We start from the raw sequence: 57,671 nt of genomic DNA on the forward strand, positions 1-57,671 counted from the left end.
ACTAGAAGGGTTGACACTTACAGGTCCGGAATTATTCACGTCCATGTCGACTCTCAATGACCAACAGCTTGGGGGGGTCCTGATGAAGATTATTCAGGAAATCGTATTTGGAGTCGTGCTATTTAATCTGTTCTTCCAATGGTATAGAAAGGATCAGGAGCAGCAAGAGAAGCTTTCCTATGATCCGGTTGCTGATTCAACTCTGCCAGAACAATAAATTGCGTATACAGGGATATCCGGGAGTGTGGTTATTCCTGTATGTACATAGGTGCCTTGAAAATACCGGTTAGAATTTTTTAGAAAAGAGAGGAAACGAGATGGATTTACCTATTTTACCTACCATTAGCACGAGTTTCATCGTGTTAAGTGCTGTCACTGTAGCAATAGGATGGTGGCAGATTAAACAAAGAAAAATTGAACAACATCAGAAAACGATGACGCTTGCGGGGATCTTCGCCCTTATTTTTTTCGTTATTTACTTGAGCAGGACGATTTTTGTCGGGAACACATCATTTGGCGGTCCTGATGATATCAAGGTCTATTATACGATCTTTCTGGTCTTTCATATTACTCTCGCGACCACAGGCGCCGTATTTGGCATCTTAAGCCTTTGGACAGGGTATAAGGATCGCCTGAAAACCCATCGCAAGCTTGGTCCGATTACAAGCTTCATCTGGTTTTTTACGGCCATCACAGGGGTTGCGGTTTATCTTCTGCTTTACGTTTTCTACAAAGGTGGAGAGACAACGTCCGTTATTAGGGCTATACTGGGATATTAATAAAAACCGCTATGCGAAATAAGCATAGCGGTTTTTTGTATATAAAAAAGCAAATCCCGAGCAGCGGGATTTGCCCTTTTATACTTTGAAGTTGGTTTTAATGATTCCTGCTTCTTTAGCGGAGTTAAACACAATGAGAAGCAATGGGCCGATAATGAATCCCAATACCCCAAATAGCTTAAGGCCAAGGTACATGGCAATGAGCGTAGCAAGGGGGGACAATCCGATATGGCTTCCCATTACCTTCGGCTCTACTGTTCGTCTGATGATCAACAATATGGCGGCCAGCACCGCTAATTGGGTTCCGAGAGCGATGTTTCCAGTCAAGAGATGGAAGATTGCCCATGGGCCCAATACAACGATGGAACCGATCAGTGGAATGAAGTCAATCACCCAGATGATGATGGACATGACAATCGCCACATCAGGAGCTATGAAAAGAAGCCCGATCAAGGAAACGATAAAGATGATGATACTGACGAGAAATTGCGCCTTAAAGAATCCAAATATCACGTAGGTAAGTCTGGACGTCATAAAGGTTACTTTCTCAGCTGTTCTTTCTGTCAGATGACCATAAATGGATTTCTTGATCCTGGGCAGATCCAGCATGAATAGAAAAAGTGCGATTAAGTAGACAAGAAAACTTACCAGGTAATTCGGTATATACGACAAAAACACGCTGATTCTTTCTATGTTGAATGAATTCAGAATCTTTGTTTTACCACTCTCCAGAAAGCTCTGGACATCATCACTGAAGCTCTTGACCAATTCATCGGGAAGATCCTCGGTTGCATTCAACAATCGATCTTCATAATCCAGCCAGATATCGCTCAATTGATTAACGTATTTGGGTGCATCTTCAATAAGCTTAATTCCTTCTCCGACCACTTTAGTGGTGACGAAAAACGAGGTAACACTGATGAGGAGCAGAAACAGAATGAAGACGGAAAGGACTGCGAACCTCCGTTTTGTTGAAAAGCGTTTTTGGATGAAACCTACAGCAGGCTCAAGAAAAAGAGCGGTGATGATCGCAGTGATCAATGTTACGGAAACCGGCAGAATAAAAAATGCAATTAATGCTATCAGTAAGATGACCAAAGAGATCATCCATACTTTTTTAGTGAAAAACTTGGACAATGGTGTACCCCTTTCTAACAGGAACCTCTTCCTTTTATTATATTAGAGTCAGAGAAGAATGAACAGTGGGAAGAAAGTGAAATTTTGAAGGTTTTGTTTCCGTTTAGAACAGGGTGTAATGAAGTGCCTTTCGTACAAAAAGCCCATATAGAAAAGACTGTCCACAAGGCGGACAGTCTTTTCTATATGGGCTATTACCATGCAAAGTTCGTTGCATCTTTTTTCACATCAGCTAAGAGCTTTTCGCAAGAAGTGACAAGATGTTTAGGGAACTCTTCACCTTCGCCATATTCAACTCCGTGCGGGTAGTAATGTTTCCCGAGTAGAGGAGTCATTAATTGGATAACAGCATCATGCTTTCCGACATCCCCCTCGACTGCAAGGCCCTGGATCCGTAAATAGAAAATGCCTTCTCTAATTTCAAATTTACGGTCATAGGTTACACGCTCGTAATCCCATTGACCAGCACGGACCAATCCATGGGATTCCATGATTTCGTCCAATCGGTTTAAATCGACTTTTAAGCTTTCAAATTCAGTTGCTTCAAAACGCATAATATTTTCCTCCTATATTGGCTTGCATGAGAGTGACGGATACATTGCTATCCCCATGCTGTCCGTATCGTAGAAGCATTTATGTACATTGATACTAAATGCGGTATGTCTCATACTTAATAATAGTGGAAAAAACTTTATCTTGCAATGTCTTGAATCATTTGAATTGGGTGATTTTTAAAAAGGTGAATATCTTTCATGTTAAAGCCGGAAAATAGGAAATGAAATATTTTGAATAACAGGAGGGATAAGATGACTCAAATCAAGGATATCATGACGAAGGATGTAGAGACCTGTTCATTACTCGACAATGTATATGAGGTGGCTCTTAAAATGAAAGAATATAATATTGGTTCCATTCCCATTCTGGATGGAGAAAAAATAGTGGGAGTGATGACGGACCGGGATATAGTCCTCCGATGTATTGCTGAAAAGCATCCTGCTTCTTCTAAGGTAGAGGATATTATGAGTAAACACCTAATCACCGCTGGGCCGGAAACCTCAGTTGAGGAAGCTGCCCATATGATGGCCGAAAATCAGATCAGGAGGCTTCCTGTAGTTGAAGGGGAGAGATTGATCGGAATGATATCCTTAGGCGACCTCGCCATAAGGGAAACGTTAGGTAAAGAGGCGTATGCAGCACTGGAAAATATATCGGAACCTCACTTTAGTAATAAGCCACTTTAGTCAAAAGAAGATCCGGACGATCATTCGACATTCATTTATTGAAAATCGAATTCGTTCGGATTTTTGTTTTTGTAAAATTTTTTTGTGAAAAGATTGAAAGAGTACGTCAGTTTTAGTACGGGTAAAAATATGCTATTCTTTATGGTAGACACAATTTAATAATCCGATTAGTGTATACTATTCATAGTAACGTTGACCTATTTTTTCATGGGGAAAGAGAGGAGGGGAGATCCTGAAAACCGTTTTACGTGTTTTGATCATATTTGTCATTATTTTAATTATTGGTATTTATCAAGGTCAAAAGCAGGAAAACAAACCATTAAAGGGACCAGAAACCCAGACTCTTAAGGAAGACAAAGAGAACCAGGTGAATCAATCCATCGAGACACCAGGGGAAAGACCCGCTTCAGGCTTATCCACCTGGATAGGCAAAGATACCAAAATGGTAAAGGAATCATTTGGGGACCCGGAAAGAGTCGAACCCAGTCCGTACGGATATGATTGGTGGGTTTATCCGATTTCAACTAAACAATACATACAAATGGGTGTTGTGAATGATAAGGTGGTTACCTTATATGCCATCGGGAATCAGGTGGATGTGGCACCTTATAAGCTTGGACAGCGCCTGGAAGATATTTATCGTTTTACCATTGTCGAATCTGAAATCGTTGTGAACGATGATTCAGGAGCTTACCAATTTGAATTGAATGAAGAAGATTTGAATACACGCCTTCTCGTACCCCTCGGAAATATCTATGCTCAGCTTTATTTGGACAAAATCACAGGCCGACTGACGAGTATCCGATTTCTGGATAGCCGCACATTGATCGAGATGCATCCGTATGAAATGATGTATCGTGGTGAGCTCGCTGAGGAAACGGAACCGAGTGAAGACGAATGGGATAAAGTGAATACAGCAAGTGAACAGCAGATATTTGATATTACGAATGTAATCAGACATCAGTTTGATGAAGAAACTCTCGAGTGGGATGAGGAAACGGCGGAGGTAGCAAGGGGACATAGTAAAGAAATGTATGAAGAGGATTACTTCTCCCATGATTCACCTACTCTCGGGGATCTTACTCAGCGATTGGAACAAGGGGATGTACGTTTTAAGACAGCTGGGGAAAACATCGCATCGCAATATATGGATGCCCCGGAAGCTGTGCACGGCTGGCTCAATTCAGAAGGTCACAGGAAGATCCTGCTGGAGAAGAATTTCACCCATCTTGGCGTAGGTGTTTACAAACGATTTTACACCCAGAATTTCATAGAGAAAATGAATGAAGAAGAATAAAAAGGTGGATTCTCCAGAACGGAGAATCCACTTTTTTATTGATTCTTTTTGAAAATAAAAAAAGAACCGGTTGAGTGAGCTACGATTTTACCGTTAGAACTTACGACTTTACCGTCCACTACAATCGTTTTGCTTCCTTGATGAACGACTGTCGCATGGGCAGTGAGGCGTTCACCTACACCGGGTGCCAGGTAGTGGACATTTAAGTTTGTCGTCACTGCGCCATATCCTTCGGGAAGCATCATGTTTGCCAGGGTACCCATAGCAGTATCAACGAGGGTAGCGGTGACACCACCATGTACAATTTCAAGCGAGTTATATGTAACGGGAGAGATCGGTATGCTCACCTCTAAGTTCCCGTCTGTCATTTTTCTGTCCATGGCGAAGATCCCGCCGATGATTGATCCATTTTCACTGTTTTTCTTCCGCTGTATACCTTCGAGCAGCTGGTTCATAATCAGGAGATCTTCATCGGTAGCTCCTGTCATACATTCATTAAATAATTTTTTTACCTGTTCTCTCATGTTTAAACATCCTTTTAAAGTATTCACAGTCAGCACTGAACTGTTGGGACAACGAGTGGGCAATTACATGTAAATATTACTACAAAAAGGAATGTATCACCATTCTTTTCAGCTTTTCATAAAGTATAGTAGGTAGAAGCCTGTAATGGAGGTGTTCATATTATGGGGAAATCATTACACCCTAAAGTCAAAGAATTTAAAGGTTTTGTGAAAAAGCATCCAAAAATCATTAAGGATGTACGAAACGGCGATGCTAACTGGCAGGATCTCTTTGAAGACTGGTATTTGCTTGGGGAAGATGACACAAGGTGGGATAAATATAGGACAGAGTCAGAGAAAGAGAATGAAAAGACTTCGACCGATTCCGAAAGTAAAGGAGGGTGGATGGACCAGGTGGGAGAAATGGTGAAGAAAATGGACGCTAATCAATTGCAGCAGCATATCAACAGCTTAAGTGAAGCTCTTGGGACCGTTCAGGGAGTTCTCAGTCAATTTCAATCAGGTAACAATAGGGGATCCGGTACAGCGACCAAAACGGAAGCTCCATCCAAACCTTCCCATCCATTTTCTTTCCGGAAAGATTAGGGGGTAAAATATGAGATCGGACATCATTGAATATATTTACGGTAAAGAAGACCTGAAATTATTTCTAAGGGATCAACCCCAGTGGTATCGCACACTTTCCCGAAATCCAAATGAACTCGAGAAATTTGAAATCGCGTCCATCAATCATTTTGAAAAAACGATTCCACACAGGGTTCAAAAATTTTCGAATGGAGTACAGATGGCTTCCATGATGATCAGTATGTTTCAATCAATGAATAGTGCCGACAATTAAGGTGCTATTTTTTTTGTCGTCATTTGGACAAGCAATATTTGAGTAAAAAAGGGATCGATAGGGCAAGGCTATAGGTAAGGAGTGGTGTAAACGATGAAGAAAATGATGATGTTAGCCTTCGCTTTACTAGTATTAAGCGGTTGTAAGGAAAAGATGCCGGAACCGGAAAGCTTCTCGTTCGCTAATAAGGTGGAGGCGGCCAATCGAGAGCAAAAGCCTGTTTCCATCAAACATATGGTTCAGGGAAATCAAGTGTATATAGAGTGCATTGTGCCGGGTGTTACATTCACATCAGAAAAAAAGGGCGCCAAAAAAGGAAAAATCATTGTCAGATCCAATACAGGGAATTTATATAAAGAATATCACACGGCTGCCTTTGTCATTAAAGGTTTACCCAAAGGTGTGCACCTATTAAATGTTGAAATTGTAGGGAAAAACAACCAGTCATTTGGGATGAAGGAACAATTTTATGTGACCATTCAATAAGACGCCCGAGAACTTCACCGCCACATTTCGGCGGTGTTTTATTTTAGTCTTATGCCTTCGATTTTAAAATATCGAATTTGCCTATTCGCTTCCTTCCGTAAAACATGTTAAAATATCGTTACGGAGGTGGGCGTTATGCTTGCTACTATTGAAAGAATGGAAATATTGGATTCAGCTGACGAATTATCTCAGTGGATAGTAGAATCTGATGTGGCAGAGAATTATCGTAAGTCTTTATATAAACTGCGTAACAATTCTGAAACCCAGCGAAAGGTCCAAACCTTTTCACGGATGAAAGAGAGTTACGAAGAAGTACAACGCTTTGGCAGATACCATCCTGACTACAAAACCATCATGAAAGAAATCCGGGAAGTTAAGCGGGAGATGGATCTTGATGAGAATGTGGCAGAATTCCGCAGAGCCGAAAACGAGTTGCAGGATCTCCTTGATCAGGTGAGCCTTGTGATCGGACATTCCGTCTCTAAAAATGTGAAGGTTCCATCAGGAAATCCTTTCTTCTCAAGTGGGGGATCCTGTGGAGGCGGCTGCGGTTCAGGTGGAAGCTGCGGTTGTTCGGCGTGACAAAACAAATAAAAGAAAGAGCGGACTGAATATGTCTGCTCTTTCTTTTATTTCAAGGGGATTTCACCTATTGTTTTAACCGTACACAATCCACACAGAGATTCCCACAGCAAAACATTTTTTCCTGGGGAACAAAGAACCGGTGGCGATACACATATAAAAATTCTTTCTCCCTGAAAAAAATAGTATCAGAATGCAGTCTCTTTCCACGCATGGCTTTAGCCGACCATTTCTTGATGCAGTATTCAATTTCATTTTTCGGTTTCTTTGATCGAATATAGATGAATGGAATGCCGGCACTCCATTTTACTTGTGCTTCTTCAATTCCGTCCTCTTCTTTCAGGTGTTCAATGAAATAGTCCCAAATCACGCTCAAGTCCATGTATGCCCTCCGTTCTCTCGATATGCACTATTTACTTTACACTCCATTTAAGGAAAGATCATCCCATTACTTATTGCTTACCCACACGCTATTATGCTAGACTTAAAAAAAAGTGATTCCTAGAGGGGAAACTATATGTTAACAGAAAGACAAGGTTTAGTTGTTTGGTTACATAGCTTGAAGCATGCCAAGTCCCTTAGACGATTTGGAAATGTTCACTATGTATCGAAAAAAATGAAATATGTGGTACTGTATTGCAATCAGGACGAACTGGACTCGGTGATGGAAAGAATCTCTGCTTATTCATACGTGAAGAAAGTCGATCCTTCCTTTAAGCCATTTATCAAGTCCGTCTTTGAAAATTCACGTCCTGATAAAGCGAAGGAATATGATTACAAAATGGGATTTTAAGAATGGCTGCCAAAGAATATTATTTTGGCAGCTTTTTTCATTGGACTGTCAGATCAAGCTGTTTAAGTCGCGAGGCGCCGGTCATTGCAGAGGCAGAATATAATGATTCAATCTCAAAATGGCAATCAAATGCTGATAGTACAGTGCATTTTCCGGAAATAGAGTCGAGGGCTTAACATCCATTTGAATGATGACCCTGCCAAGCTTCTCGGCTGTCTCCTCAAATAGTGAGTAGCGCTGGTTCGGTGTAATATTAGGATTGGGAATTCCTTCACGGCATACATAAATGGCCTGGAATTTTCCTTGTTCCGTCGGTTTCATTACAATGGCCAAAGAAGTGACAGCGCGGTCCTTCACAATGGTATGGAATGCGAGCATATGTTGCAAACGTTCTTCATTCGCTTTCGCAAGCTCCAAAAGCTCATAAATATCTGAATAACCTTCTCCTAATTCAATAAAACGTTGAATCATTGTATTATTCCCCTTTTCTTACCAAGTTCATCAATTCCTTATTATTTCAAAACTGAAGACATAAGTAAAGACGCTATTTTAGACGCTCATGTTTTGCTTTAGAAGAAGCGAGTAGTGGTTGATTTCCGCTCCAGGTGCTCGCTTTCCGCGGGGCTGGCGGTGAGCCTCCTCAGGCTTAGCCTTCCGGGGTCTCACCTGTCCAGCATTTCCCGCAGGAGTCGAGCACCTTCCGCTCCAATCAACTATTAAAAAATGTTTTAAACAACTTGAATAAATGTCTATATTACTTCGAATTTTTTAAGGCTGAAGTGATTGTTTATAGTTGTAGAATTGTTAAAGTTAAATGCTCTTAATTCTTTAAAGAATTTTTAGAAGCATTTAGCTCTGTCACCAATAGCTTGATAAGAGAGTGTGGGGAACTGCGTAGACTCCTACGGAAAAAACGGGCGTGTCGAGACCCCGGAAGCGAATTGTGCTGAGGAGGCTCGGCCGAACGTCCGTGGAAAGCGAAGCAGTTCCCCTCACCCTGTAGCTCACACTCGTTGACAGAGCTACAGATCATAGGAAGTGAAAAAACAACAATTTTTGAAGGATTTCACAAATATGTACCACTATTATTCTTATTCTTCTGCTATTCTTTAAGTAGTAAACGGAGGTAATGGTATAGTATGAGACGATTTGTGTTCACTTTCGGTTTTTTGATGATCCTGGTTAGTTCCGGTATTCTCGTCTTCCAATGGATGGGGTTTACGACAGAGAGTGCGGGTGAGTCGGGTATTGTTGAGGTAAGTCAAGCCTATTCCATCATTCATAAAGGAGATACGTTTGATGTGACTGAGACGATTCATTTCCCATCGGGCATTCCTTCTGATCCACTCCTGATCAAATGGCCGGTGGGGGCAGGGAACTTTGCCTGTAATGATAATGAAGAAAACAATTGTTTGACGAAAGAAAACGGTGAATTTTATGTTAAGACCTTGAATCAGGATCCTCAGGAAATCACCATCACCTATTCATTAAAGCACTCGATGAAAGCTGACAGTGTACCTTTAAGAAATTGGTATCCTGTACTTTCCGGGGTTTCAACCCTCAAAACGGACATTGAGTTAACGGAAAAGAGCTTAAGGAACGGAAAATGGATTGGGGGGTATCCTTCATCCAACCATAAAAAGCTGGATTATATCGATTACTATTTTTTCAGTGGCAGAGGGGAACCTTCAGATTTAGTGTGGACAAAAGAATCGCTGAAAGAAAGCGGGTCGCGAGCAGTAAAGGCATTGACTGGGGAAGGGGATCCAGTCGATCTTGATCAGTTGGATTCATTCGAATCCGCTGACGGCTTTGTGACTGTTCTCATTTCAAAAAAAATTAAACCTTTTAAGTCCCCCCATCTCATCGTGTTGAATGATGCTTATGGAGAAGAAGTGAAAAGGATAAGGCAAAGCTTATTGTACCAAACACTGTCCTCAAGGGATGAAGATGCCTGGTTGAAGGAATTGGTTGTCAGTATCCTCCTCAATGAGCCTCCAAACGCTGCCAAACCGGCATGGGCATACAAGCAGTTAAAAGAAGGTCTGAGCCCCTCCGAGTGGGATGATCTTAGACACAGGGTAAGGAACCAAACCGTAGACCGTAACATGTTGGATGATACAGTCAGTAAGGTGACAGGGTTAAATTGTTCATTTTTTGCTGGCAGTGTGAAAGGAAATGAGCATCCTTTTCTTATTTTGAAGGCGAGCAAGCCGATAATAGTCAATCAAAAATCAATTCAGCTATCATACGTTTCTTATCAGCAAAAGGAATATGTTCAATTCCCTGAGGCAGTCGAGGCAATGGGGATCGAAATGAAAGAACTGCAGCCTGGCGTGTACTTCACTACAGTAGAGGGAAATACTTTAAGGTTTTATCTAAATGAAGATTATTTTATTTACAATGAAGAAAATTATGGATTACTGGGAAAGCCGGTTCAAACGATAGGGGATACCACCTATATGGATGTCCATTGGTTTGAAAAATTGTTCAATGCTGAAGTGAAGAACAAGAAAAATGCAATCGAAATCTTAAAGGAAACGTAAAAAGCCCTGCAGAACTTTCTGCAGGGTCCTTCTATATCCATCTCTGGAAAGAAGGCAAAGGGAGAGGAGAAACCGGAGGAAGAACTTATGGGGAATCGTAAGTCTTCTCCGCGGTTGGCAACAACATCAGTTAGGATGCTGTTACTCTCATTATCACCTATCAAAATGATTTTATACATTTTTGATGCAAATTCTGAATGTGGCGATATGTGTCGAGATATGATAGGATAGGGAGGAAAAAATACATATATGGTGGATGATTATGAGAGTCATATCAGGTACGTTAAAGGGCAGGCCGTTAAAAGCTGTTCCTGGAAGTGGAACAAGGCCAACAACAGATAAGGTGAAAGAATCGATATTTAATATGTTGGGTCCCTATTTTGAAGGCGGGACAGGATTGGATTTGTTTGCAGGAAGCGGCGGTCTGGGCATTGAAGCATTAAGCCGTGGACTCGATTCCGTCATCTTTGTGGATAGGGATCAGAAGGCTTTCCAAACGGTAAAGGCCAATCTTAAAGACTGTAATCTGATGGACCAAAGTGAAGTATATCGAAATGAAGCTACAAGAGCGTTAAAGGCGATACTAAAAAGAGAAATAGTCTTTGACTATATATTCCTGGATCCCCCTTACAAACAGCAGAAACTTCAACAACTCCTGGAATTCATCGAAGAACACAACCTTCTGAATGAAAGCGGTTTCGTCATGTGTGAACATGGATCTGAAATAACATTGGAAGATAGAGTGGGGAGCTTGAAGAAGGTAAGGGAAGAGACCTATGGAATCATCAGGATATCGATATTTTCCAGGGGAGAATGATTGAGGATTACGATAAAGAGCTGGAGGTAAGTATATGCCAAGTATAGCAGTTTGTCCGGGAAGCTTTGATCCCATTACATATGGACATTTGGATATTATTACACGGGGTGCCAAGGTATTTGATGAAATGTATGTGGTAGTATTAAATAATTCTTCTAAAAAACCACTCTTTTCGGTTGAAGAACGAATCGAATTGATTCGGGAAGTGACAAGGGATATACCAAATGTGGTAGTCGATTCATTTCAAGGCTTGTTGGTCGATTATGCGAAGAGTGTGAATGCAAAAGCAATCATCAGGGGATTAAGGGCGGTATCGGACTTCGAATATGAAATGCAGATTACGTCCATGAACCGGGTACTGGATGATGAAATTGAAACGTTCTTCATCATGACGAATAATCAGTATTCTTTCTTAAGCTCGAGTATTGTCAAAGAAGTGGCTAAATACGGAGGCGATATCTCTGAACTTGTACCGAAGCGTGTAGAAGAATCATTAAAGGCGAAATATCAGCGTGACTAACCATACAGGGTTGATCCAACTATTGACCATATTTCTTCACTAACTGTGAAATCGGTCTAAGTGGATCAACCCTTTTTCAATGATTCACATGTTTTCGTGCATATAGAACCATGTATAGGATCAGACTTGAAATCGTGATGATGGGACCTGCCGTCTTGAACCAATAGAGCATGTCGGTCCAAAATGCGTCGTTGTGCCTGGCGAATACCGGGATGGCGTTGGAAAGCTGCTCATCGGAAAACCTCTCATAAATGGGCTTCCAAATGAGAATGGTCGTGACGGATGCGGCAAATCCGTGAACTATGCGAGCGTAAAAGAAAGGCTTAAATCGAATATCCGTATCTGCCAGGATACTTGCGACCTGTGCCTGGACGCTGAAACCGCTGAAACCTAATATAAAGCTTGTGATGATCGCTTGGTGGAGGAGGGTGGCTTCCGTTACACCGCTTGTGAGTTTTGAACCCAATGTGATTTCAAAGAGTCCTGAAATAAATGGGATACTTAATTGGTCGGGTAATTGCAGAAGGATAAATAAAGCCGATAGACCTTCGGCAAAAAAGGTTGTGATGTTTAAGTGGTACAGCATTTTATTAATGACAGAAAATAAGATGATGAATCCACCGATCATTAACAACGTTTGAATGGATGAAGTGACGGCATCCCCCAGTAGTTTGCCGATGGGACGTTTGTCCTGTAACCTTGTCCGGTGAAGTGCCGAGAATGCTTCCCGGAGGATGAAACCCTTCCTTTTTGTCTGGCGGCTTCTGATTTCCTCTTTCTCTTTAACCCCGTAGAATCTCATGACGATGCCTACGCATATATTCCCGATATAATGTGCAGCGGCTAACACAATCCCAAGGGTCGCGTTTTGGAAGAATCCGACAGAAACAGCCCCGAATATAAATAGCGGATTGGAAGAGTTCGTGAATGAAACGAGTCTTTCCCCTTCCAGTTTTGTAATCTGTTTTTCCTGGCGCAAACGGGCTGTCAATTTAGCTCCTGCGGGAAAGCCTGATGCCATACCCATCGCCCACACAAATCCACCAACTCCCGGAACCCGGAATAATGGTCTCATCAAGGGCTCAAGCATGACACCTATAAACCGGACAACCCCAAATCCGATCAGCATTTCAGATACAATGAAAAACGGCAATAGGGATGGAAAGACGATTTCCCACCACATGTCCAAACCTCTGATGGATGCCTCCAATGATTCCCCGGGCATCAAGATGAGAGAGGTGGCAAATACCGTCACACTTATGGATAAAGCCAAGGTTTTGATTTTAGATTTGAACAACAGGACTTCCTCCCCTAAAAAATAGTTCCTTCTATTTCAATTCCTTGTGAAATGGGAAAAGAATGATAAAATGAGATTAATTCAACTTGTCCTCATATTATCCAATATACTCATACATACTTGAAATAGACCATATGATGAATAGACCGATGACTCGGGAAAAGGGGGAAGGGCATGGGTAGACCAAAGATCGGATTAGCCCTCGGCTCGGGTGGCGCAAGGGGATTTGCTCATTTAGGCGTCTTGAAAGCCTTTGATGATGCCAACATACCGATTGATATGATTGCAGGCAGCAGCATGGGGGCGCTCGTCGGCTGCTTTTATGGGGTGGGTCACAAGATGGAAGACCTATACAAGCTTTCCACTACCTTCAGAAGGAAGTATTATCTGGACTTTACCGTTCCGAAAATGGGGTTCATATCTGGCAGGAGAATAAAAGAGTTCATTCAGCTCTTTACCCATAATAAAAATATTGAAGAATTAAATATCCCTGTAAGTGTTGTGGCAACTGACATTACAAACGGAGAAAAAGTCATCTTTACCACCGGTCCAATAGCAAGCGCAGTCCGGGCAAGTATCGCTATACCGGGTATTTTTGTGCCTGAAAGGATAAATGGCCGTCTATTGGTGGACGGAGGGGTCATTGACCGGGTGCCGGTTTCCGTGGTGAAAGAAATGGGAGCGGACATTGTAATCGGGGTCGATGTGTCCCATGTGAAACGTAATGCAGAAATCACCACCATCTATGACGTGATTATGCAAAGCATTGATATTCTCCAACTGGAAATCGTCGCTCACCGTGAATTTGCTTCTGATTTCATGATCAGACCACATGTAGAAATGTACAGCACCAGAGCTTTTAAAAATATTGAAGAAATCATCGATATGGGAGAAGAAGAAGCAAAGAAGGCTATTCCTTCCATCAAGGAAGCTCTGGACAATTGGAAGGAGTAAAAAATATATGAAAACAAAAACGCTGATAAAAACCCTGCTGATCATGACCATCATTATGGTCGCCACTTCTTTTTATTATCTTCCTTTCTATGTTACGAAACCCGGGAATGCACATGAACTTGATCCAATCGTCCACGTCGAGAATGGATATGATGACGATGGGGAACTGATGCTGACAACCGTCAGGATGGGAAGGGCGAATATATATGCCTATCTGATGGCGAGCATAAGGAAATATGAATATATCTTTCCGGTTGAGGAGATCAGAAGTCCGCATGAAAGCGATGAAGAATACAATCTTCGCCAACTTCAGCTCATGAATAATTCCCAAACCCATGCCATTGAAGTGGCCTATAAAAAAGCAGGCAAACCGTATGAATATAAATATAAAGGGATTTATGTATTAAATATATACCCGGATATGCCGGCTGAAACAGTGTTGAAACCTGGCGACCGGATCACCGCCATAGACGGTCAAACGTTTCAGTCGTCACAAGAATTCATTGATTACGTAAGTGGGAAAACAAAAGGGGATAAAGTGGATATCACATTCGTCAGGAATAAAGAGGAAAAGGTTGAAACGATCCCGCTTGAAGCATTTCCCGATGTCCCTGATAAGATTGGCCTCGGCATCACACTGAGCGATGATAAAGAAATCATAACAGATCCACCCGTAAAGCTTCAGACCGAGGAAATAGGGGGACCTTCCGCCGGATTGATGTTCAGTTTGGAAATCTATGACCAACTGACGAAGGGAGATCTGGCTAAAGGGCACAGGATTGCCGGGACCGGGACGATTTCAGAGGATGGTGTGGTCGGTCGTATCGGAGGCATCGAACAAAAAATCATTGCTGCTGATAAAGCGGATGCCGAATACTTCCTTGCACCGGATGAAACCATTACAAAAGAAATGAAGAAAAAATACCCTGATCTTGAATCCAACTATACCGCTGCGAAACGAACAGCTGAAGATATCGGTACGGATATGAAAGTGATACCCGTAAAAACATTTGATGAAGCATTGTCCTTCCTCAAATCGATCGAAAACTGAACAAAGAGACTGCCTTCAATACGGGGGGCAGTCTCTTTGTTTGAATCACATTGTTATGACATCATAATAGGGGGTTGGGACCATTCTTGTCGTAGAAGTCTTTTGCGTGCGTTTGGATCCTGCAGGCCTAATGAATAGATTTCCGCAGCCTTGATATCTAAATGGATATCATGTGGGTCTGCACTGGATAGCTTGCTGATCAAAGGGAGGGACAGATTCTTTTTCCGGGAGTGGATGAATTCCCTTCCCTTGGTATTCATACCGAGAAGACGGATATAACGAGGAGAGTCATGCCGGCTCCTCATTTCTTCTTTATGTGTATCGGTTAGTACATGAAGGAGCATTCTTTGAAGGCGTGTCCACGTGTATCGCTTGGTCTTAAGCTTCGTCATGAATTCTTCAAAGGATAAGCAAGACTTCGCATACTCTACCATCCGGTTTTCTATTCCCTCTTCTATTTCATATATATCCCTCAACTCAGATTTTGAAGAGGAAAGAAGCTTATATTGAAGCAGGGTCCAATAACTCTCCCACCTGTGTAATCCACCAAACTCGCCTTTATATCTTTCCAGTTCCTGCACAGAACTGGCAGGAAGATAAGATTCGATCTCGTGGTTCCCTCGGGTACTGAATATACTTTTGCGAATGCTGGTTGCACTGGCAATGGAAGGGGAAGAGAAATGTTCATCATGGTAACCGGCTGATTCCCGGGTAATCGTATACGCTTCTAATGAAGACCCAAGCTGATTCCTTGCCTCCAAATAGTGAAATCCCAAAATATTGTTGGGTTTACTTAAATCGATGACAGAATCCTGATTTCCCAATTTCCGAAAGGCACCGGCCAGTGCTGAGGGATAGCTCATCCCTTCCTGGATAAATTCCTTTATGTACGTATCGTATTGCTCCTGGTGTGTTTGGATGAATTGAATCGTCTTTAAGAACGCATCAATATCCCCATCTTCACTACCGAAACAGAAGCTTTCACAGCCAAATCGGTCCAGGAGTGAAATCGCCCCTTTTGAAAAAATTTCCGCATGCTGTGTCGCAAAACAATACGGAAGCTCTATCACGACATCCACTCCTGACTCCAGTGCCATCCTCGTACGGGCCCATTTTGAAACAAGTGCAGGCTCACCACGCTGGAGGAAGTGCCCACTCATCACGGCAACCACAACATCCGCCCCGGTAGCGGCCCTTGTTTCCCTCAAATGATGCAAATGTCCATTATGAAACGGATTGTACTCCACAACTACCCCTGTCGCCTTCATAAAAACCCACAACCTTTCCATAATCAGTCTCATATTCTTTATAATAGTAGAAAATAAAATTACTTAAATATCATTTTTTATTGAATCTCACTAAATATAACATATTTAATGATTCTGCCTTTCAGTTAGATTGGAAAGACTATTCTTTAGAATCAAAGAGTGGATCGTAGCGGAAGCCACTTGACTCCTGCGGGAAATAGAGGAAAGGTCAAGACCCCGCAGGGCAATAGCCCGAGGAGGCTTGACTTCCTCCCCAAGGAAAGCAAGTGGCTGCAGCGGAGAGGAACGGTCACTGTTTTATTATAAGCCCAATTAAGCATCTCAATTGAATGACTCATAACGAATATAATAAAATATTTGAAAGTCCTTATATTTAAACGTTATAATTACAACACTATGGTTAAAGAGAGTGTAAAGAAAAAATATTGACAAACGGTATTATGAAAGCTATAATTACCTTTGTTGCCTTGAGGTGATTACATTGAAATGGTCAATAATCCAATTACAAAAATTCAGAGACAAGGGACTTTCCATAGACGAAACGATTAATTTGGACGAACTGAAAGAAGTCGATCCCCAAATTATAGAAGTCTCACCTATTCGGGTGTCCGGAAAGGCGGATATCGGTTCAAACCGTGTCACTTTTCATCTTCATATAGAAGGAAAGTTAGTCCTGCCTTGCTCAAGAACCCTTGTGGATGTCGATTTACCAGTTGACATCAATACGATTGAAACGTATCTTCTAAATGAAGCTGATTATGATCAGTATGAGGAAGAAGAAGTACATCGTATACAAGGTGATGTTATTGATTTAAAACCGGCTATCAGAGAATTGCTGTTACTTGAGATTCCGATGCAGGTAATTAGTAATGAAGCGAGAGAACAAGATGAGATGCCTTCCGGTAAGAACTGGGAAGTGATGACCGAAGAACAGGCTCATGAAGTCGAACAAGAGGAAGAGAAGAAAGTAGATCCTCGACTCGCTGACTTAGCAAAACTTCTTGATCAAAACAAGAACTCTTAAAAGCGAAGTACCAGCTCGACTGGCTTCATAATGAGTATGAATCTCTTTTAAGGAGGTGGGAAGAATGGCAGTACCTTTTAGAAGAACTTCTAAAACAGCAAAAAGACAACGTCGTACACACTTCAAACTAAGTGTACCTGGTATGGTAGCATGCCCAAACTGTGGTGAGATGAAACTAGCACACCGTGTTTGTAAAGAGTGCGGAACGTATAAAGGAAAAGAAGTTGTAAGCAAATAATCGCTTACACCGCTAAAAAGCGTGAAGAGACCATGGCTCTTCACGCTTTTTTGTCGTATCTATAGAAAAGGTCTGTTCAATGGATCGGAAAAGCCATACACTAAATGTAAGATAAAAGGGGGCTTTAGAAGTGGGAGAATATGTATTACATATGAACAATGAAGGGATATTGGAGTTTATCATTGATCGCCCGGATAAACGAAACGCTGTTAGCTACGAAATCATGAATGGACTTCAGAAGGTGATGGATGAGTGCGTTCAATACGAACATGTAAAAGCGCTCATCATAACCGGAAGCGGAGATCGTGCTTTTTGTTCCGGGGGAGACTTATCGCAGTTCCACAATCTGAAAACAGAAGGTGAAAGCTTCGAAATGCTCAGTAAAATGGGCAGCCTCCTTACGAGACTCGCCTTTCTTCCGAAACCTACCATTGCCTTCATCAATGGCACTGCCATTGGAGGGGGATGTGAGATCGCCGCTGCGTGTGATTTCCGAGTAGCAAGAAGAACCGCGAAGATGGGGTTCGTTCAAGGGAATCTTGCCATCACCACCGGATGGGGAGGCGGGACCCTTCTCCTTGAAAGAATTCCTGTCTCCAAAGCCATGTCTCTTTTAATGACGGCACGTCTGGAACAGGCAGAAGCACTTCATGAAATGGGGTTCGTAGATGAAGTGGTGGATGAAATGGTACCTGTACATGAAGTACCATTTATTCAGATGATTTCGTCTAAATCTGCAGGAGTCTTGAAGGCATATAAACGGCAACTCCTTAATCAATGGAATACAAAGAGGATAGAAGCCAATATCCTGGAGGAAATCAAACTCTGCTCCAAACTGTGGGCACAGGATGAGCATCACAAAGCAGTCGATCGATTTTTATCTAAATAGTTCATGAATGTAAAAGGAGCAGGTGAAAACCGGTTCCTTTTTTGTATGTTAAAAATAGTGATGCTGATTCTATCTTCTCTAGTAAGAGCATATGTATGGAGAAACTGACGAAATAGGGGGGATGGAAATGTCTTCAAATAGACAGGATGCCTGGAGCCAGGATGAAGATGTGTTGTTAGCGGAAGTGGTATTGCGTCATATACGTGAAGGTGGGACTCAGCTGCAAGCGTTTGAAGAAGTAGGAAAAAAACTATCAAGGACATCCGCGGCATGCGGCTTTCGTTGGAATTCATTTGTTCGTAAACAATATAAATCCGGTATAGAACTGGCAAAGAAACAGAGAAAGCAATCAAAAAAATATTCTCCGCCAAAGAAGACCTTTGAAGAGAAGCAGGAAATCCCGACGGTTGAATGTGCGTCGGAGTCTCCGGAAGCTTTTTCGATGGGAAGCATGATACAGTACCTTCAAAAAGCAGAGGAAGCCGTCCGTAACGAGGAGAAAGTACGAAATGAAAACAATCAGCTTCACGAACAAATCTCACAACTGCAGGAAAAGCTTAAAGCAACAGAAGAAGAGTTGAAAGAGTATGAAGAAAAATTCAATCTCCTTGAAGAAGATCATAAATCTTTATTAGCCATCTTTGAAAAAGCGAGAAAGATGGCCCTGCTACAAGGAAATGAAGACAAAGTAAAATTCCAGATGGATAAGAACGGCAATTTACAACGATTGAATAAATGAAATGAAAAAGGCTGACTCGAGTGTACTTGAGCAAGCCTTTTTCGTATATTAACTGATTTTCTGTTCTTTGACCCCTTCAGGGAACCATACGTATGGATTTTCACCTAAATCTCTTTCCACTTCGTATGTTACGGCTTCAAACCCCATCTTCTCCCAGAAACCTTGAGATTTGATTCGAGAGTTTGTCTTGATCGGCAATCCAAAGGTCTTGGCGAATTCCACTAATTCTTTTCCGTAGCTTTTATTCTGGTATTTTGGCAATACTTCAAGCTTCCAAAGCTCCAGGTAATTTTGGGGAGGATCGAAGTATTGATCAAAACGGGCATTGCGTTGATAAAGACTCATTCTGGCAACCAGAGTATCCCCGAAGTAAATTCCGTAAAACGGAGATTCGCTATCGTTTTCAATGATATTCGCCTGCAGGTCCTCAAGCATGGATAATTCCTGTACACCATATTCTTTAAATTTTTTAAACTCTTCAAGAGTTTTATAGTTTACTTTTAATTTTTCCACTTTTACTGCCATAGTATGACCTCCTAAAATGCTGAAAAATGATACTTTGAATACAATAAGAATGTTGTATCCGTTTGCAATTCATTTACTATTAGAACTAGTATTTATTATTATTATATAACAAAATAACAAAAAATTCTGCACTTAATTAAGAAAACGTTTACAATGGAGAAGAAGGATTTCGACGATTTTTGTAGAATTCGTATTATGAACAGGTGTGTTCCATGAAGAAAGGGGAGAGATTGTGCAGAAGATATTAATTGCAAACAGGGGAGAAATCGCTTCTAGGATCATCAAAACATGTAAACAATTAAACATTCAAACAGTCGCGGTTTATTCAGATGCAGATCAGGATATGCCCTTTGTGAAAGAAGCGGATGTTGCATTCCGCATAGGTGAATCACAAGTGAACCGTTCATACTTAGTGGTGGACAATATATTGGATGTTGCAAAGAAGGAGAAAGTGGATGGAATCCATCCCGGGTACGGCCTGCTCTCGGAAAATGCCGACTTCGCGAAGAGGGTGACAGAAGAAGGGATTACTTTTATTGGTCCTGCCCATGACATCATTGAGAAAATGGGAGATAAGGTAGAGGCAAGAAGAGTGATGCAGGATGCGTCTGTTCCTGTAGTACCTGGAAGCGACGGAGGAGTCGATACCATAGAGGCTGCTAAAGAGGTGGCAAATGACATCGGCTACCCCGTGATGCTGAAGGCAAGTGGTGGCGGCGGCGGGATCGGTATGATCCGCTGTGAAAATGAGCAAGCGCTCGTTCAAAGCTTCGATTCTACTAAAAACCGTGCTAAAGCCTATTTCGGGAAAGAGGAAGTCTTCCTCGAGAAATGTATAGAGAATGCGAGACATGTAGAAGTACAAATCTTTGGTGACCACCATGGAAATCTCGTTCATCTATTCGAGCGGAATTGTTCCGTACAACGAAGAAATCAGAAAGTGATAGAGGAATCACCTTCTCCCGCCCTATCTCAAGAAACGAAGGAGAAGATGTTCACTGCTGCCATAAAGGCTGGAAAAGCAGTGAATTATACGAATGCAGGAACGGTGGAGTTTATCGTTGATGAAGAGGAGAATTTTTACTTCCTTGAAATGAATACCCGTCTGCAAGTAGAGCATCCGGTCACTGAAACGATCACGGGGCTCGATCTCGTGAAATGGCAGCTGCTGGTAGCAAGCGGAGAGCCTCTGCCCCTTTGCAGGCAGGAAGAAATCCAGAATGCCGGTCATGCAATTGAGTTCAGGGTATATGCTGAAGATCCAAAGACGTTTTATCCCTCTCCAGGCAAGCTGACAGAATTGGAATGGGGTCAAGGTGAAGGTGTCCGGATTGACAGCGGATACGAAAAGGGGAACAATGTGACCCCCTTCTATGATCCGATGATATCCAAGTGTATCATCCAGGGGAATGACCGTCAGGATGCGCTGGACAAGGCAAAGCTTTTCTTTGCGGGGGTAACGGTTGAAGGGGTCAAAACCAATGTCAGTCTCTTCAGGGATATCCTTGAAGACAACGGGTTTAAAGATGGATCGTATACGACCAAATGGCTCCAGGACTTTTTGACAGCCAACCGTACGTAATGTTGGTGCGGAATGATCCGCACCTCAATCAAACATAAGAAGACAAACAGGAGGAATCAATCATGAAGGAAATCACATCAACAATGGCAGGGACGGTACTGAATGTATTAGTGGAACAAGGTGGAGAGGTGTCGAGCGGAGATACTGTTCTAATGCTCGAATCTATGAAAATGGAAATTCCCGTTGAAGCTGAAGCTGCCGGGAAAGTCACAGAGATTAAAGTAAATGTAGGGGACTTCGTGAATGAAGGCGATGTATTACTAATAATCGAAGGATGATCCGGGTAAGACAATGAGTCAGAAATCGTTTGCGGTTTCTGGCTTGTTTATGAGCCGTTCTTGTATTTTTACATAAAACGACGGAGGGGATAATATGTCAACATCTAAAACGATCATCAATACTCTTGAAGAAACAAGGGAAAGAATTGCTTCCGGTGGTCAGCCTAAATATCATGAGAAATTGAAAGAACAGAAAAAGATGTTTGTCCGGGATCGCCTGCAACAATTATTTGATAATGGGGATTATCAGGAAGATGGAATGTTTGCCAATAATAAGGCGGACGACTTACCGGCTGATGGTGTAGTGACGGCGATAGGAAAAGTAGGGGGACAGACTGTGTGCGTCATGGCCAATGATTCCACGGTTAAAGCCGGATCCTGGGGTGCGAGGACGGTTGAGAAAATCATCCGGATCCAGGAAACGGCCCTTAATTTAAAAGTGCCTATCTTTTATTTAGTGGACTCTGCAGGCGCACGTATCACCGATCAGTTAGATATGTTCCCGAATCGTCGGGGGGCAGGCAAAATATTTCATAACCAAGTGAAGATGTCCGGGATGGTTCCGCAGATTTGTGTCCTTTTTGGACCATCAGCAGCCGGAGGAGCATATATTCCTGCATTCTGCGACATCGTCATCATGGTGGATGGGAATGCATCCATGTATCTTGGCTCGCCTCGGATGGCTGAAAAGGTGATTGGGGAGAAAGTGACCCTTGAAGAAATGGGCGGTGCAAGAATGCATTGTACGGTCAGTGGTTGTGGTGACCTGCTTGCGGCTTCCGAAGAGGAGGCAATTGAAGAAGCGAAAAGGTATTTAGGTTATTTCCCGGCCAATTACCAACAGAAGCCCAAGGTGCTTGAGGGACTTGCGCCTAAACATGAAAAGCTTCTCGAAGACATCATCCCTGAACATCAAAATGCTCCATTCAATATGTATGATTGCATCGATACGTTGATTGATGAAGGAAGCTTCTTTGAAATGAAAAAGCTATTCGCTCCTGAATTGATTACAGGTTTCGGGCGACTTGACGGTAAGGTAGTAGGGATCATTGCCAATCAACCGAAAGTGAAGGGTGGAGTCCTTTTCCATGATTCCGCGGATAAGGGCGCTAAATTCATTCAATTATGCGATGCTTTCCATATTCCTTTGTTGTTCCTTGCTGATGTACCTGGATTCATGATCGGGACCAAGGTGGAAAGAGCGGGTATTATCCGCCACGGTGCAAAATTGATAGCAGCCATGAGTTCGGCAACGGTAACGAAAATTTCTGTGATCGTAAGGAAAGCTTATGGAGCAGGTTTATATGCCATGGCAGGTCCTGCTTTCGACCCGGATGTCTGTATTGCCCTTCCTACGGCTCAAATTGCCGTAATGGGTCCTGAGGCTGCGGTAAATGCTGTATATTCCAACAAGATCCAGGCAATCGAAGATCCTAAAGAAAGAATTCAATATGTCCAGGAAAAACAGAAGGAATATAAAGAGCATATCGACATTTATAAATTGGCTTCTGAATTAATTGTAGATGAAATCACCGCCCCGAATGAATTGCGCTCCGTATTGATCCAGCGTTATAAGCTTTATGAAACAAAGGATGTCACGTTCAGTGAAAGAAAACATCCTGTATATCCTGTATAAGGACATATCAGTGCCGGGCTCGTTCCTTTTGAACGGGCCCTTTCTTTCGAAAAGGATTGATTCTTTCTGCCTATAATCGTTTTCTCACTCAGAAAAATTTGGTAAAATGTTCATAAACGATGAAAAAGAAGGAGTTTGTATGAAAATTGGAATCATTGGAGGAGGAGCGGTCGGCCTTTTATTTGCCGGTTATCTTGGCCGGTTATTTGATGTAACCCTTATCGTTCGGAGGGAGTCTCAAGTTCGCTCACTGTTGGAAAATGGGGTTACCATCTATAAAGAAGGGTCGGCCATCACAACCAGGGTAGGAGCCGTACAAGAAACCGAAACGGAGAAGGAATTCGACCTTGTGATTGTAGCTGTAAAGGAATATGATCTCCCGTTTCTTAGAAAGGAACTCGTCGAACTCGGAGTTCACGTGCCCCTACTGTTTGTTCAAAATGGAATAGGTCATGTTGATTGGGTGAAATCATTACCTCATCGGCATCTGGTCGCGGGCTCGGTGGATCATGGAGCCATGAAGGAAAATGACGCCGCCGTTCACCATTTAGGGGAAGCAGAGACGAATATTGCGTTAATTAGAGGGAATTGGCATGTGATAGAAGAAATAGTATCAAAGAGTACTGATTCCTTCCGGTTTTCAATCCGGAAAGACTTCGAGAAAATGCTCCTGACTAAGTTATTCGTCAATGTATCAATCAACCCGCTCACAGCTTTAACGGGTGTGACGAACGGTAAGCTTGTTGAAAACCCTTATTTCCATGGTTTGCAGAAGGATTTATTCAACGAGATGCTTCTCTTATTTCCTCAAATGAAAGGGAATATTTCCTTCGAAAAAGTAGTCGATATCTGCCGGAATACATATCAGAACAGATCTTCCATGTTAAAAGACATAGAATCACAAAGAAAGACGGAAATTGAATCGATCATTGGCGTCCTTCTGGACAAAGCCCAAAAAGAACACCATTTTGTACCCATCATGAATCTACTTTACAAATTAGTTAAAGGAATAGAAAGAGAAGGTCTGGGGGGATAAAATGGCTTCCATTTTTTCGACGATCATTGCCATTTTCGTTATGATTCCATTTTTGGGGTATTTCATCAGTTTTATTCTTGCTAAGGAAATTTTAAAGAGTCACCGGAGAGCTGTGCATATCGCCATTGATATTACGACATTTCTCTTGATTGTATCTGTTCATTTCATTGTCATTGCCATATGGAGGACGTCCTATCTGTGGCTCATATTTATTGTGATCTGTTCAATCGGGGTGCTGTTTGCCATCATGTATTGGAAAGCAAAGGGTGAGATCGACTACCCAAAAGTGCTCAGAGGATTCTGGCGGGTGAACTTCCTTTTATTTTTTACTGCCTATATCACATTGATGATTACGGGCCTCGTCCTCCGAATCCTGGAACTGTATTAAAATTCAGCAGGCAAGTTTTTTCCTTTTCCTTATGTGGAATGATATACTCATCGTTAGGATATCAAGAGCTAGAAAAGGAGTAATTCATATGGAATTGGAAAGCTTAAACATTCCAGCAATAAATCAGTTTGCGTCTAAATATTTAAAACAAGAAGAGCCTGTCACTTCTTTTTTTCATTATAATATCAATAAACCATCCGTTTATGAGGAACGGATGGAGGATTTAGGATCACGTACTTTCCCTCGGGAGGGTCTCTCAGAATGTATCTCTTCCTATATGAAAGGCCTGCCTTCTTCAGATAAAGTAGAAGGGGCACTTGAGAAACTGAGGGATAATGCGGTTACCGTCGTGGCAGGTCAACAGGCAGGTCTATTGACCGGTCCTCTTTATACCATACATAAAATCATTTCAGTCATCCAATTGGCCAGGCAGCAGGAAGCGCGCCTTAAGCACCCGGTTGTACCGGTTTTTTGGATAGCAGGTGAAGACCATGATTATCAGGAAGTGAATCATATATACGTTGAAAAAGGGTCGAAGCTTGAAAAGGTGGGGTATCCCGAGAGAGTATTGGAAAAAAAGATGACCTCTCACATAACGTATTCTAAATCAGTGATGAAGAAATGGCTCGATGACATTCTCGTCGCTTTAGGGGAGACGGAACATTCAAAACAGCTTTCAGAGGAGCTGCATCAGATGATCGATGAGGAAGAGTCGATCGTCCGCTTCTTTGCCCATATCGTCATGAGTCTATTCAAGGATTTCGGATTACTGGTCATTGATTCCTCCCACCCTCCGCTAAGGAAACTGGAAACGGCACACTTTCGTCATCTGATTGAAAACAGTCAGTCTATAACGGATGCGGTCCTTCTGCAGCAGCGTGACATCCGGGAAAGTGGTTTTCACACTCAACTGGAGATCTCTCCATCTGCCGCCAATCTTTTTCTGCAGGTTCAGAATGAACGGGCCTTGTTAGATCGGGATGGGGATACGTTTTTTGAAAAAAATAGCGGAAACACATACTCTTCCGTTGAGTTATTATCTATTTTGGAGAAAAGCCCCCAATCATTCAGTAATAATGTCGTCACAAGACCAATGATGCAGGAATGGTTATTCCCGAACCTGGCGTTCATCGCGGGCCCCGGTGAAATAGCCTACTGGGGAGAATTGAAAAGAGCGTTTGAATATGTAAATTTGAAGATGCCTCCTGTTGTACCAAGGTTGAATATCACCATAGTGGAAAGGGATATAAATAAGAGGATCGAAGACCTCCAATTATCCCTTCACGGAGTCATTACAGAAGGAGTGGCAACTGCCAGGGATGCCTTTTGGAAATCTCTTGAGCGACCAGGGATAGAGAAGGAACTGAAGAGCATTCAGGATGAACTCGAACGCCGATATGAGGAAATCCGTAAACAGGCCATCTCGATTGATCAGGGGTTAAATCCGATCCTTGATAAGAATCTTGAATTCCACCATGGTCAGTTCGATTATTTACGCAAAAAAATTGATAAAGCGTTAAAAGATAAGCACTCCTTGATCTTCACCCAATTCACGAAAGTGGAAAACAGTATCAGACCAAATGAAGGACCACAGGAAAGAACCTGGAATGTCCTTTACTTCCTAAATAAATATGGCCCCACTTTCATAAGGGACCTGACCGCCCTCGATTATTCCTTTGATGGCACTCATAAAGTGATCTATATCTGATCGGTCAAATGAAAAAAGGACCAAATTCGTTCTGATATGCGAATTTGGTCCTTTTTCTGTTGTTTACAGACAAAATTCAACCTTGGAAATTTGTCTGTAAAAGCAGGAAAAACACTAATGAAAAATAGAGGAAATATTTTGTAAGGAAAGAATATAGAAAAGAGTGGAGAAAAGTGGGGGGATGTGGTACATTTGTGATAGAAAGTGGGGGCAGTGCATATGTTCATGGGCGAATATCAACATAACATTGATAATAAAGGCCGTTTAATTGTACCTGCCAAGTTCCGTGATCATCTCGGGGATTCATTTGTCATCACCCGGGGACTTGATCAGTGCTTATTTGGTTACCCCATGGATGAATGGCGATCCCTTGAGGAGAAGCTTAAAGCCCTGCCGCTGACTAAAAAAGATGCCCGTGCCTTCACTCGGTTCTTCTTCTCGGGGGCAACCGAGAGTGAACTGGATAAAACGGGTAGGGTGAATATTCCTGCTACACTTGTGAATTATGCACAATTGGATAAAGAATGCATTATTTTAGGAGTTTCCAATCGAATTGAGATTTGGAGTAAATCATTATGGGAAGACTATTTCACACAGTCTGAAGATTCATTTGCTGAGCTTGCAGAGAATATGGAGGGATTTGATATTTAGCCCCCCACAAAACGTTCGATTGGAAAGGTGAAGTCAACATGTTTAAACATACAACTGTATTATTGAAAGAGACCGTAGACGGCCTGGATATTAAAAAAGATGGAGTATATGTAGATTGTACGCTAGGCGGTGCAGGGCACAGTGAATATCTCGTCAGTCAGCTATCGCCTGAAGGGCATCTGTATTGCTTCGATCAGGATGAAACAGCCATCAACCATGCAAAAGAAAAGCTTTCTGCTTATAAGGACAGAGTGACATTCGTCCAGTCAAATTTCCGACACATCAAAGAAGAACTTGAACACCTCGGAGTACATAATGTGGATGGGATTTTATACGATCTTGGTGTTTCATCACCTCAACTGGATACTCCAGAAAGGGGATTTAGTTATCACCATGATGCGCCTCTTGACATGAGAATGGATTTACAAGGGGAAGTAACTGCGTTCGATGTGGTTAACCATTGGTCGTTTGAAGATTTGGTCAGGATCTTTTATCGATATGGAGAAGAAAAATTCTCGAAGCAAATCGCCAGAAAGATCGAAGCGGCGCGTGAAGTGAAACCGATTGAAACCACGGGGGAACTTGTGGAATTGATCAAGGATGGAATTCCGGCACCCGCAAGGCGAAAGGGTGGCCATCCAGCTAAGAGGGTGTTTCAAGCAATCCGTATTGCCGTGAACGATGAGCTGGGAGCTTTCGAAGATTCCTTGGAGCAGGCAATACAGCTCCTTCATAAGGGTGGAAGGGTGAGCGTCATTACGTTTCATTCGCTGGAAGATCGGATTTGTAAGACCATGTTCAAGGAAAAAGCATCAGGACCTGATTTGCCTCCAGGATTACCTATTATCCCAGAGGGGTATGAAGCAGAACTTAAACTGATTACGAGAAAACCGATCCTGCCTGGCGAAGAAGAATTAGAAGAAAATAATCGGGCCAGGTCGGCTAAATTGAGAATCGCAGAAAAAAATATATAAAAAGAAGGAAACAGGAGGGAGAATTTTGAGTAACTTAGCGAGAAAGTATGAGCAGCAAAATGTTGAGAAATCTTATCAGTCCGTTCAAGCCAAACCCAAGCGTCTGAATGAAGAAAGAACGTCCGTTGTCACACCGGGTGAGAAAATCCTTGTGGCCATCTTCGCAATGGTATTTTGTATCCTGGCGGTTCAAATTGTTTCGACCCAGGCAGCCATTTATGACGTCAACAAAGAGGTTCAGCACGTAGAAACGACCATTGAAAAGCAGGAAAAGGCGAACAATGACCTGAAACTCCAAGTAAGTGAACTTAGTACGTATGAGCGTATTCTCGAAAAAGCAAAGGAACTTGGACTTAACTTGAAAGAAAAGAACGTTAAGGTTGTTGAACAATAATGAAAAAAAGGCCAAGTATGAACATAGGGGCAGCCATCCTTTTCGGGATTTTCGGCTTGCTCTTTTTTGTATTAATGGTCCGCTTCGTCACTATTCAGGTCACGGGAGAAGCGGAAGGGAAGGTCCTGGCATCACAAGCGGCAAAAAAATATATCAAAAGTCATATTCTAGAAGCACATAGAGGAACCATTTTTGACGGGAAAGGGGAAGTCATCGCAGAGGATACATCCGCCTATACACTGGTTGCGATATTAGATCCAAGCATTACCAGTGATCCGAAGAAACCCAAGCATGTGACAGACCCTGAAAAAACGGCCAAAGTCCTCGCCAAGTATCTCGATATGAAGGAAAGTGACATTTATGACCGGTTAAACAGAAAAGGTCCGTATCAAGTGGAATTCGGTGCTGCAGGAAGAGATTTATCCCATCAGATGATGCTTGACATTAAAGAAGAAGATATCCCTGGCGTTACATTCAGGAAGGAAGCGAAGCGATTTTATCCTAACGGCTCTTTCGCCTCCCATCTTATCGGGTTCGCTCAGAAAAAAACCGACGACGATGGGGATTCTACGACCGTGGGTAAAATGGGAGTGGAAGCAAGTTTCAATGATGTATTGAAAGGCAAGGATGGATCTGTTTCTTATAAGAGTGATGTGTGGGGCTATCTCCTGCCGAATTCAGACGAACATGTTACCCCGCCTGAAGATGGGGATGACCTATATCTGACCATCGATAAGAAGATTCAAACCTTCCTGGAAGAAGCAATGAATGAAGTCCAAAAAAAATATAAGCCTAAGAAAATGTTTGCGATCGTATCCGACCCGAAAACAGGGAAGATTCTTGCCATGAGTCAAAGACCTACATTCCACCCGGATACAAGAGAGGGGCTCCTGGATAACTGGACCAACATCATCGTTGAAGATACGTATGAACCAGGCTCCACGATGAAGTCTTTTTCCCTTGCAGCTGCAGTGAATGAAGGTAAGTTCAATCCGAATGAAACCTATGAATCTGGTAAGTATTATGTGGAAAATGTTCCAAACCCGATCCGGGATCACAATGGAGGAGAAGGTTGGGGAACGATTACATTCCTTGAAGGCGTTCAAAGATCTTCCAATGTTGCATTTGCGAACCTATTGGATAAAATCGGATTTAAGAAATATGAAAACTATTTACATGACTTTGGATTTGGTGAAGCGACAAACGTAGGACTGCCAAATGAGGCATCGGGTTCGATATTGTATCATTACCCGATTGAAAAATACACGACGATTTTTGGTCAAGGTACGACCGTCACACCGCTTCAAATGATTCAGGCGGAGTCGGCGATTGCCAATGATGGGAAAATGATGAAGCCTTATGTCATTTCAAAGATCGTCGATCCCAATACAAAGAAAGTCATCAAAGAGACGAAGCCTGAAGTTTCAGGAAGCCCCATCACGAAGGAAACGGCAATCAAGACGAGGGAATACCTGGAGACGACTGTCACATCTGAACATGGTACAGGACAGAAGTTTGCAATAGAAGGATATCGTGTCGGCGGTAAATCCGGTTCGGGTCAGATACCTGATCCATCGAATGGCCGTTATATGGTCGGAAAGGAAAATTATCTTTTCTCCTTTATGGGTATGGCCCCTATCGACGACCCTCAGTTAATCGTGTATGTCGGGGTCCAACAGCCTGAACTGGAACCGACTGAAATCGGATCAGATCCGGTCTCTGCGGTCTTCAATCCCGTCATGCAAAACAGCTTAAAGTACCTGAACATTAAACCTCAGGAAAAAGTGAGCCTAAAGAAACAATCACTCCCTGAAACGAGGGACATGAGCGTGGAAGAAGCAAAAAAAGAACTGGAAAAAGCAGGCGTGACTCCAGTTGTGGTCGGAAATGGTTCACAAGTGGTCAAACAGCTTCCTCAAGGCGGAAATGCCACTCTTGAAGGGGAAAGAGTCGTGATCAAAACCGATGGAGACATTACCATTCCCGATATGAAGGGGTGGTCTGTAAGGGATGTCTTTAAGGTAGCCAATATCGCCGGTCTGAAGATTAATATGGTTGGAAATGGATATGCTTTCAGTCAGAATATACAGCCTGGGATAAAGGTCAAGAAAGATGAGCCACTCGTCGTCAACTTCAAGACCCCTGAAGAAGCGGCGGCACCGAAAGAAAAAGAAGAAGAACAGCTGAATTAACCAAAAGGGATGACTCAATTACCGGAGTCATCCCTTTTTGTCCATCCATTCATAAAACCCTATTCCCCTGCCGAAAGCCCGGACTCTTTCATTGAATTGAAACATACCACCATGAGTCCAAGCATATAATGGAACGAGCCATAGAAGGGGAGGTTCCATTTGTGAAAAGAGTATCCAATGTAACGGTAAGGAAGAGGTTGGCAGTAGCGCTTATAGTAGGAGTCCTTATTTTCTCCATCATAGATATCCGGCTGGGGTATGTTCAGTTTTTTAAAGGGGACTGGCTTACCGGTTTGGCAAAAGACTCCTGGAGTCGAAATATCCCATTTCAACCTGAGAGAGGGAAAATAGTCGACCGAAATGGAGTAGAACTCGCAGGGAATCAAAGTGCACCGACTATATTTGTCGTTCCACGACAAATTACGGACCCTCAAGGAACAGCGGATAAACTGGCAGCCGTTCTTAATATTTCAGTTGAGTCTGCATATAAATATGTAACACAGAAAGCCAATATGGTGCTGATAAAGGAAGCAAGGAAGATCTCGTATGAAAAAGCGAAAGAGGTAAGGGATTTAAATTTGAAAGGCGTGTACTTAGGCGAGGATTCTAAGCGTTATTATCCATATGGAAGTTATTTATCCCATGTACTCGGCTTCGCAGGAATCGATAATCAAGGGCTCATGGGGCTCGAACTTTCTTATGATGAAGAGCTTAGTGGAGATAAAGGGTATGTGAAATTCTTCTCCGATGCCAAAGGAAAGAGAATGCCTGATATGGCCGATGATTTTGAAAAGCCGGAGAATGGATTGGATTTAAAGTTAACGATCGATACCAAAGTGCAAACCATCGTTGAGCGTGAATTGGATATCGCAGAGGCGACGTATAATCCAGATGGCATCATCGCCATCGCCATGAACCCTAAGAATGGTGAAATACTCGCCATGTCCAGCAGGCCGACATTTGATCCGGCTAATTTCCGTAATGTACCCCAGGAGATCTATAATCGGAATTTACCGATTTGGAGCACGTATGAACCAGGATCCACGTTCAAGATCATTACGCTTGCAGCGGCCCTCGAAGAGAAAAAGGTGGATCTCTATAAAGAAACCTTTCATGACCCAGGGCATATCGAAGTGGCAGGGTCGACTCTTCACTGTTGGAAGCGTGGGGGACACGGGACACAAACCTTCCTTGAAGTGGTACAGAACTCATGTAACCCGGGATTTGTCGAGTTGGGTCAAAGGTTAGGGAAAGAAAAATTATTCAGTTATATCCATGATTTTGGTTTTGGTGAGAAGACGGGGATCGATCTGCAAGGGGAAGGGAAGGGGATTCTCTTTAACCTGGACCGTGTCGGGCCTGTAGAACAGGCGACAACCGCATTTGGCCAGGGGGTGGCCGTTACCCCTATTCAACAGGTCGCAGCAGTGTCAGCGGCAGTCAATGGAGGAATATTGTATCAGCCCTATATCGCAAAAGAGCTTATCGACCCTTCAACCGGAGAAGTGGTCATGAGAAAGAGCCCTCAGATCAAGAAAAGGGTCATTTCCGAAGAAACGTCAAAGCAGATTCGTGAAGCGTTGGAAAGTGTTGTGGCCAAAGGAAGCGGAAAGAAAGCGTTTGTAGATGGTTACCGGGTAGGGGGAAAGACGGGGACAGCGCAGAAGGCGAAGGATGGTAAGTACCTGGAAAACAATCATATCGTTTCCTTCATGGGAGTGGCTCCTGCAGATGACCCTCAGATTGTGGTGTATGTCGCTGTCGATAATCCGAAAGGGACGATTCAATTCGGTGGAGTCGTGGCAGCCCCGATCGGAGGGAGTATCATAGGTGATAGTCTGGAGGCAATGGGGGTACCGAAGCGTAAAGGTCAAATTGAAAAAGAGATGACGTGGACCGACACTCCGTTGATTGAAACCCCGGATCTGGTCGGATTGACGAAAAATGAACTGCAGGAACAACTGGTGAATCTTGACCTGGATGTAAGCGGAAGCGGTGAAAAGGTGGTAAGTCAGTCTCCGGACCCGGGAGTGAAAATAAAACAGGGTTCAAAGGTTAGGGTCTACCTATCTGAAGAATAATGGCCCAGAAGGTCTACACGATCGTCATTTCATGATATACTTTTCATTTATGCCGGGGATTTGGACGGATGGATCCCCGGGGTATAAAGTGTCAGTCCTCGTGACGTAAAAAAGATATCGAACTAAGTTAAAAGGTTGATAGCTTTCATTCATATTTTTTTGTAAAATATAAAAAGGTTGCTTTCTGCCTGTGAGGAGTTGAAAGGATGAGATTGCACACTTTGCTGGAAGTACTACCGTTTTTCTCAGTACATGGTGAAGGGAATCCGGATATTTCAAACATCGCGAATCACCACAAGAAAGTAAAGAATGGTGATTTATTTATTTGTATCAATGGATTGGAAATCGATAGCCACTCTCTTGCAGAGGTGGCGGAGAAGAATGGTGCAGCAGCGATCCTTGCAGAAAGGAGACTGGATGCAGGCATTCCTGTCATCATTGTTCCCGATACGAAGAAAGCGATGGCGATTCTAGCGGACCATTTTTATAAACAGCCCTCCCATCAGCTGCTTTTGGTCGGAGTGACGGGGACGAATGGCAAAACCACGACGACCCATCTCATCGATCATGTTTTTACTCAAAGTGGGATGAAGACAGGATTGATTGGAACCCTGCATATCAAAGTGGGGGAGGAGTTGGAGGTCAGCCATAATACCACGCCTGACAGTTTAACTCTTCAGCAGACGTTCAGACGATTCTGCGATAAAGGGGTGAGGTCCGCCATCATGGAAGTTTCTTCACATGCTTTGGATCAAGGACGTGTGCATGGGTGTGACTATGACATAGCAGTGTTTACGAACCTGACCCAGGATCATCTGGATTATCATAAAACAATGGAAGACTACCGTAATGCAAAAGGCTTATTGTTTTCTCAATTAGGGAATACTTATTTCAAGAAATCCCCTAAGTATGCCATTATTAATAAGGACGATGATGCATCTGATTATTTCATCAAGTCTACAGCCGCCCATGTCATTACATATGGACTGTCTCCATCAGCTGACTTCCATGCAAAAGATGTGGTCCTTAGGGCAACAGAGTCGGTCTTCACCCTTGTCACACCATTTGGGGAACGGGAAATGGTTTTAAAGTATGCAGGGAAGTTTAATGTATACAACGCCCTGGCTGCAATAGCGACAGCGTTTGCTGCGGGTATACAAATTGATGAAAGTATAAGGAGCCTCGAAAAAGCCAAAGGGGTCAGGGGACGGTTTGAAACCATTTCAGAAGGTCAGCCCTTTTCGGTCATCGTCGACTATGCCCATACTCCGGATGGCTTGAAGAATGTGTTAGAGACCATCAGGACGATTACAAACGGCCATGTCATTGTAGTGGTAGGATGCGGAGGGGACAGGGATAGGATCAAGAGGCCGATCATGGCGGAGATTGCCTGTGATTATGGCGATTATGCCATTTTCACTTCTGATAATCCCAGGACAGAGGATCCAGAGGCCATCTTGAAGGATATGGAAGCCGGAGTGGTCGGCAAGCAATATCAATTGATCGTTGATCGCAAAGACGCGATCAAAGAAGCCTTGAGTCTTGCGAAACCGGAAGATGTCGTCCTGATTGCCGGAAAAGGGCATGAAACCTATCAGATCATCGAGAATCATGTATACGATTTTGATGACCGGGAAGTGGCAAAACACTTCATCAAGGGGATGTAGAAATGCTCCTTTATGATGAGGTTAGAAAAAAGTTTCCGGAAACCAGAGGAATCCATTTGCCTGGCTACTCCTTTTTAGTAGTTTCAAATTCAACTAGGATGGGAATGGAGAAAGGACTATATATACCTGCAGGTGATGAAGTGAACCTTTTTAGGAGCATTGAAAAAGGAGCGATTGCTTCCCTTTGGCGAAAGGGTGAAGAAATCCCATCATTTGTCCCCAATCACTTTCCGTTATTTATAGTTGAAGATGTATACAGGGCTTATGTAGACTTACAAGAGAGTTACAAACAAAATTACAATCAAGAAAAGTGGGAAATTATGACGAAGTTTATTTTTAGCAGTGAATCTGAACAGCATCAAACAAATGATATGACTATGGAGAGATCTATACAGGATCCAACCGATGGAATGGGAGGGGAATGACGATGATGGAACAAGTGATCTTTTTTACCATCATAATGGCGTTTCTCATAACCGTATTGCTTGCCCCATTATTTATCCCTTTCCTCAGAAGATTGAAGTTTGGACAAAGCATCAGGGATGAAGGGCCCGAGTCGCATCAAAAAAAGACCGGTACACCAACGATGGGTGGAATCGTGTTCCTAGTATCCATCGTCATCACGACGTTTGTTATGACCGGTAAATATTCAGAACCGGGCCCTGAAACGTATTTAATGATCCTCGTGACTGTTGGATTTGGTTTATTGGGTTTCCTGGATGACTTTATAAAAGTCGTGATGAAAAGGAATTTAGGTTTGACCTCCAAGCAGAAGCTGCTGGGACAGATTGTCATATCGGTGATCTTCTATCTTATCTTTAAACAAAACGACTTTCCGACCACTGTTTCGATACCACTGACGGATATTTCGTTTGAATTAGGCTGGTTTTATTGCTTATTCATTATCTTTTGGCTTGTTGGATTTTCAAACGCAGTCAATCTGACGGATGGTCTGGACGGTTTGGTGTCCGGAACAAGTGCCATTGCATTCGGCGCACTGGCTGTACTTGCGTGGAGCCAATCCCAATATGATGTTGCCATCTTCGGAGTAGCGGTGGTGGGGGCGGTTCTTGGCTTCCTCGTCTTCAATGCCCATCCTGCCAAAGTATTCATGGGAGATACGGGCTCACTTGCACTCGGAGGCGCAATCGCCACGATCGCCATTCTAACTAAGCTTGAAATCATATTAATCCTTATTGGGGGAGTATTCGTCATTGAGACTCTTTCCGTCATCTTACAGGTGGCAAGCTTTAAAACAACAGGAAAACGAATTTTCAAAATGAGCCCATTGCACCACCACTATGAGCTTGTCGGATGGTCGGAGTGGCGTGTCGTCGTCACGTTTTGGACTGTGGGATTACTTTTTGCCGTTTTAGGAATCTATATTGAGGTGTGGTTATAAGTGAAAAACATTACAAAATTCAAACATAAAAAAGTACTGGTATTAGGTTTGGCAAAAAGTGGGGTAAGTGCTGCCTCTCTCCTACATAAGTTAGAAGCATTTGTTACGGTCAATGACCAAAAGCCTTTATCGGAAAATCCCGAAGCTCAAGGGCTCCTTCAGGAAGGGATTAAAGTCATATGCGGTAGTCATCCCATCGAGCTTCTCGATGAAGGCTTTCAATATGTCATAAAGAATCCGGGTATCCCATATCATAACCCATTGATAAAAAAAGCGATGGAGAAGAACATTCCCGTTTTAACAGAAGTCGAGCTCGCTTATCTCATTTCAGAGGCGGAAATGATCGGGATCACGGGAACCAATGGAAAAACGACCACCACGACACTGTTATTCGAAATGTTGAAAGAGGATAACCAAAAGCCTCTGATCGCCGGGAATATTGGAACCGTTGCTTCTGAAGTGGCCCAGGATGCGAAAGAGGACGAAAAGATGGTAGTCGAACTATCTTCCTTCCAACTGATGGGGACCCAGGAATTCGCTCCGCACATTGCCATCATTACAAATTTGTATGATGCCCATCTGGATTACCATGGAGACTTGAACGAATATTGGAAAGCAAAATCCAATATTACAAAAAACCAAACGGAAAAAGACTATCTCATCATTAACGGGGACCAAGAGCATGTACAAGATACGGTCAGCTTTACAAAAGCCCAGGTAATTCGCTTTTCAACCGAAAAGGAAATAGAAGGCGGTGCCTATATTAAGGATCGTTCGATTTATTTCAAAGACGAAAAAGTGGTGGATTTATCCTCCATCGTCCTTCCTGGAGCGCATAACCTTGAAAATATCCTATGTGCCGTTGCAGCCTGTAAAATATATGGGGTGTCAAATGATAGTATCAAAAAAGTATTGAGTACGTTCGGCGGAGTGAAACATCGGACTCAATTCGTCCGGGAAATGAATGGCATCAAATTCTACAATGATTCTAAAGCAACGAACAGCCTGGCGACGAAAAGTGCGCTTAAAGCATTTGAATCCCCTACTATACTGCTTGCAGGGGGATTGGATCGCGGAAATGAATTTGATGACCTGATTCCATTCCTCGGAAACGTCAAAACATTGATCACCTTTGGAGAGACCTCTGAGAAGTTCGTGAAGACTGGGGAAAAGGCAGGGATACAAACGATTATTCCTGTCGATAATGTTGAAAAGGCGGTTCCGGTTGCGTATGAGCATGCACGGGAAGGGGATATCGTATTATTGTCCCCTGCATGTGCAAGCTGGGATCAATATCGTACTTTTGAACAACGCGGTGACATGTTTATCGAGGCCGTGCATAAGCTTTAATAAGGGCTTGTCCATATAGAGCATCCATACTTACACAACCAGTCATTCAATCCGGGATCAGTAGTTTTCTATGCTCGAACGGCTCTAAATTTGTCTATTCGAGGTGTTTAGGATTGCCTTTAAAAAAATCGACTCCCGATTTTATACTCATTGTGGTTACGCTCACTTTGCTTGCGATTGGACTGGTCATGGTATACAGTGCGAGTGCTGTATGGGCAGATTACAAATTTAATGACTCCTTTTTCTTTGCAAAAAGACAGGTGCTCTTCGCAGGTGTAGGATTATTCGCCATGTTTTTCATCATGAACGTAGAGTACTGGACATGGAGAAACTGGTCAAAGATCATCATCATCGTATGCTTCGTCCTCCTTGTGCTCGTTCTCATTCCCGGCATAGGGGTACTCCGGAACGGTTCGAGGAGCTGGATTGGGGTGGGGGCCTTCTCCATTCAGCCTTCGGAGTTTATGAAACTCGCCATGATCGCTTTTCTATCAAAGTATTTATCTGAGAACCAAAAGTATATTACTTCTTTTAGAAAAGGAGTACTTCCGGCACTTTTACTTGTGTTTACGGCTTTTGGAATGATCATGCTCCAGCCGGACTTGGGGACGGGTACCGTCATGGTGGGGACTTCTGTTGTGATGATCTTCATATCCGGAGCCCGGATCAAACATTTCGTAGGACTCGGCATGATCGGTTTGCTTGGGTTTGTAGGACTCGTCATTTCTGCTCCTTACCGGATTAAACGGATCACATCCTTTTTAGATCCCTGGCAGGATCCGCTCAATAGCGGTTTCCAGATCATTCAGTCCCTGTATGCTATCGGACCTGGTGGATTATTCGGTTTAGGTCTTGGACAGAGCAGACAGAAGTTCTTTTATTTACCGGAACCTCAAAACGACTTTATATTTGCTATTTTAGCAGAGGAACTTGGATTTATAGGGGGAACCCTAGTATTGATCCTGTTTTCATTGATCTTGTGGAGAGGGATCAGGATCGCATTGGGGGCACCTGATTTATTTGGCAGCTTCCTGGCTCTGGGGATCGTGTCCATGATTGCCATCCAGGTGATGATCAACGTAGGGGTCGTGACGGGGCTGATGCCCGTAACCGGGATTACACTTCCATTCTTGAGCTACGGGGGATCCTCTTTGACCCTCATGCTCATGGCTGTAGGTGTCCTGTTGAATATAAGCCGCTATTCGAGGAACTAATGCTCCACTAAAGAGATTGACACATGAAAAATGGCAGAAAGAAGTGCATGGTCATAAAAGACCTCACCACTCCTTCCCATTTTTCTCAGTCGGTCTCTTTTTTTGTATCTCTTACACAACGAAGAAAATCTTTCCGTTGAATGAAATAACGATAGGATATTTGCGTTTTCGATGTTACAATAAATTACATATACGTAATTCATTTTGATCATACCTTTTCAAAATAAAGGAGAGTTTGTTACTTTTGTTAACCAAAACTTTTACAATTCAATGACATGCATTCATTATGGTGCAATTGTTGTTTAAAATAGGGTTCAAGAGTGAAATACATAGGATGGCCCTTCTTTTGGAAAGTGAATGAAAGTACATATACGAAAAGCGGTATGGACAATCCATCTTATGGTGACTGTGGGTCAATTTCTCCCAAAATAGGCCATTAACCCTGCATCACTCATTTTTTTGTCTTTATTAGGCAATATGGCAGAAAATAACGTTCTATTCCTCTTTTAACATGTTATTCCTTCGTATAGAATAGAAGGTATCCCAATGTAAAGAGTACTTTCATTATAAGACATGACGAGTTCAGCTTACTCATGGCATAATGAATTCAAAGTGAAATTGAGGAGAACGAAATGAAAAAAGAAAATGTTGTTTCCCTTGAAGATCGTATTCCTAAACTAAAACAACACCGAAAAAAGAAAGCAAACCGCAGGCTTCTGTTTTTACTTTCTTTATTCTTTCTGATGATATTGTCGGTTGTATACTTTCAATCGCCCTTGAGTCATGTAAACAAAGTGTCCGTTCATGGGAATGAACTTATATCCAATAAGACGGTTCTTCAAAAAAGTGGAATTGACAAAGGTATGAATGTATGGAGTGTAAGCAAAGAGAAAACGGTCGAGCAATTAAAGAAACTTCCTGAAGTAAAGGATGCGAAAGTGGAATTATCCTTTCCGAATTCATTCGACATTACCATTCAAGAATATGATAAAAAAGCATATCTCTCAAAGGGGAATAAATTTTTTGTCATTTTGGAAAATGGGAAGGTCCTGGATAAAGGGACCGGATCGATTCCTGTGGATGCACCTCTATTGAGGGGATTCGAAGAAGATAAGGTCCTGGTCAAAATGGTGAACGAATTAGGGGAACTTCCAAAAGAAGTGCAGCATCTCATCTCAGAGATTAACCTCGTTCCCAAGAAGACAGACCAATATCACTTGACTCTATTTATGAATGATGGGTTCGAAGTGAGTGCGACCATCCGGAGCTTCTCTGAAAAGATGGTGCATTATCCTTCGATCGTCAGCCAATTAGACCCTTCGGTAAAAGGGGTCATTGACCTAGAGGTCGGTTCTTACTTCAGAGCATACGAAACGGAAGGTGAACAAACGGATGAAGAGGATGAAGGTGAGAGGTAAGCACGTGGTCCTCTCTCTTGTATGTCTGGTTTTGGGTTTCATCCTAGCTTTTTCATTCAGTCTGGCAAACACAGAACAAAATGAGCTCGGGAGCCGGACAAATGGTCAATGGAAACAGGAAGAAACGTTAAGAAATCAAATCCTCGAGTACCAGCAGAAGAATAATCGCCTGCAGGAAAAGCTTTATGAGAAACAGGAGAAGGTCGGCAATATGGAGAAGGAATTCTCCAAAGAGAAGCAAATTTATTTCAACCTGGCAGAGGATGCCGAGAAGTACCGTATGTACCTAGGCAAAACGAAAGTGAAGGGGCCGGGGGTGACGGTGACCTTGTCCGATGCGAAATATGACCCGGAGGAAGAAAACGCAAATAATTATATTGTCCATGAACACCACGTCTTTAAGGTGATCAATGAATTATATATAGCAGGTGCCTCTGCGGTTGCCATCAACGGACAAAGACTTAAGCATGATTCATACATACTGTGTAACGGTCCAGTCATCCAGATTGATGGCATCGAGTACCCTGCCCCATTCAAAATAACGGCAATCGGAGATCCGGAAGTGCTTTCCTCCGCCATGAATATCACAGGCGGAGTGAAGGATCAGTTGGTGAATGAAAATATCATATTTGAGATGAAAAAAGAAAATTCGGTCATCCTCGAACCCACGATTGGCGAATCATGAGCCGGCTCCCATTGAAGTAAATGATATGGGCGAGGGTCAGGTCCCGAAAGTAAGGTGCAATAAATGGACAACAAACTTAAAATCAGCTTTACCGTCATTACGGTCATCATCGGGTTTATGATTGCCATTCAGTTCCAGACTGTCAAAGAGCCAGTTGTCCGGGATACCAGAGATATCTGGGAACTGAGGGAAGCGCTTCTGAAAGAAAAGGAAGTCAATTCCAATTTATTATCGGAAACGCGTTCTGTTGAAGCGAAGCTGGAACAGTATAAAACCGAGCAGCAATCAAGCCCCGAGCAGGCCTTAAAGCAAACGTTAGAGGAATTGAAGACTGAAATGGGGCTGACGGAAAAAACGGGTCCCGGTCTTATCCTGACGATAGAGCCTTCGATGGAGGAAATCCTCCTCGGTGAAAAAGTTCAGAATGTCTCACCAGAACTTTTGGAGAGGCTTGTAAATGAACTGAATCAGTATGATGCTGTAGATATCGCGATTGACGGCCATCGCCTAATCAATACGTCAGTCATCCGGGATATCAATGGAGAAACGAAGGTGGACGGTAATTCAATCAAGAAAATACCGTTTGAAGTCAGGGTGTTGACCAAGGATGTAAATGCAGCCAAGGACCTGTATAACCGCATGCAGGTTTCTAGATCCGTTGAAGACTTCTTTATCGATAACCTCCGGGTCAGCATCTCAAAGCCTTTAGAAAAGCTCACGGTTCCAGAATATAAAGATACGATCCGGATCCGCTTCATGGAACCGGTTAAGGAAAGGGGAGGGAAGGAATAATATGTGGCTTCCCGTTTTAGGGTTGCTAGTAGGGGTCGTCCTGGGGCTTCTGACAGATATTAGGATTCCAGAAGAGTATTCCAATTATTTATCGATTGCGGTCCTCGCAGCATTGGATACATTATTTGGCGGTATTCGTGCCCACCTTCAAAATATTTATGATGACAAGGTCTTTGTTTCTGGATTCTTTTTTAATATTTTACTAGCAGCAAGTTTAGCTTTTCTGGGTGTACATCTTGGTGTAGACTTGTATTTGGCGGCTGTTTTTGCTTTTGGGGTAAGGTTATTCCAAAACATTGCAGTGATTAGAAGAATAATGATTAGCAATTGGTCAAATAATCAAGAAAAAAGAGAAAAAAATTAGAATTTTAAAAGGGAATCGTTTTTGTTACGACGAATATCATATTAAGATATACTTAGAATCATGTTTTTCTAGGATTGTTGTTCCAAATAAACATTCTTTAAGGAGGTGCCATAGAGTGAACAGCAATGAAATTTACGTTAGCCTAGACATCGGTACATCCACAGTGAAAGTAATCATTGGTGAAATGACAAATGATTCCTTAAACATAATCGGTGTAGGAAATGTGAACTCAGAAGGAATCAGAAAAGGTTCCATCGTAGATATAGACGAAACTGTTCATACAATCAAGAAGGCAGTTGAACAAGCTGAAAGGATGGTCGGTTTATCCATAAGCCAGGTCATCGTAGGTATAACAGGAAACCATGTGTCGCTTCAATCCTGTCATGGTGTGGTGGCAGTGTCGAGTGACAACAGGGAGATCGGCGATGAAGACGTTCTAAGAGTGATGGATGCAGCCCAGGTTGTATCGATTCCTCCAGAAAGGGAAATCATCAACGTAATCCCAAGACAATTCATCGTTGATGGATTGGATGAGATTACAGATCCACGGGGTATGATCGGTGTTCGACTTGAAATGGAAGGCACCATCATTACGGGATCTAAGACGATTTTACATAATACTCTCCGTTGTGTAGAAAAAGCCGGACTTGAAATTGTCGATATCGTCCTTCAGCCTTTAGCCGCAGGTACGGTTGCTTTGTCAAAGGATGAAAAGAACCTAGGAGCTGCCCTGATCGATATAGGTGGCGGTTCTACGACGATAGCCGTTTTCGAACAGGGGCACCTGAAGGCGACAACCGTGCTGCCCGTAGGAGGGGAGCATATCACGAAAGATTTGTCGATCGGATTACGTACCTCAACGGACGACGCAGAAAAAATCAAGACTAAATATGGACATGCATTCTATGACCATGCGTCAGAAGATGAAGTGTTCAGTGTGCCAATTATTGGCAGTGATCAACATCAGCAATTTAATCAATTAGAAATTTCTGATATCATAGAAGCAAGGCTTGAAGAGATCCTGGACCTCATCAGCCATGAGCTGAAACGATTGGGAATCAGGGACCTGCCGGGTGGATATGTTCTAACTGGTGGTGTAGCAAATCTTCCAGGTGTGTTAGAATTAGCACAAATCGTTTTCCAAAATCGTGTACGAGTGGCAATTCCTGATTATATCGGTGTACGGGAACCCCAGTATACGACAGCGGTCGGATTGATTAAATACGCTCAAAAGAATGCTAGATTGCAAGGAAGATCTGTAAGCGCGGAACCAGTGCCTGTAGAGGCCGCTGAGAAGCGTCAATCAAAACCTGTGAATAAAAAGCCGAAGCCTGTAAAGGTAAAAGAAGAAGAACATGAAGATGAAAAGGCCATGTCAAAAGTGAAAAAGTTCTTTGGATACTTCTTTGAATAAATAAAGGAATCCATAGATTCGACGAGTTAGGAGGATTTGTCATGTTGGAGTTTGATACAAATTTAGATTCATTAGCGACAATAAAAGTTATTGGTGTCGGTGGCGGAGGAAACAACGCCGTAAACCGCATGATCGAGCACGGCGTACAAGGTGTTGAATTTATCGCTGTCAACACGGATGCACAGGCTTTGAATCTATCAAAAGCTGAAATAAAGATGCAAATCGGTGGCAAATTAACCAGGGGATTAGGAGCGGGTGCGAATCCTGAAGTAGGTAAAAAAGCTGCTGAAGAGAGTAAAGAGCAGATTGAAGAGGCCCTTAGAGGAGCAGATATGGTCTTTGTCACTGCCGGAATGGGTGGAGGAACAGGAACTGGTGCAGCTCCTGTCATTGCCCAAATTGCCCGCGAAATCGGCGCATTGACGGTCGGTGTCGTGACACGTCCGTTTACATTTGAAGGCAGAAAGCGTTCAAATCAGGCAAGCGGTGGTATTGCTGCAATGAAAGAAGGCGTGGATACCCTTATCGTCATTCCAAACGATCGCCTACTGGAGATCGTAGATAAGAGTACTCCGATGCTTGAAGCTTTCCGTGAAGCCGATAATGTACTGCGTCAAGGTGTACAAGGTATCTCGGATCTTATCGCTACACCTGGTCTCATCAACCTGGACTTTGCAGATGTTAAGACAATCATGTCTAACAAAGGTTCAGCCCTAATGGGAATCGGTGCAGCATCTGGAGAGAACCGTGCAACAGAAGCCGCGAAAAAGGCCGTTTCAAGTCCTTTGCTTGAGACATCCATCGATGGTGCCCAAGGCGTCCTGATGAATATCACCGGTGGGACTTCCTTAAGCCTTTACGAAGTTCAGGAAGCTGCCGATATCGTAGCCTCTGCATCTGATCAAGAAGTAAATATGATCTTCGGTTCCGTCATCAACGAAGATTTAAAAGATGATATCGTCGTTACCGTCATTGCAACCGGGTTCAATGAAGAGGTCATTCAACCTCCGAAACAAACCCGTCCAACTTTCGGTGGGATGAAACCAAATCAAAGTCCTAACCCAAGCCAATCGGTGAAACGGGAACAGCCTAAGCGTGAAGAGCAGCCTCAACAGCAGGAGCCTGTGAGAACCTCTTCGAATCAAGGTGCGGAAGAAACATTGGATATTCCAACCTTCCTTCGCAATAGAAACCGTCGTCGTTAATAATGGAATAGAAATAGGAATCCCCCAAGGCATCAAGCCTTGGGGGATTTTTATTTCTATAGGATACTCTATTATCCGGACCCAAAATACAAACTAAAAACCATATATTGGAGGTGTCTGTTGCATCCATATTTAATGACATTTTTCGTTTATATCTCCGAAAACTTTTCCGTGTGAGCATACAAAAAATGACAACCTTTAAAAAGGATGTACGATATACTTCTGATAAGTCATTCCGGTCTTTATCAGAATCGAATTGTGAGGTGTTAAAAGGAGGGTAGAGATTGACTTTATACTTGGATGTCATTTGGTTGTTAAATCTGTTAGTAGACTTTTTCTTATTATGGTTAACAGGAATCATCTTAAAGAGACAATACGCCCTCTGGAGAATAGCGATCGGGAGTCTGATAGGCTCAGTCATTATTCTCCTCGCTTTTTCACCATTTGCTCACTTTACTGGAAACCCCTTAGTCAAGTTATTATTTTCCGTTGTCATGGTGTATTCAGCTTTTGGCTATAGAAGATGGCGCTACTATATGTCAAATCTTCTTATGTTCTATTTCGTCACCTTTTTTACTGGTGGGATATTAATTGGGACTCATTATTTTATCAGCTTCGATCCAAGCACGAAATCATCCATGCTGCTTGCAAGCATACGCGGGTTTGGTGACCCGATAAGCTGGGTATTTGTGATGCTCGCCCTGCCGCTTGCCTGGTACTTTTCTAAGGGAAGGGTGGATAGTATCGAGCATGTGAAGCTCCAATATGATCAGCTCCTGAAGGTCAAGATCCAGATCGATGATTTTCATTGTACTGTAAACGGTCTTGTGGATAGTGGGAACCAACTTCAGGATCCCATTTCAAAAAGTCCGGTGATGATTCTATCCATTGCAGAAATCGAGGGTGAGATCCCGGATGAAATGAAGGCACTTTGCCATGATGTAGATGACATTTTTTCGGGTGAGAAACAAATCGATACCCGCTGGTCTGACAGGATGCGTATCGTCCCGGCACAATCGGTGGGAAGAAGCAGTCAGCTTCTGGCAGCGATAAAGCCTGATTCATTGGTACTCAGTGATCATGAGGCAGAATGGACCATTCCAAATGGGTTAGTCGCCTTTAGGGAAGAACCCTTATCGGCGGATGGCAATTTCGGGGCGATTGTCCATCCGAAAATGGCTGCAAGAAAGCCGGTGCTTAACGTTTCGTAAATCAATTAATACTACTATACTCACAATTTAAAGAAATAGAAGGGGGAGCAACAATGAAAAAATTCAAATTCAAATTTTTATATTACTGGTACAAACTGTTAATCAAGCTGGGCCTGAAGACAGATGAAATTTACTACATAGGTGGTAGTGAAGCGCTCCCTCCACCGTTAACAAAGGAAGAGGAAGAAGTCCTCCTCCATAAATTGCCTAAAGGTGACAAGGCAGCGCGGTCCTTATTGATTGAACGTAATTTAAGGCTGGTAGTCTATATCGCCCGAAAGTTTGAAAACACAGGCATCAATATAGAAGATCTGATTAGTATCGGCACCATCGGCCTTATTAAAGCAGTCAATACCTTCAATCCAGAGAAAAAAATCAAGTTGGCGACCTACGCTTCTAGGTGTATAGAGAATGAAATTCTTATGTACCTAAGAAGGAACAACAAAATCCGTTCGGAAGTCTCATTTGACGAACCCCTTAATATCGATTGGGATGGAAATGAACTGCTGTTATCAGATGTACTCGGGACGGATGAAGACATCATTACGAAAGACCTTGAAGCAACAGTGGATAAAAAATTACTCTTTAATGCACTTCATCAGCTTTCAGATCGAGAAAAGCAAATAATGGAGCTTCGATTCGGATTGATGGGGGAAGAGGAAAAAACCCAGAAAGATGTAGCTGATATGCTTGGGATTTCCCAGTCCTACATTTCCCGTTTGGAAAAAAGGATCATAAAGCGACTGAAGAAGGAATTCAATAAAATGGTTTAACCTTTAAAGCTGACTTTTTCAATTGAAAAGGTCAGTTTTTTAATATGGCCAGGAATTAAAAAAATTTTTAGCTTTTTGAGTCAGTTATCGTAAGGGATTTGGAACGTACCCCCCACTGCCTGTCAGAATGAAATGCATATTTTTCCTCTTCAAGGAAATACTGAATTTTGTACAGCAGCTCCTACAAGGAGGGGAAAGAATGACACGTAATAAAGTCGAGATTTGTGGTGTGGATACGTCCAAATTACCAGTACTCAAAAATGATGAAATGAGAATTTTATTCAAAGAAATGCAAGCGGGTGATATTTCCGCGAGAGAAAAACTGGTCAACGGGAATTTACGCCTCGTCTTAAGTGTAATTCAACGCTTTAATAACCGTGGTGAGTATGTTGATGATTTATTTCAAGTAGGGTGTATCGGATTAATGAAATCCATCGATAATTTTGATTTGGGTCAAAACGTTCGATTCTCTACATACGCGGTACCGATGATCATTGGGGAAATCCGTCGATATTTGAGGGACAATAACCCGATAAGGGTGTCCCGTTCACTGCGGGATATTGCGTACAAAGCTCTGCAAGTAAGGGAGAAATTAATGGGAGAGACATCCAAGGAGCCGACTGCGGAAGAAATAGCCAAAGTTCTTGATGTTTCTCACGAAGAAATCGTATTCGCACTGGATGCCATACAAGATCCCGTTTCGCTGTTTGAACCCATCTATAATGATGGAGGAGACCCCATATTCGTTATGGATCAGCTGAGCGACGAAAAGAATCGCGATTTTCACTGGATCGAAGAAATTGCCCTTCAAGAAGGAATGAGACGATTAAATGATCGTGAAAAACTCATTATCAGCAAACGCTTCTTTCAAGGAAAAACCCAAATGGAAGTCGCAGACGAAATCGGAATCTCCCAAGCACAAGTATCAAGACTCGAAAAAGCAGCAATCAAACAAATGAACAAAAATATTCAGTAAAAAGAAAAGCGGAGGCGGCTTGATCAGCCCCGACAAGCACAACAGGAAAATCCCAAAAGGCGTACTTTGCCTTATGGGATTTTCCAGTTGTGACCTCGAGGGGCTAGCCGCCGTAGCTGGACAAAGAAAAGCGGAAGGGCTTTGCCCAGAGGCGACAAGCATAAGACGAACCATCCGGAAAGGCGTACTTTGCCTTTTTGGATGGTTTGACTTATGACCTCGAGCCTCTAAGCCCTGTAGCTGGACAACGACAAGCATAGAAAAAGGCAGATTTCCCGAGGGAAGGTCTGCCTTTTTTTTTGATGCATACACTTATAATATCTACTATAAAAAGGTGAAGTGTATCACCGTTATCAACTGATTAGGAACTTCATGAAAAGAGGGTGAAGAAGTATGGTGCGTATATCAGAGTTCCAGGTGAAGGATGTTGTCAGTATTTCAGATGGGAGGAAATTGGGGAATATCGGTGACATTGAGATCAATCTTGATACTGGAAGAATCGAGGCAATCGTGATAGGCACTGGGGGAAAAATATTGGGTTTTTTCGGGAAGGACGAAGATATCGTGATTCCATGGAGCAGTATCGTAAAGATTGGGGAAGACGTCATTCTTGTCCGATATAAAGACAGCCATTATATACAAGGACAGCTTCAGGAACCGAAACAATCCCCCGATACATGACGAATCTCAATGGACTATGGTACACTAAATAAAAAACGAGGGAGATTCACCGTGTTGAAAGAGCCTTTTAAAACAGAGACAAACTCATATTACTCCATTGGAAAATGGACGAAAGAAAACCCGGAACTTGTCGCGGGCATCACCACTAATCGTGGCGGAATAAGTGAAGGTCCTTTTCAGTCATTCAATATGGGGCTTCATGTAGGAGATAAGGAAGCGTCCGTCATTCACAATCGCACACTTCTTGCATCCGCTCTGGATATGCCTCTTGATTCCTTTGTGGCTGCTGAACAGACACATGGGAAGAATATTTCTTTCGTGAGCCCTGAGGACAGAGGGAAAGGTGCAAAGAACTACCATAATAGCATTAAAGATACCGACGGATTCGTGACAGGGGAAAGAAACCTTCTGTTAACGATGTGCTATGCAGATTGCGTCCCCCTTTATTTCCTTGACAGGATGACCGGAACAATCGGTCTTGCACATGCAGGGTGGAAGGGGACGGTCCTTGAGATAGGACCGAAAATGGTCGGTGCGTTTATCGGGAAAGGTTCCTCCCTGTCTTCCATAGAAGTGGTGATAGGCCCTTCCATATGTAAAGATTGCTATATTGTGGATGATTATGTGATTGACAAAGTGAAAAAAACACTAGAAGATGAAAACAACTTACCCTATAATTTAAAGGAAGAGGGACAGTACAATCTGGATCTGAAGAAATTAAATCATCAGCTCTTGGTTCAGTCCGGATTGCATTCTGATCAAATTCATACTTCCAGTTTTTGTTCGTCCTGTCACGATGAATTTTTCTCTTATAGAAGAGATGGTGGAGAAACGGGAAGAATGATGAGTTTTATTGGCTGGAAGGAGAAATAAGATGAAGGTATCTGAAAATATTCAACACATCAATGAAAACATCCAACGTGCCTGTGAACGCAGCGGCAGAAGGATGGAAGACGTTCATGTCGTGGCGGTCACGAAATACGTATCCATCGACCGTGCAGAAGAAGCAGTCGAAGCAGGGCTTCTTCACTTAGGGGAAAACCGGGATGAGGGTCTGACCTCCAAGTGGGATGTTTTACGGGACAAGGCCCGGTGGCATTTCATCGGTTCCCTGCAATCAAGGAAGGTCAAAAACATCATTGATAAAGTATCATACATACACTCCCTGGATCGTCTGTCATTGGCCAAAGAAATTCACAAAAGAGCGGATAAGCCTGTGTCTTGCTTCGTTCAAGTGAATGTTTCCGGAGAAGAATCCAAACATGGTATTTCTCCTGATGAAGTGAAAGAATTTGTCGGCAGTTTAAAAGACTTATCCAATATTAAAGTCGTAGGATTGATGACAATGGCTCCACATACGGATGATGAACCTTTCTTAAGGTCTTGTTTCAGGCAGCTGAAGACCATTCAGGAAGAAATCCGTTCACTTAATCTTCCATATGCCCCATGTACAGAATTATCCATGGGAATGAGCAACGATTATGTGATTGCAATTGAAGAGGGTGCCACATTTATTCGTATTGGAACTGCATTAGTTGGAAATGACTGAGAGGGGATGAATACAAATGGGTATTAAGTCAAAGTTTAAAACGTTCTTTTTGCTGGATGAAGATGAATACGAATATGAAGAAGAAAAGTATGAAGAAGAATACGAGGAGAAAAAGCCCATGAAGTCGCAGCTTTCAAATACAAAACAAAATGTTGTGAGCCTTCAGAGTGTCCAGAAATCTTCCAAGATGATCCTTGTAGAACCAAGAGTATATGCAGAGGCACAGGAAATTGCAGACCATCTAAAGAATCGACGCTCTGTATTGGTAAACCTGCAGCGGATACAGCATGACCAGGCGAAGCGTATTGTCGACTTTCTCAGCGGGACGGTGTATGCAATCGGCGGCGACATTCAACGTGTAGGTGATAATATTTTCCTTTGCACACCTGACAATGTTGAAGTGAGCGGGAATATTTCTGAATTCTTAAAAGAGGAAGATTTAGCAGACTCGAGGTGGTAATGTAAATTATGGTAATGCTTTATGAAATTTTGTCAAAACTAATACAACTATACTCCTGGGCGTTAATCATTTATATTCTAATGTCCTGGTTCCCGAATGCCAGAGAGACGTCGATCGGACAGTTCCTTGCAAGGATCTGTGAACCGTATTTAGAACCGTTCAGACGATTTGTCCCATCGATCGGTATGATTGATATTTCACCGATTGTGGCATTCATTGTGCTGAATCTTGCCCAATCCGGGTTGTACCAATTATTTAGATGGCTTATTTAATCAGGACTATGGTAAGGAAAGATATCTATAAAGGGCTGAAACCGGTCAAACAGTTTCGGTCCTTTTATTTTGGGTAAAACACAGAGGGGGTGATGAGTATGTCTTCGATCTATCAACATTTCAGGCCGGATGAGAAGGAATTTGTAGATGCGGTGCTCCAGTGGAAGCAGACAGTGGAAGATCAATATACAGCGAAACGAACGGACTTTTTGGACCCGAGACAGCAACATATTGTCAGGTCCATCATTGGTCAAAACGATGAAATCATTCTATCCTTTTTTCCTGATAATACGGAACGGAAACGAGCTTTATTGTACCCACCTTATTTTCAGCCAAAGGAAGAAGATTTTGGAATGAGGGTTTTTGAAATACAGTACCCTTCGAAGTTTGTTACAATAGAGCATAGACAGGTATTAGGGACCTTGATGTCTATTGGATTGAAAAGGGATAAGTTCGGGGATATCCTGACAGGGGAGGATACCATTCAGCTGATGCTTGCAGATGAAATTGCGGATTATGTCCTGATGGAACTGACCCAAATAGGGAAAGCCAAGGTTTCGTTAAAGGATATTCCACTGAGTGAACGAATGGAAAGCCGGGAAGAATGGCAGGAGAAAACGACTACCGTCAGTTCAATGAGGCTGGACGTCGTACTTGCAGCCATCTATAATGATTCCCGCCAAAAGGCTCAAACCTTGATCAAAAGCGGACATGTAAAAGTGAATTGGAAAGCAGTTGAAAATCCCTCCTTTGAAGTCGAAGCTTCCGATGTTCTATCTGCCAGAGGGTACGGAAGAAGTAAGGTACTGTCCGTGGAAGGAAGAACAAAACGGGATAAATGGCGAATCTCTGTGGGGATTCTGAAATAATTTAAGAAAAATAGAGGAATTCTCCCACAAACTGTCGAAATTTTAGTTATAATAAATATGTAATTCACCAAGTACTGGAGGTGGCTCCCATGCCTTTAACGCCATTAGACATACATAATAAAGAATTTAGTCGTGGCTTTCGTGGTTATGATGAGGACGAGGTTAACGAATTTTTAGATCAGATTATTAAAGATTACGAAATTCTGATCCGAGAGAAGAAAGAAACGGAAGAACGTTTAAACTCCTTGAATGAACGTTTAGGTCATTTTACAAGCATCGAGGAAACGTTAAACAAGTCAATCGTCATTGCGCAAGAAGCAGGGGAAGAAGTCAAACGGAATGCAATGAAAGAATCAAAGCTGATCATTAAGGAAGCTGAGAAGAATGCCGATCGGATCGTGAATGAATCACTATCCAAAGCCCGTAAGATTGCCATTGAGATAGAAGAACTCAAGAAGCAGTCAAAGGTGTTCCGTACTCGTTTCAAAATGTTGATCGAAGCACAGCTTGATCTTCTTGATACAAATGACTGGGATCAGTTAATGGAATTCGATTTGGATGCAACGGATTTAAAAACTTTAAAAGAAGAAGAGACATTGTCTTGACGAAAAGAGCAATACTTTCATATAATTGAACAACAATCTTAATTGTATTAATAGGCTAAGACAGGGACAGTACGTACTTATCATGAATCCTTTCTAGCGAGTCGGGGACGGTGTAAGCCCGACAAGGAAAGAAGACCGGAAGATCACCCTCGAGCCCTGCTCATGAAATTCCTCTCCGAAGAGTAATGAGTGGCGATTTATTCACGTTACGAATCAACAAGTGAAGGCCAAATTCGGTCTTTATGAGGGTGGTACCGCGGGAAAGGCTTTCTCGTCCCTATTCAGGGATGAGAAAGCTTTTTTTTATTCTTGAAAAAATGAAAGTTCACCCTGCCTGATTAAGAAGTGAAGGATATAGAAAAGATGGCAATTAAGAGAGATATGATTAGGAGGATGATTTCATGGAATACAAAGATACATTATTGATGCCGAAAACGGAATTCCCGATGAGAGGGAACTTACCGAAGCGTGAACCGGATACACAGAAAAAGTGGGAAGAGATGGACATCTATCAAAAGGTACAGGAAAGAACGAGTGATCGTCCTTTATTCGTCCTTCACGATGGACCTCCATATGCCAATGGGAATATCCATATGGGTCACGCATTGAATAAGATCCTGAAAGACTTTATCGTACGCTATAAGTCCATGAGCGGTTACCATGCCCCGTATGTTCCAGGATGGGACACTCACGGTTTGCCGATTGAGCAGGCGTTAACGAATAAAGGCGTAAAGCGTAAAGAAATGACGATTGCCGAGTTCCGTAAATTATGTGAAGAGTATGCTTATGAGCAAGTCGATAATCAACGCAAGCAATTCAAACAATTAGGTGTACGGGGAGATTGGGAAAATCCGTATATCACATTAAAGCCTGAATATGAAGCACAGCAAATCAAAGTTTTCGGTGATATGGCGAAAAAGGGTTATATCTATAAAGGGAAGAAGCCTGTCTACTGGTCACCCTCAAGTGAATCAGCCCTTGCAGAAGCTGAAATCGAGTATCAGGACAAGCGTTCCCCATCCATTTATGTAGGTTTTGCCGTTACAGAAGGTAAGGGTGTCCTTGATGAAGGAACCCAACTCGTCATCTGGACGACCACACCGTGGACGATCCCTGCGAACCTTGGAATTGCCGTACATGCGGACTTGAATTATGTCGTTGTAAATGTGAAGGAAAACAGCTATGTCGTAGCCGAAGATTTGCTCGAAGACGTCGCCGAGAATCTTGAATGGGAAAATCATTCTGTGACCAAAAAGGTCAAGGGTGCAGAACTCGAGCATATCGTGGCAAAACATCCACTGTACGATCGTGACTCCCTTGTTGTCCTTGGTGAGCATGTTACGACTGATTCAGGTACTGGCTGTGTCCATACAGCTCCAGGGCACGGGGAGGATGACTTCCTTGTAGGGAAAAAATATGGACTGGATGTGTTATGTCCCGTCGATGATAAAGGGGTCATGACTTCAGAAGCTCCTGGGTTTGAAGGTTTATTCTATGATAAGGCCAATAAACCAATCACAGAAAAGCTTCAGGAAGCGGGGGCATTATTGAAGTTAAACTTCATCACCCACTCTTACCCACATGACTGGCGCACGAAAAAGCCGGTTATTTATCGGGCGACGGCACAGTGGTTTGCATCCATCGATAAATTCCGTAAAGAATTACTCCAGGCGGTAAAGGATACGAAATGGGTTCCCGCATGGGGAGAAACCCGTCTATTCAATATGGTCAGAGACCGTGGAGACTGGTGTATTTCCCGTCAGCGTGCATGGGGAGTGCCAATCCCGGTATTCTATGCTGAGAATGGTCAGGAAATCATCACAGATGAGACAATCGATCATGTGTCCAAACTTTTCCGTGATCACGGATCAAATATTTGGTTTGAGAAAGAGGCAAAAGAACTCTTACCTGAAGGATTTACACATGAAGGCAGTCCCAATGGGAAATTCACGAAAGAACAGGACATCATGGACGTGTGGTTCGATTCAGGATCTTCCCATCAGGCCGTTCTTGAGGAAAGAGATGACTTGCAGCGTCCTGCAGACCTTTATCTCGAAGGATCCGACCAATATCGTGGTTGGTTCAACTCTTCATTGACAACAGGCGTAGCCGTGACGGGTAAAGCCCCTTACAAAGGCGTGTTAAGTCACGGATTCGCTCTTGATGGCGATGGAAGAAAGATGAGTAAATCATTAGGGAACGTCGTTGTCCCTGAAAAGGTAATGAAACAACTTGGAGCCGATATCCTTCGTCTTTGGGTAGCGTCTGTTGATTATCAGGCAGATGTTCGAGTATCTGACCCTATCTTGAAGCAGGTGGCTGAAGTCTACCGTAAGATCCGTAACACCTATCGTTTCTTGTTGGGGAACCTTTCTGACTTTAATCCTGAAACAGATGCAGTATCCTTTGATGGATTAAGAGAAGTGGATCAATTTATGCTCGTGAAGCTGAATGATCTTGTGAAGAATGTGAAAAATTCGTACGATAAATATGAATTTGCAAGCATTTATCATGCAGTCAATAATTTCTGTACACTGGATTTGAGTTCATTCTACCTGGATTTTGCAAAGGATGTTCTGTATATCGAGTCAGAAAATCACTATGAGCGCAGAGCGATTCAGACGGTATTGTATGAAAGCCTGGTAGCACTTACGAAACTGATGTCCCCGATCCTTTCCCATACAGCAGATGAGGTTTGGGCATACATCCCGGGGGCAGAGGGCGAAAGTGTCCAACTGACCGATATGCCTGAAGTACAACAACTCGCAAATGCGGATGAATTGAAGGAAAAATGGAACACATTCTTAGAATTAAGAGATGATGTTTTAAAAGCACTTGAGGAAGCACGCAATCAGAAGGTGATCGGTAAGTCATTGACGGCTAAAGTGACCCTATACGTCAATGATGAAACGAAAGGATTACTTGATTCCATCAAAGAAGACTTAAAACAGCTGTTCATTGTATCAGCCTTTGAAATCGGCGGAAAGGTGAACGAGGCTCCGGAGCATGCGTTAAGCCTTGGTGAAAACAACATTGTCGTTGAAAAAGCTGAAGGTGAAACATGTGACCGCTGTTGGATCGTAACACCAACAGTAGGAGAGGATAAAGATCATCCAACACTTTGCACACGCTGTGCATCCGTTGTGAAAGAAAGCTATTCTCATTTGGCATAATCAAGTAGGAGGTGACCTGTCATGTGACAGGTCCCTTTTTTTGTCTTTATACCTCAGCATTTCAAATTCCATAATTGCTATATCTTGCAAGACAACATTCAGGGTCATTTCCCCCATACTATAAGTGGAGGGATCAAGATGACATATGACCGATACACATCCATTGTAGAAGAGCTTAAACAATCCTTGAAAGAGCTTGAAGCAAGTCAATCTCAACACCCTTTAATCCAGCAATATATAAACGACGAGATCACTGAAGTGAAACAGGCACTGAGTCGTGTCCGGGATAATCAATACGGTTACTGTGAATTGAGCGGGCAGGAAATCCCATTTGATTACATGTTGATGAACCCAACCTGTACGACGATTGAAGCTGCATACGAATGGAGAAGGTTTGGGAAGATTTCATCCTATTCGTAAATTTCTCCCGCGTTTCCATCGTTCTTCTCCAGTTTAAGTGTCTTTATTTCCCCTTTTATGCTAAAATGCAAAGGTAATCATTTAAAGATGTTCGGAGGTTGCCTTTGTGTATTATTATTTAATGGCTTTGGTTGTAATTGGACTGGATCAATTAACAAAATGGTTGGTTGTAAGAAGAATGACCGAGGGAGAAAGCATTTCGATCATAGATAATGTCTTTTATCTTACTTCTCATCGGAATCAAGGTGCAGCATGGGGAATACTCCAAGGACAAATGTGGTTTTTTTACATTATTACATTAATAGTGATTGTAGGTATCGTGTATTATATGCAAGTCCATGCAAAAGGACATTCATTGTTTAGTCTGAGTCTTGCTTTCATGCTAGGCGGTGCAATTGGAAACTTTCTTGACCGTGTCTTCAGAAAAGAAGTGGTCGATTTCTTAAATACATACATCTTTTCCTATGATTTCCCGATTTTTAATATTGCCGATGCAGCATTAACCATTGGAGTAGCACTGTTACTGATTTATATGTATTTAGACGAACGAAAAGCAAAGAAGGAGAACAAAAATGGAAGTAATTCAGCACAACATACTTGAGGAAAACCAGGGAGAACGAATCGACAAGGTCGTTAGCCAGTTGAATAAGGATTGGTCCCGTTCCCAGGTTCAACAATGGATAAAAGAAGGTCATATTAAAGTAAATGAAGAAGCGGTCAAACCTAACTTCAAGTGTCCGTTGAATGCAGTCATCACTGTATCGATTCCGGAACCGGAAGAATTGGATGTAGAGCCGGAAGATCTTAACCTTGATATCGCCTATGAAGACGGGGATGTCATCGTCGTAAATAAGCCGAAAGGGATGGTCGTCCACCCTGCACCGGGTCATTATTCCGGAACTATGGTGAATGGATTGATGCATCACTGTAAGGACCTGTCAGGAATCAATGGCGTGCTGCGACCAGGTATTGTACACCGTATTGATAAGGATACATCTGGATTGCTGATGGTGGCGAAAAATGACATGGCTCACGAGCATTTGGTGAATCAGCTTGTGGACAAGTCCGTTACCAGAAAATATACAGCCATCGTACATGGCCTGATCCCCCACGAATACGGGACGATCGATGCCCCGATCGGCAGGGATCCTAAAGACCGCCAAAGTATGGCTGTCGTGGATAATGGCAAACAAGCGGTTACGCATTTCAAAGTGTTGGACCGATATAAAGATTTCACCCTCGTTGAATGTGAACTGGAGACAGGCAGAACCCATCAAATCCGTGTGCATATGAAATACATCGGTTTCCCGCTGGCGGGTGATCCGAAATATGGACCGCGAAAGACGTTGAGCATTGAAGGACAGGCCCTTCATGCAGGTGTGCTTGGGTTTGTCCATCCCAGAACGGAAGAATATATGGAGTTCCATGCGGAGTTACCCGAAGAATTCACGAAATTGGTTAAGCACCTTGAAAATAACCGTTGACAAATTTCGACCTTGCCTTTATGATAGTGTTAATTGAATAAGTAACCTTTAATACGGTCCCGTGAGGCTGAGAAGGAGCAGTGTACGACCAAAAATTTTTTGGCGTGCAATCAGATCATAACGATAAGTGTGCCCTCTCATCTCTACGGTGAGAGGGATTTTTTATTGAAATAAAAGAAAATGAGGTGGCGAAAATGACAAAGAAAGCAACAGTACTGGATCAACCCGCCATTCGAAGGGCGCTCACACGGATCGCCCATGAAATCATCGAACGAAACAAAGGAATTGAAGATTGCATTTTAGTCGGCATCAAAACAAGGGGCATTTATATTGCCAATCGATTAGCCGAGCGGATTCATGCGATTGAAGGAGAAGAAATTCCGGTCGGAGAAATCGACATCACCCTATACCGTGATGATTTAACGACGAAAACAGAGGATCATGAACCAGAAGTGAAGGGTTCTGACCTTCCGGTTGATATTACAAACAAGAAAGTCATTTTGGTGGATGATGTCCTATTCACTGGAAGAACGGTCCGGGCAGGGCTCGATGCCTTAATGGATCTCGGAAGGCCAAGTCAGATTCAACTGGCTGTGCTGGTTGACCGTGGACATAGGGAATTACCGATACGGGCGGATTTCGTCGGGAAGAATATTCCGACATCAAGCTCTGAGAAGATCATGGTCGCATTATCAGAAGTCGATCAGGAAGACATCGTTGCCATACACGAAAAAGAATAATGGAAGTCCTTTTAAGAGTGGTCCAGTGAGGCTGACAAAGGATGGGAATGAAGGTAGAATCAGGCCTTCTTATACCCTCTTTGTGCCCTCTTTAGGATAAAGAGGGTTTTTTAATGGGTAAAAATGGGTATTGGAGGAGGAAATAAACATGAATCAAAATCAACAAGTCGTGTTAGACGTAGAAGAAGTACCTAATATAGGAAAATGGATTACACTTAGCATACAACATCTATTTGCCATGTTCGGGGCAACGGTGCTGGTCCCGTTCCTGGTTGGATTAAGCCCTGGGGTTGCTTTGATCTCAAGCGGACTCGGAACACTTGCCTATCTCCTGATCACGAAGGGGAGGATCCCTGCTTACCTTGGATCGTCATTCGCTTTCATCGCACCGATCCTCGCTGCCAAGAGCCTGGGAGGACCGGAAGCTGCCATGATGGGAAGCTTCCTTGCAGGGATTGTATATGGAATCGTCGCGCTGCTAA

64 protein-coding genes and 1 other annotated feature (2 of these 65 only partly in view) are annotated in these 57,671 nt (G+C 42.8%); of the genes, 56 read left to right on the forward strand and 8 right to left on the reverse strand.

Translation table 11 applies throughout. From position 1 onward, the window contains the following. Positions 1-217, forward strand: partial view of a cytochrome c oxidase assembly factor CtaG gene (gene ctaG, locus M1J35_RS11580; protein ID WP_229595383.1) — the end only. 692 nt of this gene lie to the left of the window's left edge; only the last 217 of its 909 coding nucleotides appear in the window; the start codon falls outside the window, past its left edge; its stop codon occupies positions 215-217. A 100-nt stretch (positions 218-317) separates the two neighbouring features. Beyond that, positions 318-779: a DUF420 domain-containing protein gene (locus M1J35_RS11585; RefSeq protein WP_034755946.1), complete on the forward strand. Its 462-nt coding sequence runs from the start codon at positions 318-320 to the stop codon at positions 777-779. 78 nt (positions 780-857) lie between these two features. Here the strand turns inward: M1J35_RS11585 and ytvI are convergent, their stop codons facing one another. Both ytvI and M1J35_RS11595 read right to left on the reverse strand, forming a co-directional pair. Further along, a complete protein-coding gene (gene ytvI / locus M1J35_RS11590; RefSeq protein ID WP_034755943.1) occupies positions 858-1,916 on the reverse strand; it encodes a sporulation integral membrane protein YtvI in 1,059 nt (352 codons plus the stop codon). 194 nt (positions 1,917-2,110) lie between these two features. Continuing rightward, positions 2,111-2,470 carry a YugN family protein gene (locus tag M1J35_RS11595; RefSeq protein ID WP_034755941.1) on the reverse strand — a complete coding sequence of 120 codons (360 nt, stop codon included), beginning with the start codon at positions 2,468-2,470 and terminating at the stop codon, positions 2,111-2,113. Between the two features lie 252 nt (positions 2,471-2,722). Here M1J35_RS11595 and M1J35_RS11600 point away from each other — a divergent pair, with 252 nt between their 5' ends. After that, on the forward strand, positions 2,723-3,157 hold the full coding sequence (locus M1J35_RS11600; protein WP_224520331.1) for a CBS domain-containing protein: 435 nt from the start codon (positions 2,723-2,725) through the stop codon (positions 3,155-3,157). Positions 3,158-3,410: 253 nt separating this feature from the next. Further along, positions 3,411-4,454, forward strand: coding sequence for a CAP domain-containing protein (locus M1J35_RS11605; RefSeq protein WP_244886954.1), 1,044 nt, complete (start codon positions 3,411-3,413; stop codon positions 4,452-4,454). Between the two features lie 35 nt (positions 4,455-4,489). Here M1J35_RS11605 and M1J35_RS11610 read toward each other — a convergent pair whose 3' ends face one another. Further along, the gene (locus M1J35_RS11610) at positions 4,490-4,978 is read right to left on the reverse strand and encodes a PaaI family thioesterase (RefSeq protein ID WP_254651287.1); all 489 of its coding nucleotides are present in this window, start codon (positions 4,976-4,978) and stop codon (positions 4,490-4,492) included. Between the two features lie 162 nt (positions 4,979-5,140). On the opposite strand from M1J35_RS11610, the gene M1J35_RS11615 reads away from it, so the two are divergent. The 4 genes from M1J35_RS11615 to M1J35_RS11630 all read left to right on the forward strand — a co-directional run bounded on the left by M1J35_RS11615 (position 5,141) and on the right by M1J35_RS11630 (position 6,884). Beyond that, positions 5,141-5,563 carry a YlbD family protein gene (locus tag M1J35_RS11615; RefSeq protein WP_224520328.1) on the forward strand — a complete coding sequence of 141 codons (423 nt, stop codon included), beginning with the start codon at positions 5,141-5,143 and terminating at the stop codon, positions 5,561-5,563. Between the two features lie 10 nt (positions 5,564-5,573). Then, on the forward strand, positions 5,574-5,816 hold the full coding sequence (locus M1J35_RS11620; RefSeq protein WP_224520327.1) for a YlbE-like family protein: 243 nt from the start codon (positions 5,574-5,576) through the stop codon (positions 5,814-5,816). Between the two features lie 93 nt (positions 5,817-5,909). Further along, the gene (locus tag M1J35_RS11625) at positions 5,910-6,302 is read left to right on the forward strand and encodes a hypothetical protein (RefSeq protein ID WP_051758155.1); all 393 of its coding nucleotides are present in this window, start codon (positions 5,910-5,912) and stop codon (positions 6,300-6,302) included. Between the two features lie 135 nt (positions 6,303-6,437). Next, complete coding sequence (locus M1J35_RS11630) at positions 6,438-6,884, forward strand: YlbF/YmcA family competence regulator (protein WP_034755927.1); 447 nt, start codon at positions 6,438-6,440, stop codon at positions 6,882-6,884. 67 nt (positions 6,885-6,951) lie between these two features. Here the strand turns inward: M1J35_RS11630 and M1J35_RS11635 are convergent, their stop codons facing one another. Then, complete coding sequence (locus M1J35_RS11635) at positions 6,952-7,266, reverse strand: hypothetical protein (RefSeq protein WP_224520325.1); 315 nt, start codon at positions 7,264-7,266, stop codon at positions 6,952-6,954. 135 nt (positions 7,267-7,401) lie between these two features. Between M1J35_RS11635 and M1J35_RS11640 the strand changes: the two genes are divergently transcribed. Beyond that, complete coding sequence (locus M1J35_RS11640; RefSeq protein WP_224520324.1) at positions 7,402-7,677, forward strand: YlbG family protein; 276 nt, start codon at positions 7,402-7,404, stop codon at positions 7,675-7,677. Positions 7,678-7,758: 81 nt separating this feature from the next. Here the strand turns inward: M1J35_RS11640 and M1J35_RS11645 are convergent, their stop codons facing one another. Further along, positions 7,759-8,148: a DUF7147 family protein gene (locus M1J35_RS11645; protein ID WP_224520323.1), complete on the reverse strand. Its 390-nt coding sequence runs from the start codon at positions 8,146-8,148 to the stop codon at positions 7,759-7,761. A 668-nt stretch (positions 8,149-8,816) separates the two neighbouring features. Between M1J35_RS11645 and M1J35_RS11650 the strand changes: the two genes are divergently transcribed. The 3 genes from M1J35_RS11650 to coaD all read left to right on the forward strand — a co-directional run bounded on the left by M1J35_RS11650 (position 8,817) and on the right by coaD (position 11,560). Next, on the forward strand, positions 8,817-10,223 hold the full coding sequence (locus M1J35_RS11650; RefSeq protein WP_254651288.1) for a hypothetical protein: 1,407 nt from the start codon (positions 8,817-8,819) through the stop codon (positions 10,221-10,223). A 262-nt stretch (positions 10,224-10,485) separates the two neighbouring features. Next, complete coding sequence (gene rsmD / locus M1J35_RS11655) at positions 10,486-11,040, forward strand: 16S rRNA (guanine(966)-N(2))-methyltransferase RsmD (protein ID WP_224520321.1); 555 nt, start codon at positions 10,486-10,488, stop codon at positions 11,038-11,040. Positions 11,041-11,074: 34 nt separating this feature from the next. Beyond that, positions 11,075-11,560 carry a pantetheine-phosphate adenylyltransferase gene (gene coaD / locus M1J35_RS11660; RefSeq protein WP_034755912.1) on the forward strand — a complete coding sequence of 162 codons (486 nt, stop codon included), beginning with the start codon at positions 11,075-11,077 and terminating at the stop codon, positions 11,558-11,560. A 76-nt stretch (positions 11,561-11,636) separates the two neighbouring features. Here coaD and ylbJ read toward each other — a convergent pair whose 3' ends face one another. Then, a complete protein-coding gene (gene ylbJ, locus M1J35_RS11665) occupies positions 11,637-12,857 on the reverse strand; it encodes a sporulation integral membrane protein YlbJ (RefSeq protein WP_061809838.1) in 1,221 nt (406 codons plus the stop codon). Between the two features lie 174 nt (positions 12,858-13,031). Between ylbJ and M1J35_RS11670 the strand changes: the two genes are divergently transcribed. Continuing rightward, entirely contained in the window at positions 13,032-13,811 is a 780-nt protein-coding gene (locus tag M1J35_RS11670; protein WP_254651289.1) for a patatin-like phospholipase family protein, read from the forward strand. Positions 13,812-13,818: 7 nt separating this feature from the next. Then, complete coding sequence (locus tag M1J35_RS11675; protein WP_254651290.1) at positions 13,819-14,862, forward strand: SepM family pheromone-processing serine protease; 1,044 nt, start codon at positions 13,819-13,821, stop codon at positions 14,860-14,862. Between the two features lie 53 nt (positions 14,863-14,915). Here M1J35_RS11675 and M1J35_RS11680 read toward each other — a convergent pair whose 3' ends face one another. Then, complete coding sequence (locus M1J35_RS11680) at positions 14,916-16,163, reverse strand: nucleotidyltransferase (RefSeq protein ID WP_371928662.1); 1,248 nt, start codon at positions 16,161-16,163, stop codon at positions 14,916-14,918. A gap of 448 nt (positions 16,164-16,611) precedes the next feature. On the opposite strand from M1J35_RS11680, the gene M1J35_RS11685 reads away from it, so the two are divergent. The 4 genes from M1J35_RS11685 (at position 16,612) to M1J35_RS11700 (ending at position 19,020) form a co-directional block, all read left to right on the forward strand. Then, positions 16,612-17,154, forward strand: a complete 543-nt coding sequence (locus M1J35_RS11685) for a YceD family protein (protein ID WP_224520319.1) — start codon at positions 16,612-16,614, stop codon at positions 17,152-17,154. A gap of 64 nt (positions 17,155-17,218) precedes the next feature. Beyond that, positions 17,219-17,392: a 50S ribosomal protein L32 gene (rpmF, locus tag M1J35_RS11690; protein WP_034755898.1), complete on the forward strand. Its 174-nt coding sequence runs from the start codon at positions 17,219-17,221 to the stop codon at positions 17,390-17,392. Between the two features lie 130 nt (positions 17,393-17,522). Next, positions 17,523-18,281 carry an enoyl-CoA hydratase/isomerase family protein gene (locus tag M1J35_RS11695; RefSeq protein ID WP_254651291.1) on the forward strand — a complete coding sequence of 253 codons (759 nt, stop codon included), beginning with the start codon at positions 17,523-17,525 and terminating at the stop codon, positions 18,279-18,281. A 127-nt stretch (positions 18,282-18,408) separates the two neighbouring features. Beyond that, positions 18,409-19,020: an RsfA family transcriptional regulator gene (locus M1J35_RS11700; RefSeq protein WP_034755895.1), complete on the forward strand. Its 612-nt coding sequence runs from the start codon at positions 18,409-18,411 to the stop codon at positions 19,018-19,020. Between the two features lie 48 nt (positions 19,021-19,068). Here M1J35_RS11700 and M1J35_RS11705 read toward each other — a convergent pair whose 3' ends face one another. Then, positions 19,069-19,545: an N-acetyltransferase gene (locus tag M1J35_RS11705; RefSeq protein ID WP_034755893.1), complete on the reverse strand. Its 477-nt coding sequence runs from the start codon at positions 19,543-19,545 to the stop codon at positions 19,069-19,071. A 232-nt stretch (positions 19,546-19,777) separates the two neighbouring features. Here M1J35_RS11705 and M1J35_RS11710 point away from each other — a divergent pair, with 232 nt between their 5' ends. The 38 genes from M1J35_RS11710 to M1J35_RS11895 form a co-directional block, all read left to right on the forward strand. After that, entirely contained in the window at positions 19,778-21,127 is a 1,350-nt protein-coding gene (locus M1J35_RS11710; protein ID WP_254651292.1) for an acetyl-CoA carboxylase biotin carboxylase subunit, read from the forward strand. Between the two features lie 62 nt (positions 21,128-21,189). Then, a complete protein-coding gene (locus tag M1J35_RS11715; RefSeq protein WP_034755887.1) occupies positions 21,190-21,405 on the forward strand; it encodes a biotin/lipoyl-binding carrier protein in 216 nt (71 codons plus the stop codon). Positions 21,406-21,499: 94 nt separating this feature from the next. Continuing rightward, the gene (locus M1J35_RS11720; protein WP_034755884.1) at positions 21,500-23,041 is read left to right on the forward strand and encodes an acyl-CoA carboxylase subunit beta; all 1,542 of its coding nucleotides are present in this window, start codon (positions 21,500-21,502) and stop codon (positions 23,039-23,041) included. 139 nt (positions 23,042-23,180) lie between these two features. After that, a complete protein-coding gene (locus M1J35_RS11725; RefSeq protein WP_254651293.1) occupies positions 23,181-24,077 on the forward strand; it encodes a 2-dehydropantoate 2-reductase in 897 nt (298 codons plus the stop codon). 1 nt (position 24,078) lies between these two features. Further along, positions 24,079-24,465, forward strand: coding sequence for a DUF3397 domain-containing protein (locus M1J35_RS11730; protein WP_098440853.1), 387 nt, complete (start codon positions 24,079-24,081; stop codon positions 24,463-24,465). An 88-nt stretch (positions 24,466-24,553) separates the two neighbouring features. Beyond that, positions 24,554-26,173, forward strand: coding sequence for a bacillithiol biosynthesis cysteine-adding enzyme BshC (gene bshC, locus M1J35_RS11735; protein ID WP_254651294.1), 1,620 nt, complete (start codon positions 24,554-24,556; stop codon positions 26,171-26,173). A gap of 219 nt (positions 26,174-26,392) precedes the next feature. Next, complete coding sequence (gene mraZ / locus M1J35_RS11740; RefSeq protein WP_254653743.1) at positions 26,393-26,824, forward strand: division/cell wall cluster transcriptional repressor MraZ; 432 nt, start codon at positions 26,393-26,395, stop codon at positions 26,822-26,824. Positions 26,825-26,862: 38 nt separating this feature from the next. Further along, the gene (gene rsmH, locus M1J35_RS11745) at positions 26,863-27,798 is read left to right on the forward strand and encodes a 16S rRNA (cytosine(1402)-N(4))-methyltransferase RsmH (protein WP_159361839.1); all 936 of its coding nucleotides are present in this window, start codon (positions 26,863-26,865) and stop codon (positions 27,796-27,798) included. Between the two features lie 25 nt (positions 27,799-27,823). After that, a complete protein-coding gene (gene ftsL / locus M1J35_RS11750) occupies positions 27,824-28,192 on the forward strand; it encodes a cell division protein FtsL (protein WP_224520313.1) in 369 nt (122 codons plus the stop codon). Then, positions 28,192-30,384: a penicillin-binding protein gene (locus M1J35_RS11755; protein WP_254651295.1), complete on the forward strand. Its 2,193-nt coding sequence runs from the start codon at positions 28,192-28,194 to the stop codon at positions 30,382-30,384. The genes ftsL and M1J35_RS11755 overlap by 1 nt, the downstream gene beginning before the upstream one ends. 161 nt (positions 30,385-30,545) lie before the next feature. After that, positions 30,546-32,465 carry a stage V sporulation protein D gene (locus tag M1J35_RS11760; protein ID WP_034755865.1) on the forward strand — a complete coding sequence of 640 codons (1,920 nt, stop codon included), beginning with the start codon at positions 30,546-30,548 and terminating at the stop codon, positions 32,463-32,465. A gap of 206 nt (positions 32,466-32,671) precedes the next feature. Further along, complete coding sequence (locus M1J35_RS11765) at positions 32,672-34,132, forward strand: UDP-N-acetylmuramoyl-L-alanyl-D-glutamate--2,6-diaminopimelate ligase (protein WP_254651296.1); 1,461 nt, start codon at positions 32,672-32,674, stop codon at positions 34,130-34,132. Positions 34,133-34,236: 104 nt separating this feature from the next. Next, positions 34,237-34,557, forward strand: a complete 321-nt coding sequence (locus tag M1J35_RS11770; protein WP_224520310.1) for a hypothetical protein — start codon at positions 34,237-34,239, stop codon at positions 34,555-34,557. Positions 34,558-34,559: 2 nt separating this feature from the next. Next, entirely contained in the window at positions 34,560-35,534 is a 975-nt protein-coding gene (gene mraY, locus M1J35_RS11775) for a phospho-N-acetylmuramoyl-pentapeptide-transferase (RefSeq protein ID WP_034755857.1), read from the forward strand. Continuing rightward, positions 35,535-36,884: a UDP-N-acetylmuramoyl-L-alanine--D-glutamate ligase gene (gene murD, locus M1J35_RS11780; protein WP_224520309.1), complete on the forward strand. Its 1,350-nt coding sequence runs from the start codon at positions 35,535-35,537 to the stop codon at positions 36,882-36,884. Positions 36,885-36,997: 113 nt separating this feature from the next. Continuing rightward, positions 36,998-38,098 carry a stage V sporulation protein E gene (gene spoVE, locus M1J35_RS11785; RefSeq protein WP_034755851.1) on the forward strand — a complete coding sequence of 367 codons (1,101 nt, stop codon included), beginning with the start codon at positions 36,998-37,000 and terminating at the stop codon, positions 38,096-38,098. A 632-nt stretch (positions 38,099-38,730) separates the two neighbouring features. Then, positions 38,731-39,516, forward strand: coding sequence for a cell division protein FtsQ/DivIB (locus tag M1J35_RS11790; protein WP_034755849.1), 786 nt, complete (start codon positions 38,731-38,733; stop codon positions 39,514-39,516). Continuing rightward, complete coding sequence (locus M1J35_RS11795) at positions 39,491-40,201, forward strand: DUF881 domain-containing protein (protein ID WP_254651297.1); 711 nt, start codon at positions 39,491-39,493, stop codon at positions 40,199-40,201. Before M1J35_RS11790 ends, M1J35_RS11795 begins: the two co-directional genes overlap by 26 nt. Before the next feature lie 63 nt (positions 40,202-40,264). Then, complete coding sequence (locus M1J35_RS11800) at positions 40,265-40,993, forward strand: DUF881 domain-containing protein (protein WP_254651298.1); 729 nt, start codon at positions 40,265-40,267, stop codon at positions 40,991-40,993. Position 40,994: 1 nt separating this feature from the next. Then, the gene (locus tag M1J35_RS11805; protein WP_034755840.1) at positions 40,995-41,357 is read left to right on the forward strand and encodes a small basic family protein; all 363 of its coding nucleotides are present in this window, start codon (positions 40,995-40,997) and stop codon (positions 41,355-41,357) included. A 115-nt stretch (positions 41,358-41,472) separates the two neighbouring features. Then, positions 41,473-42,771, forward strand: coding sequence for a cell division protein FtsA (ftsA, locus tag M1J35_RS11810; RefSeq protein WP_034755837.1), 1,299 nt, complete (start codon positions 41,473-41,475; stop codon positions 42,769-42,771). A 41-nt stretch (positions 42,772-42,812) separates the two neighbouring features. Continuing rightward, positions 42,813-43,976 carry a cell division protein FtsZ gene (gene ftsZ / locus M1J35_RS11815; RefSeq protein WP_061809828.1) on the forward strand — a complete coding sequence of 388 codons (1,164 nt, stop codon included), beginning with the start codon at positions 42,813-42,815 and terminating at the stop codon, positions 43,974-43,976. A 284-nt stretch (positions 43,977-44,260) separates the two neighbouring features. Then, positions 44,261-45,187 (forward strand): sigma-E processing peptidase SpoIIGA, encoded by a 927-nt coding sequence (spoIIGA, locus tag M1J35_RS11820; protein ID WP_254651299.1) that lies wholly within the window; start codon positions 44,261-44,263, stop codon positions 45,185-45,187. A 53-nt stretch (positions 45,188-45,240) separates the two neighbouring features. Beyond that, positions 45,241-45,960 (forward strand): RNA polymerase sporulation sigma factor SigE, encoded by a 720-nt coding sequence (gene sigE, locus M1J35_RS11825; protein WP_034755828.1) that lies wholly within the window; start codon positions 45,241-45,243, stop codon positions 45,958-45,960. 199 nt (positions 45,961-46,159) lie between these two features. Beyond that, positions 46,160-46,936, forward strand: coding sequence for an RNA polymerase sporulation sigma factor SigG (gene sigG / locus M1J35_RS11830; RefSeq protein ID WP_060669863.1), 777 nt, complete (start codon positions 46,160-46,162; stop codon positions 46,934-46,936). 393 nt (positions 46,937-47,329) lie between these two features. After that, entirely contained in the window at positions 47,330-47,617 is a 288-nt protein-coding gene (locus M1J35_RS11835) for a YlmC/YmxH family sporulation protein (protein ID WP_034755825.1), read from the forward strand. A 51-nt stretch (positions 47,618-47,668) separates the two neighbouring features. Then, positions 47,669-48,490, forward strand: coding sequence for a peptidoglycan editing factor PgeF (gene pgeF / locus M1J35_RS11840; protein ID WP_371928663.1), 822 nt, complete (start codon positions 47,669-47,671; stop codon positions 48,488-48,490). Between the two features lies 1 nt (position 48,491). Next, positions 48,492-49,166, forward strand: coding sequence for a YggS family pyridoxal phosphate-dependent enzyme (locus tag M1J35_RS11845; RefSeq protein WP_034755823.1), 675 nt, complete (start codon positions 48,492-48,494; stop codon positions 49,164-49,166). Positions 49,167-49,182: 16 nt separating this feature from the next. Then, positions 49,183-49,626, forward strand: a complete 444-nt coding sequence (locus M1J35_RS11850) for a cell division protein SepF (protein WP_034755821.1) — start codon at positions 49,183-49,185, stop codon at positions 49,624-49,626. An 8-nt stretch (positions 49,627-49,634) separates the two neighbouring features. Next, on the forward strand, positions 49,635-49,898 hold the full coding sequence (locus M1J35_RS11855) for a YggT family protein (protein WP_034755819.1): 264 nt from the start codon (positions 49,635-49,637) through the stop codon (positions 49,896-49,898). 98 nt (positions 49,899-49,996) lie between these two features. Then, positions 49,997-50,767, forward strand: coding sequence for a YlmH family RNA-binding protein (locus M1J35_RS11860; protein ID WP_159361846.1), 771 nt, complete (start codon positions 49,997-49,999; stop codon positions 50,765-50,767). A gap of 89 nt (positions 50,768-50,856) precedes the next feature. Then, a complete protein-coding gene (locus M1J35_RS11865; RefSeq protein WP_034755815.1) occupies positions 50,857-51,372 on the forward strand; it encodes a DivIVA domain-containing protein in 516 nt (171 codons plus the stop codon). Between the two features lie 48 nt (positions 51,373-51,420). Then, positions 51,421-51,654: a binding site (T-box leader), on the forward strand. Between the two features lie 119 nt (positions 51,655-51,773). Then, the gene (gene ileS, locus M1J35_RS11870) at positions 51,774-54,545 is read left to right on the forward strand and encodes an isoleucine--tRNA ligase (protein WP_224520305.1); all 2,772 of its coding nucleotides are present in this window, start codon (positions 51,774-51,776) and stop codon (positions 54,543-54,545) included. Positions 54,546-54,683: 138 nt separating this feature from the next. Continuing rightward, positions 54,684-54,965: a hypothetical protein gene (locus tag M1J35_RS11875; protein WP_254651300.1), complete on the forward strand. Its 282-nt coding sequence runs from the start codon at positions 54,684-54,686 to the stop codon at positions 54,963-54,965. Between the two features lie 106 nt (positions 54,966-55,071). Beyond that, positions 55,072-55,566: a signal peptidase II gene (lspA, locus tag M1J35_RS11880; RefSeq protein WP_224520303.1), complete on the forward strand. Its 495-nt coding sequence runs from the start codon at positions 55,072-55,074 to the stop codon at positions 55,564-55,566. Continuing rightward, positions 55,538-56,449: an RluA family pseudouridine synthase gene (locus tag M1J35_RS11885; protein ID WP_034755805.1), complete on the forward strand. Its 912-nt coding sequence runs from the start codon at positions 55,538-55,540 to the stop codon at positions 56,447-56,449. The genes lspA and M1J35_RS11885 overlap by 29 nt, the downstream gene beginning before the upstream one ends. 194 nt (positions 56,450-56,643) lie before the next feature. After that, on the forward strand, positions 56,644-57,189 hold the full coding sequence (gene pyrR / locus M1J35_RS11890) for a bifunctional pyr operon transcriptional regulator/uracil phosphoribosyltransferase PyrR (protein WP_034755802.1): 546 nt from the start codon (positions 56,644-56,646) through the stop codon (positions 57,187-57,189). A 148-nt stretch (positions 57,190-57,337) separates the two neighbouring features. Further along, on the forward strand, positions 57,338-57,671 hold the beginning of the coding sequence (locus M1J35_RS11895) for a solute carrier family 23 protein (protein ID WP_254651301.1). Its footprint extends 995 nt past the window's final position; 334 of the gene's 1,329 nt are visible here — the first part of the coding sequence; the start codon lies at positions 57,338-57,340; its stop codon lies off the right edge, out of view.

The sequence above is a fragment of the Rossellomorea sp. KS-H15a genome, assembly GCF_024195245.1.
Lineage (GTDB): Bacteria > Bacillota > Bacilli > Bacillales > Bacillaceae_B > Rossellomorea > Rossellomorea vietnamensis.

Bases quoted from the DNA above. Each gene is read 5' to 3' on its own strand.
- M1J35_RS11805 (WP_034755840.1), top strand. From the start codon at position 40,995: ATGTGGCTTCCCGTTTTAGGGTTGCTAGTAGGGGTCGTCCTGGGGCTT.
- M1J35_RS11705 (WP_034755893.1), bottom strand. From the start codon at position 19,545: ATGGCAGTAAAAGTGGAAAAATTAAAAGTAAACTATAAAACTCTTGAA.
- M1J35_RS11755 (WP_254651295.1), top strand. From the start codon at position 28,192: ATGAAAAAAAGGCCAAGTATGAACATAGGGGCAGCCATCCTTTTCGGG.
- M1J35_RS11720 (WP_034755884.1), top strand. From the start codon at position 21,500: ATGTCAACATCTAAAACGATCATCAATACTCTTGAAGAAACAAGGGAA.
- M1J35_RS11850 (WP_034755821.1), top strand. From the start codon at position 49,183: ATGGGTATTAAGTCAAAGTTTAAAACGTTCTTTTTGCTGGATGAAGAT.
- M1J35_RS11600 (WP_224520331.1), top strand. From the start codon at position 2,723: ATGACTCAAATCAAGGATATCATGACGAAGGATGTAGAGACCTGTTCA.
- M1J35_RS11790 (WP_034755849.1), top strand. From the start codon at position 38,731: ATGAAAAAAGAAAATGTTGTTTCCCTTGAAGATCGTATTCCTAAACTA.
- M1J35_RS11800 (WP_254651298.1), top strand. From the start codon at position 40,265: ATGGACAACAAACTTAAAATCAGCTTTACCGTCATTACGGTCATCATC.
- rsmH (WP_159361839.1), top strand. From the start codon at position 26,863: ATGTTTAAACATACAACTGTATTATTGAAAGAGACCGTAGACGGCCTG.
- M1J35_RS11610 (WP_254651287.1), bottom strand. From the start codon at position 4,978: ATGAGAGAACAGGTAAAAAAATTATTTAATGAATGTATGACAGGAGCT.
- pyrR (WP_034755802.1), top strand. From the start codon at position 56,644: ATGACAAAGAAAGCAACAGTACTGGATCAACCCGCCATTCGAAGGGCG.
- M1J35_RS11700 (WP_034755895.1), top strand. From the start codon at position 18,409: ATGTCTTCAAATAGACAGGATGCCTGGAGCCAGGATGAAGATGTGTTG.
- M1J35_RS11650 (WP_254651288.1), top strand. From the start codon at position 8,817: ATGAGACGATTTGTGTTCACTTTCGGTTTTTTGATGATCCTGGTTAGT.
- M1J35_RS11855 (WP_034755819.1), top strand. From the start codon at position 49,635: ATGGTAATGCTTTATGAAATTTTGTCAAAACTAATACAACTATACTCC.
- M1J35_RS11715 (WP_034755887.1), top strand. From the start codon at position 21,190: ATGAAGGAAATCACATCAACAATGGCAGGGACGGTACTGAATGTATTA.
- M1J35_RS11630 (WP_034755927.1), top strand. From the start codon at position 6,438: ATGCTTGCTACTATTGAAAGAATGGAAATATTGGATTCAGCTGACGAA.
- M1J35_RS11885 (WP_034755805.1), top strand. From the start codon at position 55,538: ATGGAAGTAATTCAGCACAACATACTTGAGGAAAACCAGGGAGAACGA.
- rpmF (WP_034755898.1), top strand. From the start codon at position 17,219: ATGGCAGTACCTTTTAGAAGAACTTCTAAAACAGCAAAAAGACAACGT.
- M1J35_RS11860 (WP_159361846.1), top strand. From the start codon at position 49,997: ATGTCTTCGATCTATCAACATTTCAGGCCGGATGAGAAGGAATTTGTA.
- bshC (WP_254651294.1), top strand. From the start codon at position 24,554: ATGGAATTGGAAAGCTTAAACATTCCAGCAATAAATCAGTTTGCGTCT.
- mraZ (WP_254653743.1), top strand. From the start codon at position 26,393: ATGTTCATGGGCGAATATCAACATAACATTGATAATAAAGGCCGTTTA.
- M1J35_RS11730 (WP_098440853.1), top strand. From the start codon at position 24,079: ATGGCTTCCATTTTTTCGACGATCATTGCCATTTTCGTTATGATTCCA.
- M1J35_RS11835 (WP_034755825.1), top strand. From the start codon at position 47,330: ATGGTGCGTATATCAGAGTTCCAGGTGAAGGATGTTGTCAGTATTTCA.
- M1J35_RS11680 (WP_371928662.1), bottom strand. From the start codon at position 16,163: ATGAGACTGATTATGGAAAGGTTGTGGGTTTTTATGAAGGCGACAGGG.
- M1J35_RS11865 (WP_034755815.1), top strand. From the start codon at position 50,857: ATGCCTTTAACGCCATTAGACATACATAATAAAGAATTTAGTCGTGGC.
- ileS (WP_224520305.1), top strand. From the start codon at position 51,774: ATGGAATACAAAGATACATTATTGATGCCGAAAACGGAATTCCCGATG.
- M1J35_RS11770 (WP_224520310.1), top strand. From the start codon at position 34,237: ATGGAGAAAGGACTATATATACCTGCAGGTGATGAAGTGAACCTTTTT.
- M1J35_RS11635 (WP_224520325.1), bottom strand. From the start codon at position 7,266: ATGGACTTGAGCGTGATTTGGGACTATTTCATTGAACACCTGAAAGAA.
- coaD (WP_034755912.1), top strand. From the start codon at position 11,075: ATGCCAAGTATAGCAGTTTGTCCGGGAAGCTTTGATCCCATTACATAT.
- M1J35_RS11620 (WP_224520327.1), top strand. From the start codon at position 5,574: ATGAGATCGGACATCATTGAATATATTTACGGTAAAGAAGACCTGAAA.
- sigG (WP_060669863.1), top strand. From the start codon at position 46,160: ATGACACGTAATAAAGTCGAGATTTGTGGTGTGGATACGTCCAAATTA.
- M1J35_RS11640 (WP_224520324.1), top strand. From the start codon at position 7,402: ATGTTAACAGAAAGACAAGGTTTAGTTGTTTGGTTACATAGCTTGAAG.
- sigE (WP_034755828.1), top strand. From the start codon at position 45,241: ATGAAAAAATTCAAATTCAAATTTTTATATTACTGGTACAAACTGTTA.
- M1J35_RS11675 (WP_254651290.1), top strand. From the start codon at position 13,819: ATGAAAACAAAAACGCTGATAAAAACCCTGCTGATCATGACCATCATT.
- M1J35_RS11615 (WP_224520328.1), top strand. From the start codon at position 5,141: ATGGGGAAATCATTACACCCTAAAGTCAAAGAATTTAAAGGTTTTGTG.
- M1J35_RS11795 (WP_254651297.1), top strand. From the start codon at position 39,491: ATGAAGAGGATGAAGGTGAGAGGTAAGCACGTGGTCCTCTCTCTTGTA.
- M1J35_RS11585 (WP_034755946.1), top strand. From the start codon at position 318: ATGGATTTACCTATTTTACCTACCATTAGCACGAGTTTCATCGTGTTA.
- ftsZ (WP_061809828.1), top strand. From the start codon at position 42,813: ATGTTGGAGTTTGATACAAATTTAGATTCATTAGCGACAATAAAAGTT.
- M1J35_RS11625 (WP_051758155.1), top strand. From the start codon at position 5,910: ATGAAGAAAATGATGATGTTAGCCTTCGCTTTACTAGTATTAAGCGGT.
- M1J35_RS11765 (WP_254651296.1), top strand. From the start codon at position 32,672: ATGAGATTGCACACTTTGCTGGAAGTACTACCGTTTTTCTCAGTACAT.
- M1J35_RS11645 (WP_224520323.1), bottom strand. From the start codon at position 8,148: ATGATTCAACGTTTTATTGAATTAGGAGAAGGTTATTCAGATATTTAT.
- M1J35_RS11595 (WP_034755941.1), bottom strand. From the start codon at position 2,470: ATGCGTTTTGAAGCAACTGAATTTGAAAGCTTAAAAGTCGATTTAAAC.
- mraY (WP_034755857.1), top strand. From the start codon at position 34,560: ATGATGGAACAAGTGATCTTTTTTACCATCATAATGGCGTTTCTCATA.
- M1J35_RS11725 (WP_254651293.1), top strand. From the start codon at position 23,181: ATGAAAATTGGAATCATTGGAGGAGGAGCGGTCGGCCTTTTATTTGCC.
- M1J35_RS11845 (WP_034755823.1), top strand. From the start codon at position 48,492: ATGAAGGTATCTGAAAATATTCAACACATCAATGAAAACATCCAACGT.
- M1J35_RS11875 (WP_254651300.1), top strand. From the start codon at position 54,684: ATGACATATGACCGATACACATCCATTGTAGAAGAGCTTAAACAATCC.
- rsmD (WP_224520321.1), top strand. From the start codon at position 10,486: ATGAGAGTCATATCAGGTACGTTAAAGGGCAGGCCGTTAAAAGCTGTT.
- M1J35_RS11670 (WP_254651289.1), top strand. From the start codon at position 13,032: ATGGGTAGACCAAAGATCGGATTAGCCCTCGGCTCGGGTGGCGCAAGG.